General features: G+C 75.5%; 41 protein-coding genes (2 of these 41 cut by a window edge). 26 read left to right on the top strand and 15 right to left on the bottom strand.

Annotation, left to right across the window (positions count from 1 at the left end; genetic code table 11):
• From AMK13_RS18160 to AMK13_RS18150, 4 genes are all read right to left on the bottom strand, one after another.
• Positions 1-11,788, bottom strand: the 5' portion of a protein-coding gene (locus AMK13_RS18160) for a hybrid non-ribosomal peptide synthetase/type I polyketide synthase (RefSeq protein ID WP_074003128.1). Its footprint begins 1,397 nt before the window's first position; 11,788 of the gene's 13,185 nt are visible here — the first part of the coding sequence; its start codon is at positions 11,786-11,788; its stop codon lies beyond the left edge, outside the window.
• 192 nt (positions 11,789-11,980) lie between these two features.
• Positions 11,981-13,246 (bottom strand): MFS transporter, encoded by a 1,266-nt coding sequence (locus AMK13_RS18155; RefSeq protein ID WP_074003127.1) that lies wholly within the window; start codon positions 13,244-13,246, stop codon positions 11,981-11,983.
• A gap of 209 nt (positions 13,247-13,455) precedes the next feature.
• Entirely contained in the window at positions 13,456-13,623 is a 168-nt protein-coding gene (locus AMK13_RS44105) for a hypothetical protein (RefSeq protein ID WP_181970379.1), read from the bottom strand.
• 149 nt (positions 13,624-13,772) lie between these two features.
• Positions 13,773-14,231, bottom strand: coding sequence for a PaaI family thioesterase (locus AMK13_RS18150; RefSeq protein ID WP_074003126.1), 459 nt, complete (start codon positions 14,229-14,231; stop codon positions 13,773-13,775).
• Positions 14,232-14,629: 398 nt separating this feature from the next.
• Between AMK13_RS18150 and AMK13_RS18145 the strand changes: the two genes are divergently transcribed.
• The 8 genes from AMK13_RS18145 (at position 14,630) to AMK13_RS18110 (ending at position 22,413) form a co-directional block, all read left to right on the top strand.
• The gene (locus AMK13_RS18145) at positions 14,630-15,349 is read left to right on the top strand and encodes a Phenylacetic acid catabolic protein (protein ID WP_198959381.1); all 720 of its coding nucleotides are present in this window, start codon (positions 14,630-14,632) and stop codon (positions 15,347-15,349) included.
• 48 nt (positions 15,350-15,397) lie between these two features.
• Positions 15,398-16,516 (top strand): radical SAM protein, encoded by a 1,119-nt coding sequence (locus tag AMK13_RS18140; protein ID WP_074003125.1) that lies wholly within the window; start codon positions 15,398-15,400, stop codon positions 16,514-16,516.
• Between the two features lie 85 nt (positions 16,517-16,601).
• Positions 16,602-16,856, top strand: coding sequence for an acyl carrier protein (locus AMK13_RS18135; protein WP_049652425.1), 255 nt, complete (start codon positions 16,602-16,604; stop codon positions 16,854-16,856).
• Positions 16,853-18,103 (top strand): beta-ketoacyl-[acyl-carrier-protein] synthase family protein, encoded by a 1,251-nt coding sequence (locus tag AMK13_RS18130; RefSeq protein WP_074003124.1) that lies wholly within the window; start codon positions 16,853-16,855, stop codon positions 18,101-18,103. Before AMK13_RS18135 ends, AMK13_RS18130 begins: the two co-directional genes overlap by 4 nt.
• Positions 18,103-18,915: an enoyl-ACP reductase FabI gene (gene fabI / locus AMK13_RS18125; RefSeq protein ID WP_198959380.1), complete on the top strand. Its 813-nt coding sequence runs from the start codon at positions 18,103-18,105 to the stop codon at positions 18,913-18,915. The genes AMK13_RS18130 and fabI overlap by 1 nt, the downstream gene beginning before the upstream one ends.
• Positions 18,912-19,871, top strand: a complete 960-nt coding sequence (locus AMK13_RS18120; protein ID WP_074003122.1) for a 3-oxoacyl-ACP synthase III family protein — start codon at positions 18,912-18,914, stop codon at positions 19,869-19,871. Before fabI ends, AMK13_RS18120 begins: the two co-directional genes overlap by 4 nt.
• Complete coding sequence (locus AMK13_RS18115; protein ID WP_074003121.1) at positions 19,868-20,809, top strand: alpha/beta hydrolase family protein; 942 nt, start codon at positions 19,868-19,870, stop codon at positions 20,807-20,809. The genes AMK13_RS18120 and AMK13_RS18115 overlap by 4 nt, the downstream gene beginning before the upstream one ends.
• A 23-nt stretch (positions 20,810-20,832) precedes the next feature.
• Positions 20,833-22,413 carry a long-chain-fatty-acid--CoA ligase gene (locus AMK13_RS18110; protein ID WP_079272255.1) on the top strand — a complete coding sequence of 527 codons (1,581 nt, stop codon included), beginning with the start codon at positions 20,833-20,835 and terminating at the stop codon, positions 22,411-22,413.
• Positions 22,414-22,517: 104 nt separating this feature from the next.
• Here the strand turns inward: AMK13_RS18110 and AMK13_RS18105 are convergent, their stop codons facing one another.
• From AMK13_RS18105 to AMK13_RS18090, 4 genes are all read right to left on the bottom strand, one after another.
• The gene (locus AMK13_RS18105; RefSeq protein WP_074003120.1) at positions 22,518-23,618 is read right to left on the bottom strand and encodes a branched-chain amino acid aminotransferase; all 1,101 of its coding nucleotides are present in this window, start codon (positions 23,616-23,618) and stop codon (positions 22,518-22,520) included.
• Between the two features lie 162 nt (positions 23,619-23,780).
• Positions 23,781-24,557 carry an NAD(P)-binding domain-containing protein gene (locus tag AMK13_RS18100; RefSeq protein ID WP_074003119.1) on the bottom strand — a complete coding sequence of 259 codons (777 nt, stop codon included), beginning with the start codon at positions 24,555-24,557 and terminating at the stop codon, positions 23,781-23,783.
• A gap of 111 nt (positions 24,558-24,668) precedes the next feature.
• On the bottom strand, positions 24,669-25,511 hold the full coding sequence (locus tag AMK13_RS18095) for a universal stress protein (protein WP_074003118.1): 843 nt from the start codon (positions 25,509-25,511) through the stop codon (positions 24,669-24,671).
• 10 nt (positions 25,512-25,521) lie between these two features.
• A complete protein-coding gene (locus AMK13_RS18090) occupies positions 25,522-25,914 on the bottom strand; it encodes a DUF302 domain-containing protein (RefSeq protein WP_049657537.1) in 393 nt (130 codons plus the stop codon).
• A 304-nt stretch (positions 25,915-26,218) separates the two neighbouring features.
• On the opposite strand from AMK13_RS18090, the gene AMK13_RS18085 reads away from it, so the two are divergent.
• Positions 26,219-28,276 carry a sensor histidine kinase gene (locus tag AMK13_RS18085; protein WP_143204565.1) on the top strand — a complete coding sequence of 686 codons (2,058 nt, stop codon included), beginning with the start codon at positions 26,219-26,221 and terminating at the stop codon, positions 28,274-28,276.
• Positions 28,277-28,380: 104 nt separating this feature from the next.
• Here AMK13_RS18085 and AMK13_RS18080 read toward each other — a convergent pair whose 3' ends face one another.
• Positions 28,381-28,596 carry a hypothetical protein gene (locus tag AMK13_RS18080; RefSeq protein ID WP_074003116.1) on the bottom strand — a complete coding sequence of 72 codons (216 nt, stop codon included), beginning with the start codon at positions 28,594-28,596 and terminating at the stop codon, positions 28,381-28,383.
• A gap of 328 nt (positions 28,597-28,924) precedes the next feature.
• Between AMK13_RS18080 and AMK13_RS18075 the strand changes: the two genes are divergently transcribed.
• On the top strand, positions 28,925-29,542 hold the full coding sequence (locus AMK13_RS18075; RefSeq protein ID WP_074003115.1) for a TetR-like C-terminal domain-containing protein: 618 nt from the start codon (positions 28,925-28,927) through the stop codon (positions 29,540-29,542).
• 154 nt (positions 29,543-29,696) lie between these two features.
• On the opposite strand, the gene AMK13_RS18070 is transcribed toward AMK13_RS18075, so the two are convergent.
• A complete protein-coding gene (locus AMK13_RS18070) occupies positions 29,697-31,061 on the bottom strand; it encodes an FAD-dependent oxidoreductase (protein ID WP_049657544.1) in 1,365 nt (454 codons plus the stop codon).
• 221 nt (positions 31,062-31,282) lie between these two features.
• On the opposite strand from AMK13_RS18070, the gene AMK13_RS18065 reads away from it, so the two are divergent.
• Complete coding sequence (locus tag AMK13_RS18065; protein ID WP_074003114.1) at positions 31,283-32,455, top strand: MFS transporter; 1,173 nt, start codon at positions 31,283-31,285, stop codon at positions 32,453-32,455.
• 45 nt (positions 32,456-32,500) lie between these two features.
• Here the strand turns inward: AMK13_RS18065 and AMK13_RS18060 are convergent, their stop codons facing one another.
• Complete coding sequence (locus tag AMK13_RS18060; protein ID WP_158077720.1) at positions 32,501-33,289, bottom strand: aminotransferase class IV; 789 nt, start codon at positions 33,287-33,289, stop codon at positions 32,501-32,503.
• Between the two features lie 198 nt (positions 33,290-33,487).
• Between AMK13_RS18060 and AMK13_RS18055 the strand changes: the two genes are divergently transcribed.
• The 12 genes from AMK13_RS18055 to AMK13_RS18005 all read left to right on the top strand — a co-directional run bounded on the left by AMK13_RS18055 (position 33,488) and on the right by AMK13_RS18005 (position 50,417).
• Complete coding sequence (locus AMK13_RS18055) at positions 33,488-34,138, top strand: helix-turn-helix domain-containing protein (RefSeq protein ID WP_074003112.1); 651 nt, start codon at positions 33,488-33,490, stop codon at positions 34,136-34,138.
• A 171-nt stretch (positions 34,139-34,309) separates the two neighbouring features.
• Positions 34,310-35,548, top strand: a complete 1,239-nt coding sequence (locus tag AMK13_RS18050; RefSeq protein WP_049656533.1) for a styrene monooxygenase/indole monooxygenase family protein — start codon at positions 34,310-34,312, stop codon at positions 35,546-35,548.
• A gap of 154 nt (positions 35,549-35,702) precedes the next feature.
• Positions 35,703-36,227 carry a hypothetical protein gene (locus tag AMK13_RS18045; RefSeq protein ID WP_143204564.1) on the top strand — a complete coding sequence of 175 codons (525 nt, stop codon included), beginning with the start codon at positions 35,703-35,705 and terminating at the stop codon, positions 36,225-36,227.
• Positions 36,228-36,364: 137 nt separating this feature from the next.
• Positions 36,365-37,276: a squalene/phytoene synthase family protein gene (locus tag AMK13_RS18040; RefSeq protein ID WP_074003110.1), complete on the top strand. Its 912-nt coding sequence runs from the start codon at positions 36,365-36,367 to the stop codon at positions 37,274-37,276.
• Between the two features lie 177 nt (positions 37,277-37,453).
• The gene (locus AMK13_RS44100) at positions 37,454-37,621 is read left to right on the top strand and encodes an SflA family class IV lanthipeptide (RefSeq protein ID WP_198959379.1); all 168 of its coding nucleotides are present in this window, start codon (positions 37,454-37,456) and stop codon (positions 37,619-37,621) included.
• A 55-nt stretch (positions 37,622-37,676) separates the two neighbouring features.
• On the top strand, positions 37,677-40,268 hold the full coding sequence (gene lanL / locus AMK13_RS18035; RefSeq protein ID WP_079272253.1) for a class IV lanthionine synthetase LanL: 2,592 nt from the start codon (positions 37,677-37,679) through the stop codon (positions 40,266-40,268).
• A gap of 580 nt (positions 40,269-40,848) precedes the next feature.
• Positions 40,849-41,046: a thiazolylpeptide-type bacteriocin gene (locus AMK13_RS18030; protein ID WP_049656540.1), complete on the top strand. Its 198-nt coding sequence runs from the start codon at positions 40,849-40,851 to the stop codon at positions 41,044-41,046.
• Positions 41,047-41,237: 191 nt separating this feature from the next.
• Positions 41,238-43,952: a lantibiotic dehydratase gene (locus AMK13_RS18025; protein ID WP_074003109.1), complete on the top strand. Its 2,715-nt coding sequence runs from the start codon at positions 41,238-41,240 to the stop codon at positions 43,950-43,952.
• Positions 43,945-45,183: a lantibiotic dehydratase C-terminal domain-containing protein gene (locus tag AMK13_RS18020; RefSeq protein ID WP_074003108.1), complete on the top strand. Its 1,239-nt coding sequence runs from the start codon at positions 43,945-43,947 to the stop codon at positions 45,181-45,183. The genes AMK13_RS18025 and AMK13_RS18020 overlap by 8 nt, the downstream gene beginning before the upstream one ends.
• Complete coding sequence (locus tag AMK13_RS45965) at positions 45,180-46,853, top strand: hypothetical protein (protein ID WP_074003107.1); 1,674 nt, start codon at positions 45,180-45,182, stop codon at positions 46,851-46,853. The genes AMK13_RS18020 and AMK13_RS45965 overlap by 4 nt, the downstream gene beginning before the upstream one ends.
• Positions 46,850-48,724: a TOMM precursor leader peptide-binding protein gene (locus AMK13_RS18010; protein ID WP_079272251.1), complete on the top strand. Its 1,875-nt coding sequence runs from the start codon at positions 46,850-46,852 to the stop codon at positions 48,722-48,724. Before AMK13_RS45965 ends, AMK13_RS18010 begins: the two co-directional genes overlap by 4 nt.
• A 34-nt stretch (positions 48,725-48,758) precedes the next feature.
• Positions 48,759-50,417: a thiopeptide-type bacteriocin biosynthesis protein gene (locus AMK13_RS18005; protein ID WP_074003106.1), complete on the top strand. Its 1,659-nt coding sequence runs from the start codon at positions 48,759-48,761 to the stop codon at positions 50,415-50,417.
• 89 nt (positions 50,418-50,506) lie between these two features.
• Here AMK13_RS18005 and AMK13_RS18000 read toward each other — a convergent pair whose 3' ends face one another.
• Complete coding sequence (locus tag AMK13_RS18000; protein WP_074003105.1) at positions 50,507-51,526, bottom strand: helix-turn-helix transcriptional regulator; 1,020 nt, start codon at positions 51,524-51,526, stop codon at positions 50,507-50,509.
• 161 nt (positions 51,527-51,687) lie between these two features.
• Between AMK13_RS18000 and AMK13_RS17995 the strand changes: the two genes are divergently transcribed.
• Positions 51,688-53,349, top strand: coding sequence for an MFS transporter (locus AMK13_RS17995; protein ID WP_241852925.1), 1,662 nt, complete (start codon positions 51,688-51,690; stop codon positions 53,347-53,349).
• Between the two features lie 189 nt (positions 53,350-53,538).
• Here AMK13_RS17995 and AMK13_RS17990 read toward each other — a convergent pair whose 3' ends face one another.
• On the bottom strand, positions 53,539-54,282 hold the full coding sequence (locus AMK13_RS17990) for an SOS response-associated peptidase (protein WP_074003103.1): 744 nt from the start codon (positions 54,280-54,282) through the stop codon (positions 53,539-53,541).
• Between the two features lie 35 nt (positions 54,283-54,317).
• Positions 54,318-55,082 carry an AraC family transcriptional regulator gene (locus tag AMK13_RS17985; RefSeq protein ID WP_074003102.1) on the bottom strand — a complete coding sequence of 255 codons (765 nt, stop codon included), beginning with the start codon at positions 55,080-55,082 and terminating at the stop codon, positions 54,318-54,320.
• 54 nt (positions 55,083-55,136) lie between these two features.
• Between AMK13_RS17985 and AMK13_RS17980 the strand changes: the two genes are divergently transcribed.
• Positions 55,137-56,357 carry an MFS transporter gene (locus AMK13_RS17980; protein WP_074003101.1) on the top strand — a complete coding sequence of 407 codons (1,221 nt, stop codon included), beginning with the start codon at positions 55,137-55,139 and terminating at the stop codon, positions 56,355-56,357.
• A gap of 94 nt (positions 56,358-56,451) precedes the next feature.
• On the top strand, positions 56,452-57,504 hold the full coding sequence (locus tag AMK13_RS17975; protein WP_079272250.1) for an alpha/beta hydrolase family protein: 1,053 nt from the start codon (positions 56,452-56,454) through the stop codon (positions 57,502-57,504).
• Between the two features lie 31 nt (positions 57,505-57,535).
• Here the strand turns inward: AMK13_RS17975 and sigJ are convergent, their stop codons facing one another.
• Positions 57,536-57,671, bottom strand: partial view of an RNA polymerase sigma factor SigJ gene (sigJ, locus tag AMK13_RS17970; RefSeq protein WP_079272249.1) — the final stretch only. 857 nt of this gene lie beyond the right edge of the window; only the last 136 of its 993 coding nucleotides appear in the window; the start codon falls outside the window, past its right edge; its stop codon occupies positions 57,536-57,538.

Below are 57,671 nucleotides of genomic sequence, written 5' to 3'. Positions count from 1 at the left end.
GCACGGTCAGGCCGAGCTCCTTCGGGGCGTCGTCCGTGGTGGTGAGCAGCACGACCGGAGCGCTGTCCTGGACGATCAGCCGGCAGCGCTCGGGGCCCTGCAGGACGTCGACCGGGACGTGGACGGCGCCGAGGCGCAGGATGGCGAGCAGCCCGGCCACCAGGTCCAGCGAGCGGGGGAGCAGCACGCCCACCCGGCTGCCCTCGCGGACGCCGGCCGCGAGCAGCCGGCCGGCCAGGTCCTCGGAGCGGGCCAGCAGCGTCCGGTAGTCCGTCTCGCTGCCGTCGGCGGCGACCACCGCGGTCTGTTCGGGCCGCTCGGCCGCGGTCGCGGCGATGGTGGCCAGCGGGTGCTCGGGGTCCTGGGCGGCGGCCGGCCCGCACTCCAGGGCGGTGTCGGCGGGCGCCACCGCCAGTTCGGCGAGCGGGCGCTCCGGGTCGGCGACCGCGGCCGTGAGCAGCCGCTCGAAGGCGCCGAGCAGTCGGTCGACGGTGGCCCGGTCGAACAGGGTGTCGGCGTACTCCACGTGGCAGCGGATGCCGTCGGGCAGGCTGGTCAGGAAGAGCGTCAGGTCGAAGGCGGCGCGGTCGGCGACGTGGTCCAGCGGACGGGCCGTCACCCCGGGCAGGTCCAGCTCGAAGACCATGTGGTTCTCGAACTCGACCATGACCTGGAACAGCGGGTTGCGGCTGGTGTCGCGCTGCGGGTTCAGCTCCTGCACCAGCACCTCGAAGGGCAGCTGCTGGTGCTCGTAGGCGTCCAGCGCGGTGGAGCGGACCCGGCCCAGCGCCTCGGCGAAGGCCGGTTCGCCGGACAGGTCCAGGCGCAGCGCCAGCGTGTTGACGAAGAACCCGACCAGGTCCTCGGTGCCCTCGGCCCGGTTGGCCACCGGGGTGCCCAGCACGATCTCGTCCTGGCCGGCGTAGCGCTGCAGGACGCCGGCGAAGCCGGTCAGCAGCACCATGAACAGGGTCGAGCGCTTGGACCGGGCCAACTCCCGCAGGCCGTCGGAGAGTTCGGCGGGCAGGTGGTGGACGAAGGAGCGGCCGCGACCGTCCGGCACCGCGGGGCGCGGCCGGTCGGTGGGCAGGGCCAGCACCGGCAGGTCGCCGCCGCCGAACACCTTGCGCCAGTGGGCCAGGCTCTCGTCGTACTCGCCCTCGGCGACCCGGGCCCGCTCCCGGGCGGCCTCGGCGGCCGGACCGGTGGTCAGTACCGGCAGGTGGGCGGCCCGGCCCTCCTGGGCGGCCAGGTACAGCTCGCCCAGCTCGCGGGTGATCACCACGGTGGACAGGGTGTCGATCACGATGTGGTGCATCGACAGGACCAGGACGTGCCGCTCGGCCGCCTGCTCCAGCAGCAGGGCCCGGAACAGCGGGCCCTCGGCCAGGTCGAAGCGGTGCGCGCCCTCGGCGGCGACCAGGTCGGCGACGGCGTCCTCGGCGGCCGGGTCGGCCGTGATCCGCTGAAGGACCGGGCCCGCGGGCGGCGCCAGCACCTGCTGGAACGGTTCGCCGTCCTGCTCCCGGAAGACGGTGCGCAGCGCCACGTGGCGTTCGACCAGCCGGCGCAGCGCGGTGTCCAGCGCCTGGGGGTCGAGCGGGCCGTCCAGGGCGATCGCCTTGACCTCGTTGTACTGGCCGCCGTCGGGCAGCATCCGGTGCAGGAACCACATCCGCTGCTGGGCGTACGACAGTTGGGCGCCGCGCAGGGTGTCCCGGCGCAGGACGTCGAGCTGCGGCAGCCCGGTCGCCACCAGTTCGGGGGAGAGGCCGAAGTCCACGAAGGCGGCGATCTCGTCGGCGCCGGCCGCCCGCAGCTCGGACAGCACCCCCTGGACGCTCTCCGGCGTGCCGATCAGCGCGCGGGAGGCGCAGTACCGCTCGTACGCGCGCTCCAGCACGTACTCCAGGTCCTCCTCGCGGGCGTTCGCGAAGTCCAGGGTCAGGCCCAGGCTGTTGGCCATCTGCCCGAACAGCGAGAGCGAGGAGCGCAGGTAGTGGCAGAACGGCCGGTAGGCCTGCTCGCGGGCGGTGGCCAGGTCGGTGCCCAGGTAGGTGTGCACCAGCACGACCACCCGGCCGGCCTCGGGGTCGAGGCCGTGCTCGGCGCGGGTGCGCCGGTAGACCGCGATGTTCTCGGCCAGCTGGGCGACGTCCTGGGTCATCAGGTTGGTGATGACGCCGAGGTCGTGCCGGGCCGCCTCGCGGAAGCTGTCCGGGTTGCCGACGATCGCGGTGAACATCGGCGGCAGGTCCTGCAGCGGGCGCGGGTGGAGGGTCACCTCGATCGGCTCACCGTTGCCGTTGCGGCCCTGGTACGGCTCGCCGCGCCACAGCGACCGGACGGTGTCGATCTGCCGGTGCATCAGCTCCTTGTGGCTGCCGTAGCGCTCGGGGAAGAACAGGAAGTCGTTGGGGTGCCAGCCGCTCGCGCACCCCAGGCCGACCCGGCCGCCGGACAGGTTGTCGACCACCGACCACTCCTCGGCCACCCGCACCGGGTGGTGCAGCGGCAGCACGGCGCAGCCCGCGTTCAGCCGGATCCGGCTGGTCTCCCGGGCCAGCGCGGCGGCCAGCACCGAGGGGTTGGGGAAGATGCCGCCGAAGGAGTGGAAGTGGCGCTCCGGCAGCCAGACGGAGTGGAAGTCGTGCCGGTCGGCGAAGCGGGCGCTCTCCAGGACGATGCGGTACTTCTCGTCGTCCGGGGAGTCCAGCGGGTAGTCGCCGAAGAAGTAGAGGCTGAAGTCCACCGGCCGCTGCGGGTCGCTGACCGGCTCGTACGGGAGGGCCTGGGCGGGGGCGCCGCCCACCGTCTCGGCGGGCACGGTCGCGGCGGGCGCCGGGAGTTCGGCGGCGGGCCGCGGGGCCGGCAGGCGGACGCCGGGCGAGCCCGGGAAGAAGCCCCCGCGCCGCAGGTCGCGCAGCGACTCGCGGACCGCGTCGGCCACGAACTCCAGGTCGCCGTCGGTGTGGGCGGTGGAGAGGAAGAAGTTGCGCCACTCCCACACGTAGACCCCGCGGGTCAGCAGGTGCGGGAAGAGCAGCTCCATGTCGGCCCGGGGCTCGAACCGGAAGAGCGAGCCGAAGTGGGCCAGCCGCAGCGGGAACTCCTCCTCCTCGAAGAAGGTGTTCAGGGTGGTCGCCAGCTCGTCGGTGCGGGCGTTCAGCCGCTCCTGGAGGCCGGGGCCGGCCGCCTTGAGGTGGCGCAGCACCGCGCCCGCGGCGGTCATCGCCAGCGGGTGCTGGATGTAGGTGCCGCCGAAGAAGGTGGTGTCCTTGGGCGGGTAGCTGTCGTCCCCGTAGTCCCAGTGGCCGCCGTCGATCCCGTCCATGATGTCGGCCCGTCCGGCGATCGCGCCGATCGGGTAGCCGCCGCCCAGCACCTTGCCGTAGGTGGACATGTCCGGGGTGACGCCCCAGAAGCCCTCGGCGCCGCGCAGGTGGGGGCGGAAGCCGGTGAGCATCTGGTCGAAGACCAGCACGATGCCGAGCCGGGTGGTCAGTTCGCGCAGCGAGCGGACGAAGTCGACGGGCTGGCGGCCGGGGTGGCGGCTCTGCACCGGCTCGACCAGGACGGCGGCGATCCGGTCGCCGTGCTCCTCGATGACCTTGAGGCTCTCCGGGTCGCCGTACCGCAGCACCAGCAGGTCGGCGACCGCGCTGCCCGGGATGCCGATGGACACCGGGACGGTCTCCCGGTCGGCGCCGCGGCCCAGCGTCCGGCCCAGGGTCTGGTCGGAGTGGCCGTGGTAGGAGCCCTCGAACATGACGATCTTGTCCCGGCCGGTGTGCGCGCGGGCCAGCCGGATCGCCCCGGCGTTCGCCTCGGTGCCGGAGTTGGCGAAGGCGACCCGCTCGGTGCCCGTCAGCTCGGCCAGCAGCTCGGCGGCCTCGCCGGTCTCCGGGCCGCGCGGGCCCAGCCGCAGGCCCGAGGACAGGTGCTCGCGGACGGCCTCGGAGACGAACTCCGGGTCGTGGCCGAAGAGCAGGACGCCGAAGCCCATGGTGATGTCGACGTACGGGTTGCCGTCGACGTCCTCCAGCCGGGAGCCCCGGGCCCGGCGGGCGGCCAGCGGGTAGAGCATCTCCTTGGTGCCGGAGCGGAAGCCGACCACGGCGCGGCTGTCCGCCAGGGTGCGGCGGTGGCGGCGGGTGATCGCCTTGGAGGCGGTGGTGCGGGCGGTGAAGCGGGCGACCAGCTCGTCCACGTGGGCGCGCTGCTGGTCGGTCAGGCCGCCGGCGGCCATGCCGGACTCGCGGGAGACCGTCACCCGGGGGCCGTGCACCTGCGGGGCGGCCGGGGCCGGGCTCTCGGTGGCGGGTGCCTCGGCGGCGGGAGCGACGGCAGTGGGTGCGGCGGCGGGCGTCGGGACCTGCGCGGCGGCCGGTACGGCGGCCGGGGGCAGGGCCGCGGGCACGGGCGCCGGGGGGAGCGCGGGTGCGCCGCCGGCCAGCAGGCCGAGCTGGTCGCGCATCAGGTCGGAGAACTGGCCGAGCAGCGCGAGCTGGCGCTCGATCAGGCCGGTGCCGTCGGTGACCGGGGGCAGTGCGGCGGGGGCCGCCGGGGCGGCGGGTACGGGTGCGGCGGGTACGGGCTGCGGAGCCGGGGCCTGGACGAGCGGCTCCGGTGCTTGTACAACCGGTGCTTGAGCAGCCGGGGCCTGAGCAGCCTGGACGACCGGGGCGGTCGGGGCGGGAGCCGCCACCGGCGCTGCCACCGGCTCGGGCACCGCCACGGGCTCCGGCTCGGCGGCCGGCAGCAGCGTGGCCAGCACGGCCGGCTCCAGCCGGGAGGCGATCAGCCCGGCCAGCCGGGCCGGGGTGTCGGCGTCCTCGAACAGCTCGCGCATCGACACCCGGACCCGGAACGCGCGCTCCAGGTCCCGGATCATGTTGATCATCGACAGCGAGTCGGCGCCCAGGTCGAAGAAGGGCTCGTCCGTGCCGACCGATTCCTCGTCGTAGCCGAGCTGGCGGGCCGTCTGCTCGACGACCTCCCGCAGCACGGCCTGCCCGGCCAGCTCCTCGGGGCTCGGCGTCGGTGAAGCAGCGGGTGTAGCAGCAGGTGAGGCGGCAAGTGCGGCGGCCGGTTCAGCGGCCGGAGCGGTCTGCTGGGGTGGGTCCTGGCGCATGGCGGGGTCCTCGGTGGTCGGCCGGTCGGGGGCGGTGAACCAGTGGCGGCGGCGTTGGAAGACGGTGGTCGGCAGCGGGACGCGGCGGGCCGGTCCGTCCGGCCAGTCCCGGGCGGCGGCGAAGCCGGCCCAGTCGAGCGGGACGCCGTACGACCAGAGCGCGGCCGCGGCGGCGTCGAACTGCTGCTCCGGGGAGGCGCCGCGCCGGCCGCCGGCGACGAAGTGGCGCTCCGGCAGCTCCCGGCGGCCCATGCCGGTCAGCGTCGGGTGCGGGCCGATCTCCAGGAAGAGCTCGTGGCCCTGCCCGTCCAGCGCGGCGAGGACCTGGTCGAACCGGGCGGTCTCCCGGGTCTGCCGGAGGAAGTACTCGGGCGTCGGGACGGTCCCGGGGGCCAGCACCTCGCCGCCGAGGTTGCTGACCAGTGGGACGGCCAGCGGCCGCAGGCGCAGCCGGGCCAGCTGGTCGCGGAAGGGGTCGAGCATCGGGTCGAGCAGGCGGGAGTGGAACGCCCGGTCGCTGGCCAGCCGTTCGGTGGTCACCCCGTCGGCGGCCAGCACGGCCTCGGCGGCGGCGATCTCGCGGGGCGGGCCGGCCAGCACGCACTGGCCCCGGCCGTTGACCACGGCCAGGTCCACGCCGGGCAGCCAGTCGCCGAGCCCGGCCAGCCGGTCCAGGCCGGCCGAGACCACCGTCATGGCGCCCGGTTCGGTCAGCCGGTGCATCAGCCGGCCGCGCAGCGCGGTCAGGAACATCCCGTCGGCCAGGTCGAGCGCGCCGGCCGCGTGGAAGGCCGCGTACTCCCCGGCGCTGTGTCCGGCGACGGCGGCGGGACGGAGCCCGAGCTCCTGCCAGAGCCGCAGGTAGGCCGCCTGGAGGGCGAACAGCGCGGGCTGCGCCGCCTCGGTGGTCCAGCCGTCCTCGGTGCCCTGTGGTGCGGGGTCGAGCAGCAGCGGCAGCAGCGGCTCGCCCCAGTTCTCGCGGTGCAGCCGGTCGCACTCGTCCAGGACGGCGCGGAAGGCAGGGAAGGCCCGGTACAGCTCGGCGGCCATGCCCCGGTACTGGGCGCCCTGGCCGGTGAAGAGCAGCACCGGCAGGACCTCGCCGCGCCCCACCTCGCGGTGGGCCGCGCCGGCGGTGGTCCGGCCCGCCAGGAAGGCGTCCAGGCCCTTGCGCAGGGTGGCCGGGTCGGGGCCGGTGACGGCCAGCCGGTGGCGCAGCGCGCGCCGGCCGGCGCCGAGGGTGAGCGGCAGGTCGCCGGGCGCGAGGGCGGGTTCGGCGTCCAGCCGGTCGCGGAGCAGGCCGGCCAGTTCGGTCAGCCCCTGGGCGGTGCGGGCGGACAGCGGCAGCACGGTCGGCGCCGGTCGCGGTTCGACGGCCGGGGCCGCGGGCGCCTGCTCCAGCACCAGGTGGGCGTTGGTGCCGCCGACGCCCAGCGCGCTGACCCCGGCCCGGCGCGGGGTGGGGCCGTCCGGCCAGTCCCGGCGCTCGGCGGCGAGCCGGAACGGGCTGTCGGCCAGTTCCAGCGCGGGGTTGGGGCTGGTGAAGTTCACCAGCGGGGGGATGGTGCCGTGCCGCAGCACCAGCAGCGCCTTGATCAGGCCCGCCATCCCGGCGCAGGTGTCCAGGTGGCCGATGTTGGGTTTGACCGAGCCGAGCGAGCAGAACCCGGCGGCTTCGGTCCGGGCGCGGAAGGCCTGGGCCAGTGCCCGGAACTCGATCGGGTCGCCGAGCGGGGTGCCGGTGCCGTGGGCCTCGATGTAGCCGATGCTGTCGGCCGGCACGCCCGCCAGGTCCAGGGCCCGGCCGACCACGGCCGCCTGCCCGTCGACGCTGGGCGCGGTGTAGCCGACCTTCCGGCCGCCGTCGTTGTTGACGGCCGAGCCGAGGATCACCCCGTGCACGGTGTCGCCGTCGGCCAGCGCCCGGTCGAGGCGCTTGAGCAGCACGGCGGCGACGCCGTTGCCGCCGACGGTGCCGCCCGCGTCGGCGTCGAAGGCCCGGCAGGCACCGTCGGGGGAGAGGATCGACCCCTCCTCGTAGCGGTAGCCGGCGGCCTGCGGGATGTGCAGGGCGGCGGCCCCGGCCAGGGCCAGTTCGCAGTCACCGGAGAGCAGCGACTGGACGGCCAGGTGCACCGCGACCAGCGAGGTGGAGCAGGCCGTCTGCACGCCGATCGCCGGGCCGGTGAGGCCCAGCCGGTAGGCGACCCGGGTGGCGGCGAAGTCGGCCTGGTTGCCGATCGCGGTCTGCAGGGCGGCGACCGGCTCGGACGGGTCGGCGGTGGTGGCCAGGGTGTGCTGGTAGTAGGTGCGCAGCGCGTAGAGGGTCATCCCGGTGCCGGCGAAGACCCCGACCCGGCGCTCCGGGTCCGGCGCGTCGTAGCCGCCGTCCTCCAGGGCCTGGCGGCAGATCTCCAGCAGCAGGCGCTGCTGCGGGTCCATCAGGGCCGCCTCGGTGCCGCTGATGCCGAAGGCCTCGGCGTCGAACTCGTCGGTGCCGGTGAGCGCGCCGGTGACCGGGACGAAGTCGGGGTGGCGGTACTCCTCCGGGCGCAGTCCGGCCGCCGCCAGCTCCTCCTCGGTGAACCGGGTGGTGCTCCGGACGCCCTCGACGATGTTCCGCCAGTACTGCTCGGGGGTGTCGGCGCCCGGCAGGCGCATCGCCAGGCCGACGATCGCCACCCGGCGGTCGTCGCCCGGCCCGGCGACGGGGGCGGCGGCCGCGGCGGTGGGCGTGGCCGGTTCGGCGGCCAGGTGGGCGATCAGGGCGTCCACGGTGGGGTGGCGGAACAGCTCGGTGGGCGCGGGGGGCGTGGGCAGCGCGGCGCTGAGCGCGCCGTGCACCCGCATCAACTGGAGGGATCCGATGCCGAGTTCGGCGAGCGGGCGGCCCGGGTCCAGCGGGGTGTCGAGGACGGACTCGAAGGCGTCCAGGACCAGTCGGCGCAGCCCGGACGGGGCGGTGTGCCCGGGGCCGGGCGCCGCGGCGGGCCGGGCGGCCGGCTCGGCGGTGGCCGGCGTCGGCGCGGCGGCGGCCACCGGGCGGGGCGCGGTGGCGAGCAGGCGGCGCCGGGCGGCGGGGGAGCTCGGGTCCGGACCGGCGTACCGGTGGCCGGGGGCGCCCGCCAGCAGCAGGGCGGCCAGCCGGCGGCCGTGCGCGGCGCTCAGCACGGCGATGCCCCGGCCGGCGGCGGCCTGCTCGTTCTCGGTGTCGCGGTTCATGCCGACCCCGCTCCACAGGCCCCAGGAGATCGTCCAGGCCGGGGTGCCGGTCTCCCGGCGCAGCCGCTCGACGGTGCTCTCCAGGTAGCGGTTGGCGGCGGCGTACCCGGTGGAGCCGACCGCCTCCTGGAGGCCGATCATCGAGGAGAAGGCGACGAACTGGGCGCCGGGGCGCTGCCGGACCAGCTCGATGAGGTGGTCGGTGCCCTCGGCCTTGGTCCGGACGGCCTCGCGCCAGTCCTCGGTACCGGTGTCGGCGAGGAGCGTGAGCCGGTAGCCGCCGGCCAGGTGGAGCACGCCGTCCAGCGGTGCCTGCCACTCCCGCTCGGCCTCGGCGAGCACCTCCGCCAGCTGCTGATGGTTCGTCACATCGGCCTGGCGGTAGGTGACCTGACCACCCTGTGCGGCCAGTCGGCGCAGCGCGGCCCGGCGTTCGGCCGCCTCGGCGGTCGGGGCGTCCAGGTCGCTGCGGCCGACGATCAGCAGCCGGGAGCCGTACTCGCGCAGCAGTCCGGGCAGCAGCTCGGCGGCGATCCCGCCGAGGCCGCCGGTGACGAGGTAGCGGGCGCCGGGGGTGAGCAGTGAGCAGCCGTCCCCGGCCGGTTCGGGGGCGGCCTCGGCCGGTGCCAGTCGGGGGGCCCAGGGGCGGCCGGCGCGCCAGGCGGACTCGGGCTCGGGGCGGGGGTCGGCGAGCAGGGCGAGCAGCGCGGCAGCCTGCTCCGCGACCGGCGCGTCATTCGGCAGGTCGAGGTGCCGCGCGCCGGGCACCAGCTGCTCGGCCCGTGCCCCGGCGGTCAGTGCGGCGGTCAACGCCGCCCGGGGGCTGGGGAGTTCACCGGGGAGAACGGCGTGCAGCCCGGCGCTGACGGAGACCAGCTCGCGGACCGGGGCCCGCGTCGGCAGCGCCCGTAGCAGGGCGAGCAGCGCCTCGTCCGGCGCCTGGTCCGGGGCGTCGGCCGTCGCGCTCCACAGGTAGACCAGCCGGTCGGCGGTCCGGTCGCCGAGGGCCCGCAGCCAGTCCTCGGGGTCGGCGGTCGGCGGGCGGTCCACCACCAGGGCGTTCGGCAGGGCGGCGGCCAGGGCCTCGGTGAGGGTGCCGGGGCCGGACGGGCCGAGCAGCAGGATCGTTTCCTCGGCCAACGAGGCCGCCGAAGAGGCCTGGTCCGCCGCCACCGGGCGGGCCTCCCAGCCGAGCTGCCGCACGCAGTCCGGCAGCGTCCGGGAGTTGGCCTCCGCCAGGTCCAGCGCGACGATGTGGTCGTCGAGTTCGCCGTCCAGCAGCCTCCCGCGCAGCGCGGTGCGCTGGATCTTGCCGCTGGTGGTGCGCGGGAAGTCGGCCGCCGGGACGGGCAGCACCAGGGCGGGGGCCGGCTGCCGGCGGGCCGCCAGCAGCTGCCGCACCTCGGCGGCGACCGGCGCCGAGGGCGCGTCCGGGGCGCTCTGGACGTAGGCGATCACCAGCTGCTCGGTGCCGGTGCGTTCGTCCGGCACCCCGAAGGCCGCGACGTGCCCGGAGCGCACCCCCGCCACGGAGGCCACCACGTCCTCCAGCTCGTGGCAGAAGTAGTGCACGCCGTTGACGATGATGATCTCCTTGCGACGGCCGGTGAGCACCACCTCGCCGTCGACCAGGAAGGCCAGGTCCCCGGTGTCGAACCAGTCGTCGCCGACGAAGGCCTCCTGGTTGGCCGGCGGGTTGTTCAGGTACCCCGGCGTCACCCGGCCGGAGTGGACCTGGAGCCGGCCGACGCGGAGCTCGGGCAGCGCCCGTCCGGCGTCGTCGGCCACCCGCATCCGGGTGCCGGGCGCGGGCCGGCCCATGCTGAGGAAGGCGGTGCCGCGCTCCGCGGAGGCCGGGTCCGCGGGCTCCAGCCGGCCGGTCAGCGAGTCGGTGCGCACCAGGCGGCGGGCGCCGTCCTCGTCGTAGCGCTTGTAGGTGATCGCCGTGCAGGTCTCGGCCATGCCCCAGGCCAGCAGCACGTGGCCGGGGCGGACGCCGAACGGGGCGGTGGCGGCCAGGAACTCGTCGATCACCGCCTCGGTGCACTGCTCCCCGGCGTTGATCAGCGACTTGACCGAGGACAGGTCCCAGCGGCGGTCCGGCCCGGCGGCCCGGACGGCCTCGGCGACCAGCCGGAAGCCGAAGTTGGGCGACCAGGAGTGCGCCGCCCGGTGGCGCTCCAGCGCGTCCAGCCAGACCAGTGGGTCGGCGAGCACGAGTTCGGTGGGGATCTGCACCTGGTCGGCGGCCAGTACCACGTCGCGCAGGTGGAACATCAGCAGTCCGGCGACGTGGTCCAGGGGCAGCCAGTTGACCGTGCCGTCGCCCGGCTCGGTGCCCTGGGCGACGGCCCCCGCCACGTACTCCAGGATGCCGCGGTGGGTGATCTGCACCGCCTTGGAGCGTCCGGTGCTGCCGGAGGAGAGCTGGAGCATCGCGACGTCGGCGGGGACGGGGGCGTGCTCGGGGGCGGGGCCGTCCGGCAGCCCGCCCTCGGCGGGCCGGTCGACCGCGATCACCCGCAGGCCCGGCGCCGGGTACAGCTCCCCGAGCCGCTCCAGGCCCGCCACCGCGGGCCCGCAGACGAGCACCGGCGGCTCCTCCAGGGTCTGCCAGGCGTGCCAGAGCTTCTCCAGCACGGGGTTGCGCTCGTGGTAGTCCGGCGGGCGGGCGACCGTCACCGGCTGCATCCCGCCCAGGAAGCAGGCCCACAGGGTGGGGAAGTAGTACTCGGGCTCCGGGACCTGGAGGATCACCCGGTCCCCGGCCCGCAGCCCGGCGGCGGCCAGCACGGCGAGGATCTCGCGGGAGCGGCCGAGGAGTTGACGGTACGTGATCCTGGTGGCCTCGCCGCCCGCCCGGATCAGGTGCAGTCCGCGGTCGGGGTGCAGTTCGGCGGCGCGCAGCAGCGCCTCGGGCAGTGTCCGGGGCGCGTCCGGCCCGGGGGCGGGCAGCGGGGCGCCGACGGCCTCCGTCCCGGGGTCCTCGGCGTCGGGGTGCTCGGAGTCGGCCTCCCCGGGGGCGGCCGTGGGCTGCGCCGGGGCGGCGCCGGCCGTCGCCGGGCCCTCCCCGAACGGCCGCCAGCGGTCGGTGAGTTCGCGCAGGTGGCGCAGGGCGGGGCCGGGTTCGGTGGGCGGCCGGGTGAGCGCCGCGGCCAGCGCGGCGGCGTCCGGTTCGCCCTCGGGGGTGCGGACGATGCCGTCCAGGAGGTGTACTTCGGCGCTCGGGTCGGCGTCCAGCAGCGCCGCGGCGGCCCGGCGGCGCAGGGCCTCGGGATCGCCGTCGACGGCGGGGACCAGGTAGGCCAGCAGGCCGGGGCGGCCGTTCTCGTGCTCGACGGGCAGCAGCGCGCAGTCGGCGATCTCGGGGCGTAGCAGCAGCCGGGCTTCCAGGGTGCGCAGCCGGCCGTGGTCGGGACCGGTGGGACTCATGATTTCGGCACCTTTCGGATCGGTGCCGGGGCGCGGGTGTGGGCCGCCCCGGGTCAGGGAGGGGGAGCGGAGGTGAGTGGCGCGTACGGCGCGGGGGCGCCGGGTGTGCGGAGGTGTGCGGGTACGCGGGTGCGCGGAGGTGTCCGCGGACGTGCGGTGGTGTGCGGTGGTGGGTGGAGGTGTGCCGTCTGCTCAGCGGCGGCGGCGGGCGCGGGCGACCATCACCAGGAAGGCGAGCGCCAGCACGATCGGGACGGCGTGTGAGACGCCGACCACGGTGAGCGGGCTGAGCACCGCGAGCAGCGAGCCGCTCAGCAGCATCCCGGTGCCCATGCCGACGTTCTCGGCGGAGGTGAGGATGCCGAAGGCCTCGCCGCGCCGCTCGTCGGCGAGGGCCTGGATCCGGGTGGTGTAGGAGATCTCGGTGAAGCCGTCGCCGAGGCCGGCGCCGATCGCGACCAGCAGGAAGAGCGGGGTCGGCAGGTCGGTGAAGACCAGGATGAAGCAGGCGGACATCAGACAGGTGCCCAGCGCGAAGCCGCGCTCGCCGGGCTCGATGCCCCGGCGCAGCATGAACCGGGAGACCAGCTGCTGGGCGCCGAGGTTGCCGATCGCCCAGGTGGCCCAGAAGGTGCCGAGCAGGGCGGCCGGGTTGTCGGGCGACGACTGGTTGGCGAAGACCGGCAGGCTGATGTTGTGGGCGGAGGAGCCGAAGGCGTCCAGCAGCCGGATCCCCGCCATGGCGCCCACCACGGGGGCGGCCCGCAGGACGACCAGGGCCTGCCACCGGGGGCGGCGCTTGCCGGTCGTCGGGGCGGGGTCCTCCGGCGGGGTCGCGGGCTCCTCCGCCTTCGCGGCCCGGGTGGGCAGCGGCAGCCGGACCACCAGCGCCCCGAACAGGACGAAGCTGGTCGCGTCGATGAGCAGCGCGGCCCGGAATCCGGCCCAGGCCACCACCACGCCCGCGGAGGCGAAGCCGAGCACCATCGCGGTGGAACGGCAGCTCGCCATCAGGCTGTTGGCGCGGGCGCGGCGCTCGGCGCCGACCATCTCGGGGATGCTGGTCCGCAGGGCGACGGCGGCCACGGCGGCGGCGCCGCCGAGGACCACGGCGAGCGGGTAGAGGACGGGGATGCGCAGCGAGGCCGGGACGAGGGCGACGACGACCAGCGCCAGCGCCTGGGCCAGGGCGCAGCCCGTCATCAGCCGCCGGCGGTCCAGCCGGGCCACCAGCCGTCCGGCGACCAGCCCGCCGGCGAGGCCGCCGGACAGTCGCAGGACGAGGTACCCGGCCGTGCCGAGCGCGTTCCCGGAGGCCTCGTAGGCGAACAGACTCAGCGCGACGAGGTCGAGCTGGCTGCCGTAGGTGTTCAGGGCATCGCCCGCGGCCAGCCGGTAGAAGGGCCGGGGCAGCTTGGTCGTGGCGAGTTGCGGTGCATCCAGTGCGGTGTCCGGCACGGTATTCCCCCCGGGGACGCCGTAGGGCGGCTCAGTGTGACATTGCACCGCAACCTAGAGGTGACCGGTCCGTAGATCAATACCGAGATCGTCTCCTGTCCGAAAGATCGTGAACTCGGCCGACTTACTGTCACCTTTTACGCCACGCTGGCCAGTTGTTGGCGTACGGACGGGAGTGCGCTCCGGGTGGGGGCGGGCGCGGGGTGGGATCAGCTGCGGCCGAACAGCCTGCCGAGCCAGCCCTTGCCCTTGCGGCCCTGCTCGGCGCAGTCGCACCGGGCGGACTTCGGCACCCCGGCCAGGACCTGCTCCACGTGCATTCCGCACCCGGCGAAGCCCGGCTTCCCGCAGGTGCGGCAGGCGACTCGTCGGCACATGTCGTGCTCCGTTCTCCGGGCTCCCAGGGGCGGAGCCATGCCGCCAATATACCCCACCCCGTATTCGTGATGTCGGATTCGTCCGGCCGCCGGGGTCGGAGCGGCGGCGGGGCGAAGCCGTGGCGCGGAGAGCGGAGGGGAGGGGGCCGTCAGGGGGTCTCGGGGCGGGCCGGCGGGATCGCGTAGGTCAGCGTGGCGCTGGCCACCAGGACGTCGTCGGCGTCCAGCAGTTCGGCCAGCACCACGCACAGCCGGCGCCCGAACTTGGCCGTCCTGGCGTGCACGCGCAGCGCTCCGGGCCGCGGCCGGTTGAGGAAGCTGATCTGCAGCGAACTGGTCAGCGCCATCAGGGTGGGCCCGAGCCGGGCGTTGATCAGGAGGAACGCGGCCAGGTCGCACAGGCCGGCCTGCTCCGGGCCCGAGACGGTGCCGCCCGGGCGGGTGCGCAGCCGGTCGCCGTCCACGGCCATGGTGAGGGTCCGGCCGTCCACCCCGGTCACCCGGCAGGCGGCGTAGTCGGGGAACTGGTCGGTGATCAGGTCATTGAGCTGATCGGGGCCCAGGAGGACGTCGACGGTGGCGACCGCCGTGTTCGAGTCGGTGGTCATGGGGCTCAGCGTAACCGTCTGCCCGGTGGTGCGCCCGGGGCGGTCCAGGCCCGCTTCCGGCCAGCTTCGTTTGCCGTGGTCAACCGCCAAGATCCGTTGCGGCCATGATAATTGCGCATGTCCTGGCGGTGTCGTGGCGGCCGGAACCGGCCGCTCCGGTGCCGCCCGGTGGCCGAATCCGCTCGGCACGATTCGTAAGGGACCTTGTTCGGCCCAAAATGCAGCACCTACTCTCCGAGGAAGTTCAGCGGAGCCGATGCGGAACTCCGCCGGCCGCTGGGGGGCGGCGTCATTTTCCTTGTGGTCGTCAGGGGCCTCGGTGGAAAACGGGCCCCCACCCGTTCATGCCCGACCATGTCCTGCTTCAGAGTCCTGCTTCAGAGACGGGGTGTTGCGCCATGGGTATTTCCATTCTGGACGACGAGGCGGTGGTGGTCCGTACTCCCGACGAGTTCCTGGCGATGCCGGAGGAGTACCGGGAGATCGCCATCCGCGGCATGGTGGTCAACACCGAGGGGGAGCTCTCCGGCGGCGACGACTACGTGCAGGTCTTCCTGCCGCTGGCCCCGGACGCGGAGGAGCGGCAGGTCTGCGCCGAGCGCGCCGCCGAGGAGTACGACCACTACAAGATCGGCAAGCGAGTCCTCGCGGAGGTCGGCGTGGACACCACCTACATGGAGAAGCAGACCCTGGCCGATCGGAACCTGTTCCGCGCCCAGGAGTTCCACACCTGCACCACCTGGGCCGAGCGCGGGATCTTCTCCTACATCGGCGAGGAGACCGCGATGGTGATGATCTCCGAGTTCGCGCAGAGCAGCTACCGGCCCTGGGCCGACGCGGTGCGCACGATCATCCTCGACGAGAAGGTGCACATCGCCCACGGCGCCCGGGTGTGCCGCAACCTCGCCGCCACCGACGACGGCCGCGAGCAGCTCCAGCAGGCCCTGGACCGGCTGTGGCCGACCTTCATCCGGATCTTCGGCAGCCCGCGCTCCGAGCGCGCCAAGCTGGCCGTCCGCTTCGGCCTGCGGCAGACCACCAACGGCGAGGCCTGCGACCTGTGGCGGGAGAAGGTCACCCCGCGCATCAAGAACCTGGGTCTGCGCCTCCCGGAGTAGCGGGAACAGCAGCACGCCGATCCCGCCACTCCCGAGGAGCCCATCGCCATGGCAACACCCGTCACCATCGAACAACGCCCGCTGAGCCGACGCGAGGCCAAGGCGCGCACCGCCGAACTCATCGCGGACCGGCCCGACCTGGCCGAACGCCTGCACCGGCTGCGCCGGCTGGGGCGCGAGGTCCGCTCCTGCGAGGTCCACCTCACCAACACCTGCAACATCCGCTGCAAGGGCTGCTGGTACTTCGAGGGCGGCTTCGACACGGCCGTCAAGGAGCTGTCCGACCTGGACCGCATCCGGGCCTTCGCCCGCAAGCTGGCGGACGACGGCGTCAACCAGGCCACCCTGATCGGCGGCGAGCCCACCCTCGTCCCGCGCCGGGTCGAGGCCTTCGTCGAACAGCTGCCGTACATCACCATCTCCACCAACGGCCTGCGCCCGATGCCCAAGCAGGGCTTCGAGAAGATCGCCATCGCGGTCAGCATCTTCGGCGGCGGCCCGCTCGACGACGACCTGCGCGCGATCCGGGTCAACGGCTCCAAGTTCACCGGCCTGTTCGACACCGCGCTCAAGCACTACCGCGAGGACCAGCGGGTGCTGTTCATCTACGCGCTCTCCGAGGCCGGGGTCGAGCACATCGAGCCCACCGTGCGGAAGATCGCCGAGAACGGCAACATCGTCACCTTCAACTTCTACAGCGAGCACGGCACCGAGACCCCGCTGAAGATCGCCAACGAGCAGCGGGTGCTGGACGAGGCGCAGCGGGTCAAGGACCTGTACCCGCAGGCGGTGGTGAGCCACCCGTACTTCATCCGGACCCTGGTCACCGGCCGGACGCACTGGGGCGGCCGGTTCGGCTACGACGTCTGCCCGAGCCTCAGCGTCGACGCCCCCGAGCACGAGGACCGCGTCGCCAACGGCAACCCGGTCATCCCCGGCTTCAACGTCTGGGGCGCCGACTACGAGTCGCTCCAGTTCTGCTGCACCTCCGGCGACTGCGGCGGCTGCCGGGACAGCCAGGCCGTCTACAGCTGGCTGGTGGTCAGCGCCAACCGCTTCCTGGACGACGCCGCCCGGCTGGAGCAGTGGCTGGACATCGCCGAGAGCTACTGGCAGCAGTGGCACTGGGCGCCGTACCACGCCAGCAAGGCCGGCCCGGCGCTCTGAGCCCGCCCCCCTGCCCGCCGCCCGTACGGCACCGCCCGTACGTCCCCCGCACCGCCACCGCCGCCCCGCGCGGACGAGGAGAGCCATGCCCGACACACTGGACCGCACCGCCATCGAGAACTTCGTCGTCGACGCCCTCGTCGACCTCGGCGTCGAACGCGAGGGCATCGTCGACGACGCCGCCCTGGACGAGCTGGAGATCGACTCGCTCGACATGGTCGAGCTCAGCCAGTCCATCCGCAAGCAGCTGGGCATCCCGGTGAAGCCCAAGGACTTCGACCAGCTGTACACCGTCGGCGAGGTGCTCGACCTGTGCCGCCGGAAGGCCGGGCTGGAGTGAGGCCCCGGGCCGTCGTCACGGGCCTGGGCGCGGTGACCCCGCTGGGCGTGGGCGCCGACGAGCTGCACCGGCGGGCGGTGGCCGGCGAGAGCGGGCTCGCCGACGGGCTCGGACTGTGCCGGGACTTCCGGCCCGCCGACCACCTGTCGCGCCAGCAGATCCGCCGCACCGACCGCTTCACCCAGCTCGCGCTCGTGGCCGCCGCCGAGGCCCTGGCCCAGGCGGGATGGACGGACGGCCCGCCGCCCTACCCCGCCGAGCGGGTCGCCTGCGTGGTGGGCTGCGCGCTCGGCGGGACGGCGAGCTTCGAGACCCAGGCCGAGGTGCTCCGGCAGCAGGGCGGGGAGTTCGTCTCCCCGCTCATGGTGCCCGCCATGATGGCCAACGCCGCGGCCTCGCAGATCGCCCAGCGCCACGGCCTGCGGGGCGAGGCGCTCTGCCTGGCCTCGGCGTGCAGCAGCGCCACCCAGGCGATCGGCACCGCCCTGCTGCTGCTCGCCGCCGGAGCCGCCGACGCCGTGGTGGTCGGCGGCGCCGAGGCCTCCACCTCCGAACTGGTGCGGGCCGCCTTCCGCACCGCCGGGGCGCTCTCCGAGAGCGGCCGCTCGGTGCCCTTCGACCGCGACCGGGACGGCCTGCTGATCGGGGAGGGCGCCGGAATCCTGGTCCTGGAGACCGAGGCCGGCGCCGCCGCCCGCGGCGCCACCGTGCTCGGCGAGGTGCTCGGCTACGGCTCCACCTGCGACGCCCACCACCTCACCGCCCCGGACCCGACCGGCGAGACCGCGGCCCGCGCCGTCACCCTGGCGCTCGACGCGGCCGGCGTCAGCCCCGGGCAGCTCGGCTACCTCAACGCCCACGGCACCGGGACCGTCCTCAACGACAGCTCCGAGTGCGAGGCGCTGCGCCTGGCGCTCGGACCGGCCCTGGACGCCGTCCCGCTCTCCTCCACCAAGTCCTGCACCGGCCACCTCTTCGGCGCGGCCGGCGCCGTGGAGGCCATCGCCACCCTGCAGGCGCTGCGCCACGCCACCGCCCCGCCCACCGTCGGGCTGCGCGAGCCCGACGAGAAGCTCGGCCCGCTGAACCTGATCCGCCACGCCACCCCGCTCGCCGCCCCCGCCCTGCCCGGCGGCCGGCGGGCCGGGCTCTCCACCTCCTTCGGGTTCGGCGGACACAACGCGGCCCTGGTGCTGGCGGCGGCCGACGCACCCGGTACCACCGGTACGACGAAAGGCCAGGAGTGATGCTCGGCTTCCACGGACGCCGCTATCTGATCACCGGGGTGCTCAACGAGGACTCCATCGCCTGGCACACCGCCAGGGCGCTCCAGGAAGCGGGCGCCGAGGTCCTGCTCACCGGCTTCGGCCGGGCCCGGCGGATCACCGAACTGGCCGCGGACGTCCTGCCCCGCCCCGTCGAGGTGCTGGAACTGGACGTCACCCGGCCCGAGGACTTCGCCCGGCTGGCCAAGGAGCTGGAGCAGCGCTGGGGCGGGGTCGACGGCGTGCTGCACGCCGTCGCCGCCGCCCAGCAGACGGCGCTGAGCGGCAACTTCCTCACCACCCCGCCGGAGGCCGCCGGCCTCGCGCTGCGCACCGCGGCCGTCTCCCTGCACTCGCTGGCCACCGCGCTCGCCCCGCTGCTCAGCGCGGACGGGCGGCGCGGCAGCGTCGTCGGACTGGACTTCGACGCCAGCGGCGCCTGGGCCGGCTACGACTGGATGGGCGTCAGCAAGGCGGCGCTCGGCGCGGTCTGCCGGTACCTGGCGATGTACCTCGGTCCGTCCGGCATCCGGGTCAACCTGGTGGCGGCCGGCCCGGTGGAGACCGTCGCCGGGCAGGCGATCAGCACCTTCGACCGGATCGCCGACCGCTGGCAGGCCGAGGCCCCGCTCGGCTGGGACCGCACCGACCCCGCCGTGGTGGTCGGACCGGTGCTGTTCCTGCTCTCCGACCTCGCCGCCACCGTCAGCGGGGAGATCCTGCACGCCGACGGCGGGATGCACGCCGTCCGGATGGGCACCGGACCGGCCTTCGCGGAAGGAGGCGCGGCATGACGCCCGCCATCGTCGGGGTGGGCGCCGCCCTGCCCGAACGCGTCGTCCCCAACGCCTACTTCGAGCGGATCGGCGCCTCCCCGGAGTGGATCGTCAAACGGACCGGCATCGAGGAGCGCCGCTTCCTCCCGCCGGACGGCCGGCTCGCCGACCTCGTGGTGGCCGCCGCCGAACAGGCGCTGCGCAGCTCCGGGCGCACCGCGGCGAGCATCCGGCACGTCGTGGTCGCCACCATCACCCCCGACCGGGTCACCCCCGGGGTGTCGGTGGAGGTCGCCGCCCGGCTCGGCATGCCGCAGGCCACCGCCTTCGACCTGCACGCGGCCTGCGCCGGGTTCGTCTACGGCCTGGACCACGCCGCCGCGCTGATCGAGACCGGCCGGGCCGGGGCGGTGCTGGTCTGCGGCGCCGACGCGCTGACCCGGATCACCGACCACGAGGACCGCGGCACCGCGGTGCTGCTCGCCGACGGCGCCGGCGCCGCCGTGGTCGCCGACGTGCCCGGCGCCCCCGAGCCGTGCTTCTCGCTCGGCAGCGACGGCGAGCAGATCCCGCTGCTCTACGCCGACCGGGACGACCGCAAGCTGCGGATGGACGGCCGGGAGGTGTTCGACCACGCGGTCGAGAAGATGTCGGAGGCCACCCGGGAGGTGCTCACCCGGCGCGGCCTGACCTGCGAGGACCTCGACCTGTTCGTCGCCCACCAGGCCAACGCCCGGATCGTGCGCGCGGTCGGCAAGGAGGTCGGACTGCCCCCGGAGCGGCTCTACCTGAACGTCCACCGGGTCGCCAACACCTCGGCGGCCTCGATCCCGCTGGGCCTGACCCACGCCCGCGAGGAGGGCCTGCTCGACGGCCCGAAGCTGCTCGGCCTGGCCGCGTTCGGCGCGGGCATCACCTGGGGCGCCGGGGTGATCGGCTGGCGGCCCGGCGCCGGCGGGGAGGCGGCGGAGTGAAGACCCCCCGGTTCCCCGTGATCGCCGAGATCGCCGCGCCGGACGGGGCCCGGATCACCGTCCGGGCGCTGGCCCGGCCGGAGCCGGCCGCCCCGGTGGTGGTCGTCCTGCCGGCGATGGGGACGGCCGCCCGGCACTACACCCCGCTGGTCCGCGCCCTGCACGCGGCCGGCCTCAGCGTGGCCACCTGCGACCTGCGCGGCCACGGCGAGAGCCGGCCGGTGCCCCGGCACGGGGTCGCCTTCGGCTTCCGCGAGCTGGTGGAACAGGACTTCGGGGCGGTGCTCGACGCGGTGGCCGGGGCCTTCCCGGGCGCGCCGCGCCTGCTGCTCGGGCACAGCCTGGGCGGGCAGCTGGGCCTGGTGCACTGCGGGGTGTTCCGGCCCCGGCTGGCCGGCGCGGTGCTGGTGGCCAGCGGATCGGCCTGGTACCGGACCTTCGGCGTACGGGCGGGCCTGCGGCGGCTGGCGCTGAGCCAGTTCTCGATCGTCGCCTCGGCCGTGGTCGGCCACTGGCCGGGCGAGCGCTTCGGCTTCGGCGGCCGGGAGTCGCCCCGGCTGATGCGGGACTGGGCGCGGCAGATGCGCACCGGCCGCTACCGGGTGCGCGGCGCGGTCACCGACTACGAACGGGCGCTGGCCCGGGTCGACCTGCCGGTGCTGGCGGTGGACGTGCAGGGCGACGAGCTCGCCCCGCCGCGGGCCGTCGACCACCTGTGCGCCAAGCTGCCCTCGGCCCGGGTGGAGCGCTGGAGCTACACCGCCGAGCAGGCGGACGGCCGGGCGCTGGACCACTTCCGCTGGATCCGGCACAACCGCGGCCTGGTGGAGCGGATCGCCCCGTGGATGCTCGCCGCCGCCGAGGCCGCGGGCGGTGCCGCGCCCGCCGAAGCCGGGGCGGACACGGCTCCGCACGGCGGCGTCCGCCCGACCGTATAGGGACCAGACCGAGGAGTGCCCGCATGTCCGTCGTCCCCGCCCCGTCCGACCGCAGCGCCGACCTGCCGCCCGGCGCCCCCGGCCTTCCGCACGGCATCCCCGAGCTGCTCACCGCGACCGCCGCGCGCTGCCCGGCCCACCCCGTCCTGCGGCTCGACGAGGAGGTGCTGAGCTTCGCCGACCTGGAGGCGCGCAGCGCCCGGGCCGCGCACTGGCTGGCCGCGCTCGGCGTCGCGCCCGGCGACCGGGTGGCCGTCCTGCTGCCCAACGTGCCGGAGTTCGCGGTGCTGTACTACGGCATCCTGCGCGCCGGGGCGGTGGTCGTCCCGATGAACCCGCTGCTGAAGGCCCGGGAGATCGAGCACTGCCTCGGCGACGCCCGGCCCGCCGTGCTGCTCGCCTGGCACACGGGCGACGAGGAGGCGGCCGAGGGCGCGCGGCGCACCGGCACCCGGCTGGTCGCCGTCGAGCCGGCCGCCCTCGCGGCGGCGCTCGCGGAGCAGCCGGCCGACCCGCCGACCGCCGCCGGGGGCCGCGGGGGAGAGGACACCGCGGTCATCCTCTACACCTCCGGCACCACCGGGGCGCCCAAGGGCGCCGAGCTGACCCACCGCAACATCGTGTGCAACGTGCGGGCCGGTATCCAGGTGCTGGGCCTGGTCGAGCGGGACGTGATCTTCGGCGGGCTGCCGCTGTTCCACTCCTTCGGCCAGGTGATCGGGCTCAACTGCGCGGTGGCCGTCGGGGCCTGCCTGACCCTGGTGCGGCGCTTCGACCCGCTGGCCGCCCTCGCGGTGATCCAGCGCGACCGGGTGAGCGTCTTCCTCGGCGTGCCGACCATGTACACCCTGATGCTGACCCACCCGCGACGCGCCGGGCACGACGTCTCCTCGCTGCGGGTGTGCCTGGGCGGCGGCGCGCCGATGCCGCCGGAGGTGCTGCGCGGCTTCGAGACCGACTTCGACTGCGTGGTGCTGGAGGGCTACGGGCTGTCCGAGTCCTCGCCGCTGGCCTGCGCCAACCGCAGCGACCGGGAGCGGATCGCGGGCACCATCGGCATCCCGGTCGAGGGGGTGCGGATGCGGATCGTCGACGAGTCCGGCCGGGAGGTGCCGGACGGCACGGTCGGCGAGGTGGTGATCCGGGGCCACAACGTGATGAAGGGCTACTGGGGCCGCCCGGACACCACCGCGCGGACCGTCCGGGACGGCTGGCTGCACACCGGGGACCTCGGCACCCGCGACGAGCGGGGCGACTTCCGGATCGTCGACCGCCGCAAGGACGTCATCATCCGCGGCGGCTTCAACGTCTACCCGAGGGAGGTGGAGGACGTGCTGTACGAGCACCCGGCGGTGGCCGAGGCCACGGTGATCGGCGTCCCCCACCCCACCCACGGCCAGGAGGTGGCCGCCGCCGTGGTGCTGCGCGAGGGCGCCGCGGCGACCCCGGAGGAGATCCGCGGCTTCGTCCGGGAGCGGGTGGCCCCGTACAAGTACCCGCGGCTGGTGTGGACGGTCGACGCGCTGCCCAAGGGGCCGACCGGGAAGATCCTCAAGCGCGAGGTCGTGGTGCCCGCTGCCGAGCCGGGCCGGCCCGGGAGCTGAGCGGGCCCGGCTCGGCTGACCGGTCCCGCCTTGGCTGGTCGGTCCCGCCGGACCGAGCGGCCCCGGCGGGGTGGGCGGCCCGGTCGGGGCCGCCCACCGGGAGGTCAGACCACCCGGCGCATCCAGCCGTGGACGTCCTCGGCGCGCCCGTACTGGATGTCCAGCATGTGCTCGCGGATCGCGAGGGTCTGCTTGCCGGGCGTGCCGGTGCCGATGGTGAACGCGTAGCCCTCGCCCTTGGACTCGCCCTTGAAGCCGACGATCGGGGTGACCACCGCGGCCGTCCCGGCGGCGAACACCTCGGTGACCGTGCCGTCGGCGGCACCGGAGCGCAGCTCGGAGAGGGTGATCGGGCGCTCCACCGGCGTCAGCCCGAACTCGCCCGCCAGGGACAGGATCGAGTCCCTGGTCACCCCGTCGAGGATGTTGCCGAGGGCGGGGGTGACCAGCTCGCCGGCCGAGGTGACCAGGCACAGGTTCATCGTGCCGGACTCCTCCAGGTCCCCCTCGCCGCCGGTGTCGTCCAGGAACAGCACCTGGTCGCAGCCGTTCTTCCGGGACTCGATCTGCGCGGCCAGGCTGGAGGCGTAGTTGCCGCCGCACTTGGCGGCGCCGGTGCCGCCCCGCCCGGCGCGGGTGTAGTTGCTGCTCACCCAGAGCGTGATGCCGGTGACCCCGCCCGCGAAGTACGGGCCGGCCGGGCTGGCGATGACCGAGTAGGCGATCTGCTCGGCGGGCCGGACCCCGAGGAAGGCCTCCGAGGCGAACATGAACGGCCGCAGGTAGAGGCTCTTCTCGTCCGGGGAGCTCGGCACCCACGCCTCGTCCGCGCGGACCAGCCCCTCGACGCTGGTGAGGAAGTCCTCCTCCGGCAGCACCGGCAGGGCGAGCCGCTCGGCGGAGCGCGCGAAGCGGCGGGCGTTGAACTCCGGGCGGAACAGCCAGACGCTGCCGTCGGCGTGCCGGTAGGCCTTCAGCCCCTCGAAGATCTCCTGGGCGTAGTGCAGCACGGCGGCGCTCGGGTGCAGCGAGTACGGCGCCAGCGCGGTGACCTTGTGGTCGTGCCAGCCCTCGGCGGGCGTCCAGGTGGCCGAGGCCATGTGGTCGGTGAAGAACTTGCCGAAGCCCGGCGCGGCGAGGATTGTGCGTCGCTCCTCCTCGGAAACGGGACCGGTCGTCCGGGACAGAGGGAAAGCGCGACTCATCGTCAACTCCTCAACACCGCTGTGGATTCTGTGCGAACCGACGCCAACGACCGGCGTCATACCCGTCATGCTAACGGTCGTCAGCCGGACGTGATACGGCGCGGTCCGGTCGGGTCCGGAACCGTCGCCCTCTCCGGAGCCCGCGGCTCCGGAATTCCCGTCCTACCGGTGGCCGCCGTGGAGGTCGCCGACCAGGCCGTCCAGGGTGCCGCGCAGGGCCCCGGAGTTCGCCTGGTCGAACCAGGTGGTGCGCACCCGCTCGTTGCTCCCGCCCGGGGTCTCGTGCTCGGCCGCGAGCCGCTCCAGCGACCGCGTCCCGTCGGCCAGGGAGCGGCCGACGTCCTGGTAGAGGCCGCGGACGAAGCGGTCGGCGTCCGCCGCGGGGATGCCCTGGTCGGTGGCCCAGGAGACGAGCGTGGCGAGGAACGCGTAGTGGGTGGTCTGGGTCGAGGTGACCGCGGACAGGACGTTGAGGGCCGCCTCGTCCGCGACCGGCAGCGCCCCGCCCAACAGCTCGAACAGGGCGTCCGCGTCCGGGTGGGAGGGCTGGACGACGGTGAGGCAGCGGCGCTCCCGGACGGTGGGCAGCGGGATCGCGTGGGTCAGCGCGGCGTCGGTGGCCAGCACCCGGCGCAGCTCCTCGGAGGCGACGCCCGGGATCACGTTGACCACGACCCGGTCGTCGGGGACGACCAGCCCGGTCAGGGCCGCCCGCCAGTCCTGGCGGCGCAGGGCGACGATCACCAGGTCGGAGCCGTCCACCACCTCCTGGTTGTCGGCGCACACCCGCACGCCCTCGTAGCGTTCGGCCAGCTCGGCGGCGGTGCGGGCGCCCCGCGGGGAGAGCAGGACCTCCGGCCCGGGCTCCTCCCCGTGGCGCAGGCCCATCACGATGGCCCGGCCGATCTCGCCCACTCCGATGATGCCGATGCGCTGCACGGTGACTGCCTCCGTCGTTGGTGATGGTCGGACGGAGCACCTTGTCATGCCCGTCGCGATCTTCTCCGCATCAGTCTGACCGCCGCGGCACCCGGTGGCCAGGGGCCCCGGTCAGCCGTGCGGGACGAGGGCGACCGGGCACCGGACATGGTGGATCGCGGCGTGCGCGACCGGGCCGAGGTGGGCGCCGAGGAGGGTGCGGCGGACGCGGCGGCCGACGACGAGCAGCCGGGCCCCGGCCGCCGCGTCCACCAGGGCGACGGAGGCGCTGCCCTGGATCAGGTCGGCGGTCACCGACACCTCGGGGTGGCGCTCCCGCCAGGGGGTCACCTGCTCGGCGAACCGGGCCCGGTCGACGGAGGCGAGTTCGCCCAGCCCGCCGACGGCCTCGAGTGCCGTGTACTGGCTGGAGACCGGCGGCGACCAGACGTGCACCACCCGCAGCGGCGCCCGCCGCCGGGCGGCCGCGTCGAAGGCGAAGGCCAGCACGTCGTCCATCGGATGGGCGAGGTCCAGGCCCACCAGCACCGGGCCCTCCGACTCCTCCGCCTCGGCCCGGACCAGCACCACCGGGCAGCCCGCCCGGCGCAGCACCTCCTGGCTCACCGAGCCGACCAGGAAGCCGCGCACCGCGCCCAGCCCGCGCGAGCCCAGGACGAGCAGGGCGGCCGACTTGCCGACGGCCTCCAGCGCCTCGGCCGGGTCGGTCGGGACGATCGCCGAGGTGACCGGCCCGTCGCCGGCCAGCGGGCGCAGCTCCCGCGCCCGCAGCTCCAGCCGGTCCAGGGCGTCGCGGTACGTCTCCTCGCTGCCGACCACGTCCCGGTGCGGCCAGGGCCAGGCCTCCAGGAGGTCCAGCGGGCAGCCGCGGCGCCGCGCCTCCCGGGCGGCCCACTCGGTGGCGGCGAGGCTCTCGGGCGAGCCGTCGAATCCGGCGACGACGGGTGCGGTCATGGTCTGCTCCTCATCCGCGCAGCGTGTCCAGGGCGGCGTTCAGCCGCCGCGCCGCCTCGTCCGCGACCTCGCCCAGCCCGCCCCCGGACCCGGCCAGGGCGACCATCGTCTGCGGGTCGACGGCCTCCACCACCGTGGCGTCGCCGTCCGTCCGGACCACCACGTTGCAGGGCAGCAGCAGCCCGATCCGGCGGTCGGCCTGGAGCGCGCGGTGGGCGAGGGCGGGGTTGCAGGCGCCGAGGATCAGGTAGTCCTCGACCTCCGCGCCGATCTTCTCGCGCAGCGTCGCCCGGACGTCGATGGTGGTCAGGACGCCGAAGCCCTGCTCCTTGAGCGCGGCGGTGACCGCCTCCACCGCCTGCGCGAACGGCCGGTCGAGCCGTACGCCGAGACCGTAGTCCATGGTTCCTCCGGGGGTGTCGGGTGGCCTGGGAGGTCGCGGCCCCAGTATCGGCGGACGCCGCGCCCGCCGCCTCCCGGGGCCGAGCCGCGGCGGTGCCGGCGGTGACGCACGGCGAGGACCGCCGGGCGGTGGCGGCGCGGGTCGGCAGGACCGCCGGGCCCGCGCACGGTCCGTCAGGCGGACGCCGCCGAGGCCCTCCGGCTGTCACGGGGGCCGGCGGGGGGCCGCTGCCTCATGCACCCGGGACAACGGGTGGAGCAGACTTCAGGGATATGCGGGAGCCCGACGACGAAGGGGCGGACTCATGGCTGCGGAGAGCGTGCGAAGAGCCTGGTGGCGGCCTCGGTCCGGTCCTGCGGAGCGACAACTGGCCGCGGCCGGGCTGTGCGCGCTCGTCTGCGTGGTGGCCGGCGGGCTGTGGGTCGGGTACGTGCTGAGCCACCTCGGCGCGCCCGGGGTCTCGGTGCCCACCCACGACCTGGCGGTGCTCGGGTACGGCCTCGCCGCCGTCGCCGGTGGAGTACTGCTGCACGCCCACCGGCCGGGGAACCGGCTCGGCTGGGTGCTGCTCGTGTACGGGGCGGCGACGATCCTCCCGGTCGCGGCCGAGGCCCCGATCTGGGTCGAGGGGGGCGACCCGCGCATGGTCGGGGCGGTGGTGGTGCTGTCCTCGCTGTGCGACACCGTCAGCGGAGCCCTGTGGCACGCGCTGCCGCTGTGGCTGCCGTTCGGGACGCTGCCGAGCAGGCGGTGGTGGTTCGCGATCGGCGCCGTGGCCCTGTGGCGGCTGCCCCCGGCGAGCTACTACGTCTCCGAGCCGACCGTGTTCGGCCGGCCCAACCCGTTCGCGGGCAGCGGCCTCGCGCACCTGCTGCAGATCTTCAACGACCGGATGCTCGACACCCAGCTCGTCGTGTACGTCGCGCTGACCGTCCTGGTGGTGCTCGTCCCGCTCGCGCGGATCCGCGGGGCGTCCCGGCGGCGCCGGCAGAACGTCCTGATCGGCCTCGGGGTGTACCTGCTGTGGGGCGGGGCCGAGCTCGGCTACTACTTCGACCAGGGCACGGCCGCGTACACCGCGTTCGCGGTCACCTCGGCGCTGTGGACGCTCACCCTGGCCGCCGTGGTGGTCCGGGACGGGTCCTGGCGGCTCGACCGGGCCGCCCGGCGGGTGCTGACCGGCCTGCTGGTGGCCGCCGGGCTGGCCGTGGCCTTCGTGGTGGTGGCCTGCCTGCTCTCCACCATGCTGATGCCCGGGACCGGCCTCGGGGCGCTGGTGGTGGTCGCCGCGGTCTTCCTGCTCGCGACCGGCCTGCCCCGGGGCGTGCGCTGGGCCTCCGGCGTCGTCGACCGCTGGTACTACGGTTCGCGCGCCCAGCCGTACCAGGTGCTGCGCAGCCTCGCCGGGAGGGTCAGCCAGACCGTCGACCCGCAGGAGGTGCCGGCCGTGCTGTGCCGCACCGTCAGTGAGGAACTGCTTCTCCCCGGCGTGGAGTTGACCGTATCCACGCGGAGCGGCGAACGGTCGCTGGCGGCCGTCGGGGAGCTCTCCGGCGGCGGCGAGGGCTTCCCGCTGGTGCACCGCGGGGAGCGGATCGGACGGCTCGCCGTCGCCCCGCGCCCGGGGCAGCGGGCGCTCGACGACAGCGACCGCGACATCCTGCGCTCGCTCGCCGACCAGGCCGCGCCCGCCGTCGCCTCGCTCCAGCTGATGGCGGACCTGCGGGCCAGCCGCGAGCGGATCGTCGCCGCCCGCGAGGAGGAGCGGCGCCAGCTGCGCCGGGACATCCACGACGGCCTCGGCCCGCTGCTGGCCGGGCTGCGGCTGCGCCTCCAGGCCGCCGCCGCGGTGGACGACCCGGCGCTCTTCTCCGGCGTGCTGGACCGGGTCGCGGACGACCTCGCCACGGCGGTCCGGGAGGTCCGGCGGATCACCGACCGGCTCGGGCCCACGGCGCTGGGCGACTACGGCCTGTCCACTGCGCTCGGCCGGCTCGCCGAGACCTTCAGCGGCCCGGACCTCGCCGTCGCCACCCGGCTGGAGCCCGACCCGCTGCCGGGGCTGCCCGCCGCCGTCGAGGTCGCGGTCTACCGGATCACCGCGGAGGCGCTCAACAACGTGGTGCGCCACGCCCGGGCGAGCAGCGCCACGGTGTCCGTGCGGGTGGACGCCGGGCACCTGGAACTCGAGGTCGAGGACGACGGGCGGGGCCCGGACCACGGGCTCGCGGTGCACCCGGGGGTGGGGCTGCAGTCGATGTCGGAGCGGGCCGCGGAGATCGGCGGCAGCTGCACCGTGGACGCCCTGCGGCGCGGCACCCGGGTGCACGCGGTGCTCCCGCGCAGGCCCGCGAGCGGCTGAGGGGCTGGTCCTTCCCGGCCCGGGGCCAACGAAGAGGCCCCCGGCGCGACGGGTGACGGCCGGGGGCGGGATCGGTGCTTCCGAGGATGGGGAGGACGAGGGGGTCAATGGCAGTTGGGGGGAGTGCAGCCGTGGGGGTGGCTGCCGGGGGACGAGCTGCTGCTGGGGCCGGGACGGTGGCTCCGTCCCGCCTCCGAGGCGCTCTCGCCGCCCCGGACCGGGCACTTGCACGCCCGGAGGGCGGCGGCGATGCTCACCGCGGCGAAGACCGCGGCGACGCCGGCGGCCATCAGCGCGGTGTTGGCCGTTCTGTCGGTCATGGGGTCCTCCACGGGGTTCCGCAGGCGGTCCGCTTCAACCCGCACCCCCATGCCACCGCCCGTCCCGCCCCAGCCGCATGAGGCCACGGTCCTGTCCCGGTCCCGACGTGCGGGAACTCCATCGGATCGAACGCATGATCGAAATTCTGTTATGCGGCGTCGGCGGGAACGGGTTCGTTCACTAACATCGACAGTGGCCCCCGCGATGTCCGTGATATACGAAATGCTTCACCGTGCGCGCGGCCGACCAGGGATTTCCCGGAGATCCGCGGGCGAATGCGGGGAGCGACGGGGATCGAGGAAAGGCGATTGAAGAAGGTGCGAAACCATGACCGCTGAGACGGATACCGGACACGGACCGGTGACGGGCGCCCCGCTGCGGCGGCGCGGCGAGGCGCTGGAGAGCGCCATCTACGAGGCGGTCCTCCAACAGCTCACCACCGACGGCTACGCCCGGCTCACCATGGAGGGGGTGGCCGCCGCCGCCCAGACCGGCAAGGCCGCGCTCTACCGCCGCTGGTCCTCCAAGGAGGAGGTGGTCATGGACGCGCTGCGGGCCAGCCTGCCGCCCTCCGGCCCGGCCCCCGACACCGGCAGCCTGCGCGGGGACCTGCTGGAGGTGGTGACCCGGCTGCGGGCGGCGATGGTCAGCGAGCTGGGCGCCGCGGTGCGGGCCATCATGAGCGAGCTCGACCACCAGCGGGCGCACGCCTTCGTGGAGATCGTGCTGGAGCGGGTGGTCGAGCCGACGACGGCGCTGCTCGCCGAGGTGCTGGACCGCGGCACCACGCGCGGCGAGGTCCGCCCCGGGGCGGTCACCCCGCTGGTCACCGACCTGGTGCCGGCGCTGATGCTGTACCGGATCAAGATGTGTGGCGGGGAGGCGACGCAGCTCGATCCGGCGGAGATCGTGGACGAGCTGCTGCTGCCGATCGTCCGCCCCTGACGGGGGCGCTCCCGGGTACGCCGGGAAATCCGCGGGCCGCCGCCGGAATCCCACGGGTGTGTTCCTGTGTTCCGGGGGGAATTCCCGTGCGATTCGGCGACGGCGGTGGCGGTCCGTGCCGGGCCCGGGCTCAGGCGCCCGGGCCCGCCGCGGCTCAGGCCCCGCTGTGGCGGAGCATGGACTCGCGCTCGACGACCTTGACCCGCTCGCGCTGCTCGGCCTCGCCGAGCGCGCGCTCGTGGGCGTCCAGCAGCTTCCAGCCGTCCCAGGTGGTGAAGCGGACGCCCTGCGCGCGCAGGTGCTCCTCGACGGCCGCCGGCTCCGGCTCGACGGCGCCGGGCAGGCGGTCGGCCGCGTGGTCGTCCAGCAGGCAGGCGACGGTCTCGTTGGCGTCGCCCTTGGTGTGGCCGATCAGGCCGACCGGGCCGCGCTTGATCCAGCCGGTGACGTACGTGGCGGTGCGGTGCGAGCCGTCGCCGTCCAGGACCCGTCCGGCCTGGTGCGGGACGGTGCCCGAGGCCGGGTCGAAGGGCAGCTTGGGCAGCTCGTCGGAGTAGTAGCCGACCGCGCGGTAGACCGACTGGACGTCCCAGTCGGTGAAGGCGCCGGTGCCGCGCACGTTGCCGGTGCCGTCCAGCTCGGTGCGCTCGGTGCGCAGGCCGACCACCTTGCCGTCCTCGCCGAGCACCTCGACCGGGGACTCGAAGAAGTGCAGGTACACCCGGTGCGGGCGGTCGCCGACGTCGCGGATCGCCCAGTTCTCCAGCGTCGAGGCGACCAGGTCGACGTGCTTGACCGCGCGGCGCTCGGCGATCGAGCCGTCGTCGTACTCGATGTCCTCGGGGGCGACGATCACCTCGATGGTGGGGGAGTGGTCCAGCTCGCGCAGTTCCATCGGGCTGAACTTGGCCTGGGCGGGGCCGCGGCGGCCGAAGACGTGCACCTCGACGGCCCGGTTGCGCCGCAGGCCCTCGTAGACGTTCGGCGGGATCTCGGTGGGCAGCAGCTCGTCGGCGGTCTTGGCGAGGACCCGGGCGACGTCCAGGGCGACGTTGCCGACGCCGAGCACGGCGACCTTCTCGGCCTCCAGCGGCCAGGTCCGGGGCACGTCCGGGTGGCCGTCGTACCAGGAGACGAAGTCGGCCGCGCCGTAGGAGCCGTCGAGGTGGATGCCGGGTATGTCCAGGGCGCGGTCGGCCATCGCGCCGGTGGAGAAGACCACCGCGTCGTAGAAGCGGTGCAGGTCGTCCAGGGCGAGGTCGTTCGGGTAGTCGACGTTGCCGAACAGCCGGACCTGGGGCTTGTCGAGCACCTGGTGCAGGGCGGTGACGATGCCCTTGATGCGCGGGTGGTCGGGGGCGACCCCGTAGCGGATCAGACCGAACGGGGCGGGCATCCGCTCGAACAGGTCGATGGAGACACCGGGGTCCTGGGCGGCGTCGGACTTCAGCAGGGCATCCGCGGCGTAGATGCCGGCGGGGCCGGCTCCGACGATCGCGACTCGGATCGGGCGGGGCATGACGAGTGGTCCTCCGGTCGGGCGCGATGCAAACGTGGTCTGAACCTTTGTAGCAAACCCTACGGATGACCTGGGAAGTAGGTGGTGATGATCTATGAGGTCATAGGGCTGGCCTATGGCCTCGGCGCGGGTCCGACCGGGGCTCCGACGGCGTCCCGGCGGTGTCCCGGCGGCTTCGGCGGGGCCTACCGGTGGCTGGTGCGGGCCGGTAGCGTCGCCGGGTGACCACCACCACCGCCTCCGCGGCGGGCTCCGGCCGCGCCCGGCCGCCGTTGGTGACGTGGGCGCTGCTGGTGCGCCTCGTCTCCCTCTTCGGCTGCACCACCGGGTTCAACCTGCTGCTCTCCGCCGTCCCGCTGTACGCCCAGGAGTCCGGCGGCGGCGAGCACGCGGCGGGTCTGGCCACCGGCGCGCTGATGTTCGCCACCGTGGTCGGCGAGCTGGCCACCCCGTCGCTGACCGCCCGGTTCGGCCACCGCTGGGCGCTGGCGGCCGGGCTGGTGCTGCTGGGCGCGCCCACCCTGGCGCTCGCCTGGACCGGCGGCATGGCGGCCGTGGTCGCGGTCTGCCTGCTGCGCGGGCTCGGCTTCGCCGTCGCGCTGGTCGCGGGCGGGGCGCTGACCGCCGCGCTGATCCCGGCCGAACGGCGCGGCGAGGGGCTCGCCCTGGTCGGGCTGGTCTCCGGGCTGACCGCCCTGGCCGGTCAGCCACTCGGTGTCTGGCTGGCCCAACACGTCGGCTGGGGCTGGGTGTTCGCGATCGGCGCGGCGGCGCCGCTGGCCGCCGTCGTCTCCGTCCCGGCGCTGCCGGACCGCACCCGGGCCGACGGGCCGACGGTGGGCCTGCGGGAGGGGCTGCGCAGCGGCGCGCTGCTGCGCCCGGCCGTGGTGTTCGGCGCGACGGCGCTGGCGGCCGGGATCCTGGTCACCTTCCTGCCGCTGGCCGTGCCGTCCGCCGCCGCCGTCGCGGCGGCGCTGCTGGTCCAGCCCGCGGCCGCGACGGCGACCCGCTGGCTGGCCGGGCGGTACGGGGACCGCCGGGGCGCGTCCGGGCTGGTGCTGCCCGCCCTGCTGGTCTGCGCCGGCGGGGTGCTGCTGCTGGCCTCGACGGGCAGCCCGGTCGCCGTGGTGGCCGGGGCCACGGTGTTCGGCGCGGGCTTCGGCGTCGCGCAGAACGCGACGCTGACGCTGATGTACGCCCGGGTGCCGCCCGCCGGGTACGGCACCGTGACGGCGCTGTGGAACGTCGCCTTCGACGGGGGCATGGGCGTCGGCGCTGTCGCCTTCGGCGCGGTCGCGGGCGCGACGGGCTACCCGTGGGCGTTCGTGCTCACCGCGGCGGTGATGCTCGCCGCGCTCGCCCCGGCCTGGCGCGACCGGAGGACCAAGGGGTAGCCGGTCCCGGACCTCACTCCCGCGGGGCCGGACGGGCCGGTGCGCTCAGACCGCTTCCCAGGGGATCACGGCCCAGGCGCCGGCGAGGGCTTCGGCCAGGGCGCCCCCGTCGGCGGGGAAGGACGTGCCGTCGATGGCGGCCAGCGGCTGGCAGGGGCAGATCGAGTTGGTCGCCGCGGCGGCACCCAGGCCCGGCAGGTCGTCGGCGGTCACGGGCCGGACCTCCCAGGGCAGCCCGACCCGCGTCAGACCGCGCCGCAGCAGCTGCATCGTGATGCCGGGCAGTACGTCCGCCTCCGGCCAGACGACCTGCCGGCCGTCCCAGAAGGCGACGTTCCAGATCGAGCCCTCGCTCAGGCGCCCGTCCCGCCCGACGAACAGGACGTCGTCGAAGCCCGCGGCCCGGGCCTGGAGGGGCTGGTAGCTCAGGCCCATTGTCGCGAGGTGCTTGACGTGCGGCAGTTCGCGTTCGTACGTCACCGTGCGGACGCGCGGCGCGGGTTGGGGCGCGTCGGGGACGGGGTCGGAGACGGCCACCATGACGTCGGGCGACAGCGGGTCGTCGAGCCGCGCGGCGACGGTGACCCGGACCGACGCGTCACGGTCCGCGCCGAGCGCCCGTCCGATCAGCCCCTGGACCGTTCCGCCGTCGCACGCGATCCCCTCGCCGAACAGCGCGCGCGACGCCGTCTCCAGCCGCTCCAGGTGCAGGTCCAGGCCGCGGACCGCCCCGTCGCGCACCTGCATCGAGGTGAAGTGCCCGAAGTTCCGCGTCGCCACCCGGTACACGCTCTCCGCGTCCGCCCGGCGGCCGTTGATCTCTATGGTCAGCACCCGCGCCATGCTTCCACAGCGGGGCCCGTCCGGCCCCGGGTTTCCGCTCCGGGGCAGCGGTGGCACGGGGGCGCGGACCGACACGCACGGGGCCGGGCCGTTGCTCGACTTGCCGGCGGCCGGGCGCTTGGATGGATCCGCCCTGGTCAACGCCCGGACGCGGCCAGACGGCCCCCGGCCAGCCGAGGAGTCACCACCGTGAACGACACCCCCGACCCCGCCGCCGTCGCCCGTCGGATCGCCGAACGGCGCGAGCAGCTGGGCCTCAGCGAGGAGGCCCTGGCCAACCGGGCCGCGATGGCCCCCCGCTACCTGCGGTGCCTGCTGGAGGCGGGGCCCGGCTTCGACCCGGCGGGCTTCGTCCGGATCGCCGCCGCCCTCGACACCACCCCGGGCGAGCTGCGGTCCGGCCGTGCCGACGCCGCGCCCGGCCAGGGCGGCCCCGGCCCGCGCCCCCGGCTGCTCGACCTCACCGAGCCGGAGTGCTGGCAGCTGGTCGGCGGCCACGGCATCGGCCGGATCGCCCTGCCGGTCGAGCCGGGGCCGGTGGTGCTGCCGGTCAACTACGTGGTGGACCAGGGCTCCTTCGCCTACCGCACCGGCGAACACGACGCCGCCGCCCCGGTGGAGGGGGCCGCGGTCTCCTTCCAGGTCGACCACATCGACGAGTACCTCGGGCGCGGCTGGAGCGTGCTCGCCCTCGGCCCGGCGCACTACGTGGACGACCCCGCCGAGCTCGACCGGCTGGCCGGGCTGCCCGGCGCGGCCCCCTGGGCGGGCGGGGTGCGGCCGCGCTGGGTGCGGATCCGCCCGGAGGAGGTCAGCGGCCGGCGGCTGGTCACGGGGTGAGGCGGGGCGGGACCGGGCGCCGGTACGGGTCGTGGGCGAGTGTCCGTACGGGTCGGGAGCGAAGGCCGGTACGGCCCGTGGACGGGCGGCCCCGATGACTGGTAAGCAGGCCGGAGACGGCCGGTCCGTCCGGGCCGCCGTCCGGGACGTACCACCAGGAGAGCAGGGGCGATGCGCAGAGTTCTGATCGTCGGCGCAGGGCAGGCCGGACTCCAACTGGCTCTGGGGCTACAGGCGCACGGCTACGACGTGACCGTGCTGACCGACCGCGGCCCGGAGGAGGTGCGCGGCGGCCGGGTGATGTCCAGTCAGTGCATGTTCGACTCCGCGCTGCGCACCGAGCGGGCCCTCGGCCTGGACCTGTGGGCCGACCGGGCGCCCCGGATCGAGGGCCTCGGGGTGTCGGTCGCCGGGCCGGAGGCGGAGCGGGCGGTCGACTGGGTCGGGCGGCTGGACGCCTACGCGCAGTCCGTCGACCAGCGGCTGAAGATGTCCACCTGGCTGGAGCTGTTCGCGGAGCGCGGCGGCCGGGTGGAGCTGCGCCAGGTGACCGCGGCCGACCTGCAGAACCTGGTCGGCTCGTACGACCTGGTGCTGGTCGCCTCCGGAAAGGGCGCGCTGGCCTCGCTGTTCGAGCGCGACCACGAGCGCTCCCCGTACGAGCGGCCGCAGCGCGCGCTGGCGGCCAGCTATGTGCACGGGCTCGGTCCGCGCCCCGAGCACGACTACCCGGCGGTGCGCTGCAACCTGGTGCCGGGTGTCGGCGAGCTCTTCCTGGTGCCGGCGCTGACCGAGGCCGGCCCGTGCGACGCCATGGTCTGGGAGGCGATTCCCGGCGGCCCGGCGGACGCCTTCGACGGGATCCGCGATCCCGCCGAACACCTGCGGGTGACGCTGGAGTTGATGAAGGCCTTCACGCCTTGGGAGTACGACCGCACCCGTTCCGGCGTCGAACTCACCGACGCCGGAGCGACGCTGGCCGGGCGCTTCGCCCCGGGGGTGCGCCGTCCGATCGGCGAACTGCCTGGCGGTGGCACGGTGCTGGGCGTCGCGGACGTGGTCGTCCTCAACGACCCGATCGCGGGCCAGGGCTCCAACAACGCCGCCAAGTGCGCCGCCGGCTACCTGGCGGCGATCCTCGCCCACGGCGACAGGCCCTTCGACCGGGCCTTCCAGCAGGCGGCCTTCGACGGGTTCTGGCGAACCGCCGCCCCCTCCACCACCTGGAGCAACGAGCTGCTCGCCCCGCCGCCCCCGCACGTCCTCCGGATCCTCGGGGCGGGCGGTTCGCTGCCCGCCGTGGCCCACCGGTTCGCCAACGCCTTCGACGACCCGGCGGACCTGGAGGAGTGGTACTTCGACCCGGCCAGGGCGGAGGCCTACCTGGCCTCGGTCGCGGCGGAGGACTGAAAGGTCAAGTTCTTCCCAAGTTCCGTACAAGCAAACGCCCTTCGTGGTGGGTTCTTCTCGCCCCCACCCGAGGGGCGCCTCCGGCCCGGTACCACGGGCCGGGCGGGCGAAGCGGACACCAGGAGGAGAGCCAGTGGCGGTCGACGGGGGCAACATGGCCCAGACAGTGATCGATACGGCGTACAACGAGCGCAAACGGCTGCACACCGGGCGCAGCCGGACCGTCGCCGTGGTCCTGTTCGGCCTGCTGATCGCACTCGGCTTCTTCCTGGCCCTGGTGGTCGGCAAGGCGGACCCGAACACCCCGCCGACCTGCGACGGCAAGACCATGACCCGGCACAGCGAGTGCCGGATATGGTCCAGCCGCGGCGGCGGGGGCACCTACTCGTACGACGAGATGATCGACCGTCGGGAGTCCGGGAACGGCGTGTGGCGGGTGGTCGGCTTCGGCGGCGCGGGCGTGGCCGCCGTCCTGATGGTCGTCTCGATCGCCAAGCTCAACCCGAACCGCCCGTGGGGCCAGCCGGTCGGTGCCGCCTGCCCGCGCTGCCGGGAGCTCAACCTGCGCGAGAAGCACACCGTGCACAGCGTCACCCGGGGCCGTACCACCCACCGCTACAGCGGCATCGTCACCCTCTGCACCCCGGCCTGCGGATTCTCCGCGATCCGCCAGCGCTGACCGGCGCCCCTGGGCCCTGCGGTCCGGCGCCGCGGGGGCCGCGGTCCAGGACCGCACGGTCCCGGGAGCCCGAATAGGTCCTCCCGCTCCCACCGGCTACGCTCGACCCCCGTCGAACAAACGATGGGGTGGACCGAGTGGGCAGGTGGGAGCGGGCGCTGGACGCGGCCGGGGTGCGGGAGGCCGGGCTGCGGGCCGACTACGGCCGGCAGCGGGAGCAGGTCGCCCGGTACAAGCGGGAGGTCGCGCTCGCCGCCGACCTGCTGCTGCCCGCCCGGACGGTCCCGCACGTGATCGCCGCCGCCGCCTTCATGCACCGCACCGACACCCTGCTCGACAGCGGCCCGCTCGCCGAACGCCGGGCGGCCTCCGCCCGCTGGCAGCGGCTGGTCACCGACAGCCTCGCCGCGGGCCGCACCGACGACCCCGAGCTGCGCCCCCTGCTGAACAGCGTCGCCGCCCACCCCGTGCTGCGGGACCGGGTGCTGGACTTCCTCGCCGCGACCGGGGCCGACCTGGACTTCACCGGGTTCGCCACCGAGGAGGACCACCAGGCCTACATCGACGGGTACTCGCTGCCCGGCTTCATGGTGGTCGCCGCGCTGCTCGGCCCCGACGGGGACCAGGGCGACTACCGCGCCGCCTGCCGCACCTTCATCGACGGCAGCCAGCGGCTCGACTTCGTCAACGACCTCGCCGAGGACCTCGCAGAGGGCCGCCTGACCATCCCCGAGCAGACCCTCCGGGAGCACGGCGTCACCCGCGCCGACCTGGAACAGGCCCGCGACCTGCCCGCCGTACGGGCCCTGCTCGCCGCCCTGCTCGACCGGGCCGACCGCAGCCTCGCCGAGGGCCGGGCCGTGATCGACCGGGTGCCGCCCGCCCACCGCCCGATGGTCCGCTGCATCGTCGGCGTGGAGGAGCTCACCAGCGCCGCCGCCCGCGCCGACCTCGGCGCCCTGCTGCGCCGTTCGGCGGGCCCGGCGAAGCCCGCCGCGCTGCGCCTGCTGGCCCGCGAGTACCTCCGGGCCCGTCGCCTGCGCGGCTGACCGGCTCGTGTCGTCCCGGTGGGCGCGGGCGGGAGCCGGCGTCCACAAACGGAACCTCCCTTTGTCGTAGTCGATCCGGCGGGTCCGTCAGCTCCCTGTCCCGGGTCGGGTGGCCTGGCTAGCATGAGCGCGCTCAGCACGCAGGACCCAACCACCTGAATGATTGGGAGGACCCCCATGAGTGCCCTGCTGACCGACATCCGCGACGCCGGCCCGCTGGAGATCGACGAGGACGCCATCGTCTTCGAGGACGAGTTCGACGCCGACCTCGCGCCCGCCGCCTGCCTGGGCGAGCCGTGGGTGACCTACGTCCCGACCCGCTTCCCCTGTGAGTTCAACGCCTGATCCACCCGGATCCGAACGAACGGCGGACCACGGCGGACCGGGGGAGGACGGAACCATGAACGCACCGCCCGACCCCGGCTCCGCCGAGGCCGCGTACCGGGACGCACTGCGGGAGCAACTGGGCGGCAGGGTTGAGCAGTTGGCCGCCCGTGCGCCCGGCCCGCACCGCCCGCTGCGCACCGACGGCCAGTGGTGGTACCTCCGGGACCCTCGGATGCCGGAGCTCGCCCACGGCTGGAAGCTGCACCTCTCCGCCCGCCCGGACGGCTTCGAAGCGTTGCTGGACACGGCGCTCCCGATCCTGCTCGGCCGGGTCTGCGACGTGAAGTTCGCGGTGAGCACGGCCGCGCTGTGGGAGCTCAACAGCGGACGGCACGGCGCCGCCGCCGTGGGCAAGGCCGTCACGGTCTACCCCCGGCCCGAGGAAGTCCGGGCCCTGGGGCTGGAGTTGGCGCAGGCGCTGGCCGGCCGGGAAGGCCCCGCCGTGGTCAGCGACCGCCGGGTCCGGCCGGACGCCCCGGTGCACTACCGCTACGGCCCGTTCCGGGTCACCGACGACGAGGCCCAGGCCGGCATGGCCGGCCCGGACGGCGCGCTGTTCCCCGGCCTGGCCGAGGCCCGCTATCGCCGACCGCCCTGGGCGAGCGACCCGTTCGAGGCGCCCGGCGCCCCCGCCCGCCCGGCGACCACCCGGGTCGGCGACGGCCGCTACCGGATCACCGCCGGCATCACCCGCGCGCCGAGCGGCCACGTCTACCGCGCGGTCCACCTCGCCACCGGGCGCGAGGTGGTGGTCAAGCAGGCCCGGGCCTTCGTCGCCGAGGACGGCGCGGGTGTCGACGCGCGCGGCCGGCTGCGGCACGAGCGCCGGGTGCTCGACGCGCTGGCCGGGGTCCCCGGAGTGCCCGCGCTGGTCGACTACTTCCGGCACGGCACCGACGAGTACCTGGTCAGCACCGCCTGCGGGCGGACCGACCTGCGCCGCGAGGTGCTGACCCGCGGCCCGTACGACGCCGAGGCGGGAGACGCGGGCGGCGCGGGTTCCGCTGGCGGCCCGGGCGGGCGGGACTGGTGGACGCTGGCGCGCGCGTTGCTGCGGGTGCTGGACGCGGTGCACGCGCGCGGCGTGGTGGTCTGCGACCTCAAGCCCGCGAACGTCGTGCTCGACCGGGACGGCCGGCCCGCGCTGGTCGACTTCGGCGTGAGCGCCCTGGACGGCGACCGCCCGCCGGGCGCCACCGCCGGGTACGGCCTGCCCGGCGCCACCGAGGAGGACCCCACCGAGGACCACTACGCGCTGGGCGCCACCCTGCACCACGCCCTCACCGGCCTCGACCCGGTGGTGATCGACCCCGACCCGGCGACCAACCGCGACCGCACCCTGGCCTGCCTGCGCGCCGCCCTCCCGGAGCCCGGGCACCCGGCCGCGGAACTCGTCGAAGGCCTGCTGAGCCTCGACCCGGCGCGGCGTGCGGCCACGGCGGCCCGGCTGCGCGAGGGGACGGTGCCGACCCGGCGGGCCCGCCACGCCCGGTGGAACGCGGAGACCCGGCGGAGCGTCCTGGACGGCGCGCTCGACCACACCGTCACCACCTGCGTCCGGATGGCCCGCGAGCTGCTCGCCGCCGACCCGGGCGTCGAGCGGCCCCGGACCCTGCTCTCGCTGTACGACGGCGCCGCCGGCCTCGGCCTCGAACTCCTCCAGCACCCGGACCGCCCGGACGCCCGCTCCGCCGCCGCCGACCTGGCCGCCTGGACGGCCGCCCACCCGGCCCTCGACCACCTGGACGGCTCGCTCCACCAGGGCCGTACGGGCGTCGACCTGTTCCTCGCCGAGGCGGCCGCCGCGCTGGGCACCCAGCCCCCGGCGCCCCGCCGGTACGAGGGCACGGGCGTCGACCAGATTGCGGGGACGGCCGGGATCGGCACCGGGCACCTGCTGCTCGCCGGGCTCGCCGGGCTCGGCCCGGAGACGGGAGCGCACCGGGCGGCGGCGGCCGACTGCGCCGCCGAACTGGTCGGCCGTCCGCTGGACGACCTCGGGGAGGAGCCCAACCCCGGCACCGCCGCCCTCGCGGAGGGCTTCGCGCACGGCCGCGCGGGCGTCGCCCACTTCCTGCTCGCGATGCCCGATGAGGCGTCCCGGCGCACCGCCCGGGAGATCGTGGACGGCCTCGCGGCCGACCTCCCCGGCATCATCGCCGCCGCCCGCGCACCCGGGGCGACCCGCCGCTACCTCTCCTGGTGCCGGGGGCTGGCCGGGCTCGGCACCCTGCTGGTCCAGGCCGGCCGGCAGTACGGCGACGACGCGCTGACGGCGCTGGCCGCCGACGCCGCCGACACCTGCCGGACGCTCGCCCCGAGGACCGCGCAGGTCTTCCGCTGCTGCGGCCTCGCCGGCGTCGGGGACCTCTGCGTCGACCTCGCGGTGGCCACCGGCGAGGCCCGGCACTGGGCCGCCGCCCAGGAGGTGGCGGAGCTGGTCCTCACCCGGGCGGGCGGCACGCCGAACCGGCCGCTGCTGCCCGGCCGCCGACCGGACACGGAGGCCCGGGCCTGGGCGGTCGGCACCCCCGGCGTCACCACCTTCCTGCGCCGCCTGGCCCGGCGGGGCGGCCCGGTCCCGGGGCTGCTGCCGCTGCACTGAGCGGCCCCGGGGGCGCGAGTCCGAAGGCAGGCCCACGTCCCGCCCCCGGCCGGGCTTCCGCATGCCGTTGAACGGGCGCCGCTCGACGCGGGATCCAGGACCGGTCGAGAAGCCCCGCAGGACGTCCTGGGCCGGATTGCGTACGAGCACGCCCCGACCACGGGTGTCGATCGTGCCGAGGGCCGTTGTTCCCACCCGTGTCGTCGCACGGCCGGTCCTCCCCGGCGAGCCCCGCCGACGAGTTCGCGGACCGGACACAGGCCGGACGGACGCCGCGTGGATCCGGCGCCGGTCGCGCCCGGGCCGGGCCGTGGTCGGGGGCCCGTGGGGGGCCGCTGGAGTGCCGCTTGAGCCGGACCGGTCTTGAGCCGACGGGGTACGGGCTCCCGGCCAAGGTGCCGGTCGGCCGTACCGCCGGGCGCCGCCGGGTGCCTAGATTCGTTCTCGGGCGGCGCGAAGCCCGGGTCCGAGCGGCCCGAGTGCGGCGCACCCACGGGGGACCCGGCACATTCCGCAGCACCCGCTCGCAGGCACACCTTCCGGTCCGACCGGCACGCCTGCCCATCCGAGGGAGTTCGCCATGTCCGACACCACCACGTCCCGTACCGCTGCCACCGAGGGCCTCGACCTTCAGGACCTCGACCTCAGCGAGCTGACCGTCACCTCGCTGCGCGACACCGTCGCGCTGCCGGAGAACGGCGCGTCCTGGGGCTCCTGCTCCTGCCAGGGCTCGTCCTCCTGCGCGCAGCCGCAGCTGCCGGACGTGCCGACCGCCTGACGTCCTAGGGTCCGGTTGTACGCCGGGCCTGCCGGCCAGGCCTTCCGGGGCCGGAGCCAGCGCACCAGGACGGAACCCGGCGCGTCCACCCGGACGCGTCGGGTTCGTCCCGCGTACCCAGGCCCGTCCCGGTCGCCGCAGCCGACCAGTCCCACGAGACGCGCCGCCAGGCCCCGTCGGAGGGAACCGCCATGCCCAACCGAACCGCCCTGCCCCGGGACGCCCGCGTGCCCTCGCCCTCGCCCGCGCCCTCGCCCGTGAACGCACCCGCACCGGCCCCGGCCGCGTACACCGCGCGCCACGCCCTGGTGCGCTCCACCGTCCTCGCCCGGCCCGCCCAGTCCGCCGCCTCGGCGGGCGCCCGGGCGCTGCTGGGCGGCCTCACCGCCGCCGAGGCCGCGGCCGAAGCCCTGCGGCCGGCCCTCTGCGACGACCTGTACGCCAGCCGGGCCGGGCACGACGAGGAGTTCCACCGCCGCGTCGTGCTGCCGCTCCGCCGCGACCTGCACAACGGGCGCCCGCCGCGGGCGGCGCTGCTCGACCGGCTCGGCGACCTGCCGCGCCGCGTCCCCCGACTCGCCGAGTGGCTGGAGCTGCGCCGGCTGCGGGCCCGGCTGCTGGCCGCGCTCGCCGATGCCGTCCCGCCCGCCCTGGCCGCCGAACGGGCCTCCCTCGCGGGCATCTGCCGGGAGCCGGCCTTCACCCGGGCCGTCGCGCTCACCAGCGCCGACCTGCTGCGCGCGGTGGCCCACACGGCGGGCGCGACCGGGGAGCCGCGCGGCCGGGCCCGCAAGGAGGAGGCGGCCGTCCTGCGGCACGCCCTTCGGGCCACCGCCAAGACCAGCCCGCTGTCCTGGTTCACCGCCGTCGGCTGGACCTCCGACGTGACGGCGGAGGATGCGGAGGCGGAGGAGGCGGCGGACGGCCCGCGCGCGGTCGTCCGGGAGAACCGGGCGCTGGTCGCCGCGCTCGTCCAGGCCCTGCTCGACGACCCCCGCCGCAGCCGTACGCTGCCGCACCGGATGACCAGCGCCGCCCGGGTCGCCGACGGCCGCGCCCGCTACGCCCGCGCTGAGGTGGTGTTCGCGGGCGGGCGCTACCTCGTCACCCGGGAGGAGGAGGTCGAGCTCGCGGCCCGGCCCGAACTGGCCCTGCTCGCCTCGCTCGCGGCCACCCCGGACCGGCCGGACCGGCTCGCCGCCCGGCTCGCCGAGGCCCTCGGCCGCCCCGGCGACGACCCGGCCGCGCACCGGTTCGTGGGCCGGCTCCTGACGGCCCGGCTGCTGGTGCCCGCCGAGCCGGTCGACCCGCAGGACCGGCGGCCGCTCCGCAGCCTGGCCGACTGGCTGCGGCAGTGGCCGGAGGACGCCGCACTGGCCGAACGGCTCGACCAACTCGACCTGGCAACAGGCTCGTTGGTGGCGACCCCGGGCGAGCACCGCCCCGCCCTGCTGGCCTCCCTCGCCGACCACTGGCGGCGACTGCTGGCCGACGCCGGACGGCCGGTGCCGGACGAGGCCGCGCCGCTCAGCGTCCTCAGCGAGGACGTCCACACGCCGGCCGCGCCGTGCCCCCGACTGAGCGCGGCCGACCGTACGGTGCTCGCCGAACTCACCGCGCTCGCCGAGCTGTTCGACCACGGCCACCTGATGCGCCGGGCCGCCCGGGACCGCTTCGTCGCTCGCTACGGCGTCGGCGGGGTGTGTGACGCGCCCTGGGACTTCGGCGCCGAAGCGGCGGACGCCTGGGCGGATACCGGCCTGCCGGACGAACTGGCCCTGCTGCGACAGGAGTTCGCCCACCTCCCGGAGCTGGACGGCGAACTCGTGCTCCCCGCCGAGCGGGTCAGCGCCCTGGCCGCCCGGCTGCCCCACTGGACCGCGGCCCGGCCGCTCAGCTACTCCTGGTTCCTCCAACGCGACCCCGTGGACGGCCTGGTGTGCGTCAACCACGTCTACGGCGGCTGGGGGCGCTTCACCAGCCGGTTCCTCGACGGCCTGCCCCCGCGGGCCGCCGCCGAGGTCGCCCGGCAGCTCCGCTCCGGGCTCGGCGCCGGCGCCCGCGCTGCCCAGGTCCGGCCGGTCGGCGGCTTCAACGCCAACCTCCACCCCCGGCTGCTCGCCGACGAGATCGGCCCCGACCGGCGGTGGACCGGCCTCGCCGAGGCCGACCTCGACCTCGTCCACGACCCGGCCGACGACCAGCTCCGGCTGCGGCTGCGCGCCACCGGCGAACTGCTCGACGTCCTCTACCTGGGCTTCCTCGCGCCGGTCATGCTGCCCCGGCGGCTCGGCCCTCTGCTCGCCGACCACCCCAACGGGGTCGTCGACTTCCGCCCGCTGCTGCCGCGCACCACCCTGGCCGCGCCTGGCGGCAGCGTCCTGCGCACCCCGCGGCTGCGCCACCGGCACGTCGTCCTCGCCCGCCGCCGCTGGCAGCTTCCGGCCGGGGTGCTCGACGCCCTGCGGGCCGAACTCGCCGCCGACCAGGGCCCCGACGGGGTCCCGGCCGCGACCGTCGCCCGCTGGCGGGCCCGGCTCGGCCTGCCCGAACAGCTCTTCCTCCACCCCGCACCGGCCACCGCCGACGGCGCGGGCACACCCGCCGACGCCTTCGTCGCCCACCTGCGCGCCCCCAAGCCGCAGCCCGTCGACCTCGGCAACCCGCTGCACCTGCGCCACCTCGCCAAGTGGCTCACCCGGCACCCGCGCGGCGCGGTGCTGGAGGAGGCCCTGCCGGGCATCGCGGGGCAGCGGGAGCCGACCCGGGCCGTGGAACTCGTGGTGGAGACCTACCGGCCGGGCCGGGACAGCGCGGCGGGGGCCGCTGCCCGCGACTCCGTCCGTACCGCCCGAGCCGTCCGGACCGCCCGTACCGCCATCGCCGAGGAGGCGCCCGATGAGTGACCCGGTCGACGGCCAGGGGCCCGTGACCGCCTGGGACGTGGTCCTGTACCACTACCAGCCCGACAAGGCCCGTGCGCTGCGCGAAGCCGTCCTGCCGCTGGCCCGGCAGGCGGGGGCCGAGGGGCTGGCCGCCCACGTCGAGCGGCACTGGCGGTTCGGTCCGCACCTGCGGCTGCGGCTGCGCGGCCCCGAGGCGCGGGTGTCCGGGGCGGCGCGGCGGGCCGCCGAGGCGCTGCGAGCGTGGGCGGCCGCCCACCCCTCCGTCGCCGACCGCTCGGACGAGCAGCTGCTCGCCGAGGCCGCCGCCGCCGGACGGGCCGAGCTGGTCGCACCGCCGTACGGGCCGTTGGTGCCGGACAACACCGTCGTCGCGGCGCCCGTCAACCGGTCCGCCGAACAGGCTCTGCGGTCCCTGATCGGCGCCGAATCCGCCGAGCTGCGCGAGGAGTTGCTGCGGACCGGCCTGCCCGCCCTGGACTCGGCCTGCCACTTCCTCGGCGCACACGGCGACACGCCGCAGGCGCGGGTGCAGCTGGTGGTGACGGCGCTCGCCGCGCACGCCACCGCGCACCCGGACGGGCTGGTCGGCGCGCACTACTCGGTGCTCTCGCACCTGGAGGACTTCCTGGTCCACGAGGACCCGGACGGCAGCCTGCGGGCCGGCTTCGAGCGCCGCTGGGAGCGCACCGGCCGGGCGGTCACGGCGCTGGTGGGCCGGATCACCGAAGGCGGGGCGCGCGACTGGGAGCGGGACTGGGCGCACTGGTCGGCGAACGCCTGGAGCCTCGCCGAGCGGCGGCTGGCGGCCGGAGCCGACCTCGGCGGCCGCCACGCCGCGTACCGGGAGCGCGCCGAGGCCCTCGGCGACCGGGCCACCGCCGAACGCTGGAACGCCGAACTGCGCACCCGCTACAGCGAGTTCCACCGGCTGCTGCACCGCAGCGACCCCGACGGCGCGATGTGGCACCGACCGGACTACCTGATCAACCGGACCGGCACCAACGGCCTGTACCGGCTGCTCGCCATCTGCGACGTCCGCCCGCTGGAGCGCTACCTCGCCGCCCACCTGCTGGTGCGCAGCGTGCCCGAGCTGACCGGGCACCGCTGGCAGGCGCTCCTCGGCGCCCCGGAGGCGGCGGGGGCCGGGGCCGGGACCGGCCAGGCGGGCACGGACGGGACGCGCATGAACGGGACTCGCACCGACGGGACGTACATGGAGGGGGCGGCATGACGGCCGAACCGGAGACCCACCGGCCCCGGCTGCGCCCCGGGGTGGCGGTGACCCCGCTGCGCGAGGGGCTGCACCTGCGCGGCCGCGACACCAGCCTCACCCTGGAGGGCAGCCGGGCGCTCCCGGCGCTGTGGCAGGTGCTCGCCGCCCGGCTCGGGCCGGACGCGGAGGCCGCCGGCGCGGCAGCCGACGCCGCCGTCGAGCCGAAGGTGGCGGCCGCGCTGGCCACCGTCACCGCCCGGCTGCGCGAGCACGGCCTGCTCGTGGACCACCCGGACGGGGAGCGCCTGCCGCCCTGGCCCGGCTCGGTGGCGGACGATCCCGGCGGCGCGGTGGCGGCCCTGGCGGCCGCCCGTCCGGTGGTGGCGGCCGCCGACCCGGACGGCCCGTCGGCCCGCGCGGTGGCGCGCGCCCTCGCCCGGGGCGGGACGGCGGCCCCGGCGGTGGTCGCCGAGCCCGGACTGCCGCCCGGCCGGGTGGTGGCCGCGGCGGACGATCCGGCGGGCCGTGCGGTGGCGGTCGCGGTGCAGTGCGGCGCGGACGGCGGCTTCGTTACCGAGCCCGCCGACCCGGCCCGCGCCCGGGCGGACGCCACGGCGCTCGCCGCCCGGCTGGGCCCCGCCGCCGCCCCCGCTCCCGGTGCCGCGCCCCCGCCCGTTTTCCTCGCGCTGCTCGCCGCCGCCGGTGCCCAGCGGCTGCTCTGCGCCGTCGCCGGCCTGCCGGACCCGGGCGAGCCGGCCGAGGACCCCCGGCTGCTCGCCGGGCGTCCCGCCGTCCTGATCGCCGAGGCCCGTCCGCCGCGCGCCGACTACCACCCGTGGGCGGCGGGCCCCGGGGCCGTCGCCGCGCCGCCCGGAGACCTCGCCGAGGCGCTGCGCCGGGTGGACGCCCTCGGCGACGCCCGGCTGGGCGTGCTGGACGCGCCGTCCCCGGGCGAGCTCCCGCAGCTGCCCGTGGCCCTGGTCTCCTGCGGCACCCCGTCCGGCCCGCTGGCGGCCGGTGCGGTGCGGACGGACCTCGCCCGGCTGGCCGCCGCCTGCCGGTCCGTCGAACTGCACCTGGCGGCGGTGGGCGGGGGAGCCGTACCGGTGGTCGGCGTCGACCCGTCCCACGCGCTCGGCCGGGCCCTGCGCTGGGCCGTCCTCGGGCGGCCGCTCCGGGGCGACCGCCCGGTGCCGGAGTCCGCCTGGCGGGAGCACCCGCAGGCCGGGCACTGGTACGGAGCCCTGGCCCGCCGGCTCGGCCGCGCACCTGATCTGACGGTGCGTCAACTTGCCTCCGAGCAGGCGTACCTGGCGCAGGCCGAGGGGGCCAGGGCGGTCGAGGCGACCCCCGCCGACGCGGTCGCCCATGCCGCCCTGGCCGCCCTCACCCGCCTGCTGGCCCGGGACGGCGGCCTGGCCGCCGCCCACCACGCCGCCCTCTCCGGCGCCGCGGCCCCGCTCGCCGCCGCCGGGCGCACCCCGGCCGCCTGGGCGGACCCCGGCTGGGCCGACCACTGGCTCGCCGACGTCGCCGACCGGGAACCGGACCTGCACGCCGCCCTGGTCCGGCTCACCGGCCTGCGGACGACCCGCTGGCAGCCCGCCACCCCCGGGGCCCGCCCGATCGCCGACGCCCTGGACGGCTGCGGGTTCACCGCCCTCGTCACCGGGGAGGGCCGCCCATGAACGGGCTGCCGGTGCTCACCCCGGCCGAGGCCCTGGCCGCCACCGGCGGCACCGCCGTCGTCCACCTCGCCGAGTGGACCCTCGGTCTGGCCGAGCAGCTCAGCCGACACGCCCTGGCACACCCCGTACGCCTGGTGCCGGTGCGCGAGGACGGCGCGCTGACGGTGGTCGGGCCGGTCCTCCGTCCCGGGGCGCCCGCCTGCCTGAGCTGCACCGAGGTCCAGCGGCTCGCCACCGCCGGCGGCCGGGTGCCCTGGCAGAGCCCGGCCCTGGCGCTCGGCGGCACCGGCACCCCGGCCTTCGCCGAGGCGGTGACCGCCCTCGCCGCCGACCTGGCCGCCGAGAGCGCCGATTCCGTCGCCACCGTCCATGTGGTGCACGGCGGCCGGGCCACCTGGTCCACCCACCGGGTCCGCCCGGTCGGCGGCTGCGAGGTCTGCCACCCGCTGCCCGCCGACACCCCCGAGGCCGCCCGGCTGCCCGCCACGCCCCGCCCACTGCCCGACCCGGCCGTCCTGCGCGGCCCCAACGACCGTACGGAAGCGGGGCAGTTGAGGGCCGAACTGTACGACGAGCGGTTCGGCCCGGTCCGCCGGCTGTTCCGCACCGAGGACTCGGCCTTCGCCCTCACCACCGCCTGGGTGACGGACGGCCGGGCGCTGGACGACGGCGGCTACGGGCGGGCGGCGGACTTCCACGCCAGCGAACGCGTCGCGCTGTTCGAGGCGGTGGAGCGGTACGCGGGCATGCGGCCGCTCGGGCGCCGCACCGCCCTGCGGGCCTCGTACGCCGACCTGGTCGCCGAGCGCGGGCCCGGAGCCGTCCTCGACCCGGCCCGGCTCGGCCTGCCCGACGACGCCCCGCCGGGGCACCCCGCCGTGGCCACCGTCCCGTACACCCCGGAGCTGGTACTCGACTGGGTGCACGGCTGGTCGCTCACCCAGCGCCGCCCGGTCGCCGTCCCGGAGCACGTCGCCTACTGGGACGTGCCCGGGCGCGGCCGCCCCCGGGTGGTCTACGAGTCCTCGAACGGCTGCGGACTCGGCAACAGCCCCCAGGAGGCCGCGCTCTACGGCCTGTTCGAGGTCGCCGAGCGCGACGCCTTCCTGATGACCTGGTACGCCCGCACCCCGCTGCCCGGCGTCGCCGTCCCCGCCGAGGACCCGCGGATCGCCGAACTCGCTGACCGCGCCCGGCTGTTCGGCTACCGGCTCACCCTGCTCGACGCCACCAACGACCTCGGCATCCCCGCCGTGCTCGCCCTCTGCCGCCACCGCGGCGACCACCCCGACGCCCCGCGCACCTTCCTCGCCGCCGGAGCCCACCACGACCCCCTCGCGGCGATCCGCTCCGCCGTCGCCGAGGTGGTCACCAACGTCCAGGAGGCGCCGCACCGCGCCACCACCCCGGGCGGGCCGCGCGACCTGCGGCGGCTGCGGCCGATGCTGGACCGCCCCGACCTGGTCGTCACCCTGGACGACCACGTCGGCCTCAACGCCCTGCCCGAGGCGCAGCCCCGCCTCGACTTCCTCTTCGCCGGCCCGCCCCCGGTGCCCTGGACCGAGCGGTGGCCCGGCGCCCCCGCACCGGTCGGCGACCTCACCGCGCTGCTGGAGCGGACCGTCGCCCGGTTGGCGGGGGAGGGCCTGGAGGTCCTGGCGGTCACCCAGGACGAACCCGGCGTCCGCGACCGGCTGGGCCTGCACTGCGCCAAGGTCGTCGTCCCCGGCACCCTGCCGATGACCTTCGGCCACGCCAACCGCCGCACCCGCGGCCTGCCCCGCCTCCTGGAGGTCCCGTACCGCCTCGGCCGCACCCCGGCGCCCCTGCGGCACGACGAACTCCCGCTCCACCCGCACCCGTTCCCGTAGCCGCCCGTTCCCGTAGCCGCCCGGAAGGACCGCGATGACCACCCAAGCGCCGCCCGCCGCCCGCTGGCACAGCCTGCACCTCGCGCTGCCGCTGACCGCCCCCGAGGCCGACGCCTTCCTCACCGAGGACCTCGCCCCGCTGATGGCCGGGCTCGCCGGCACCGACTGGTTCTTCATCCGCTACGGCGAGGGCGGCCCCCACCTGCGCATCCGCCTCCGCGGCCCGGGCCCGGCGCCCACCCACCTGACCGACCTGGCTACCGAGCTCACCCGCCGCGCCGCCCGCCGCACCCCGCCCGACGGCCCTTTCGCGGGCGGACACGGCGAGGTCACGGAGGTCCCGTACCAGCCCGAGACCGAGCGCTACGGCGGCGCGGCCCTGCTGCCGATCGCCGAGGAGGTGTTCACCCACTCCACCCGCACCGCCCTCGCCGCCCTGGACGCCCTCCGCGCGGCCCCCGGGGACCGGCTGCCGCTCGCCCTCGACCTCGCCCACACCACCGCCCACGCCCTGGGCCTCGACGAACTCGCCGCCTCCCGCTGGCTGCGCCGCCACGCCGCCTCCTGGCGCTGGGTCACCGAGTTCCAGCCGCTGCCCGGGGCCGCCGTGCACATCCGGGTCAACACCGTGTTCGCCCGGCAGCGCACCGCGCTGGCCCACCGGGCCCGGGCCCTGCGCACGGCGCTGGACGCCGGTACGGCCGCACCCTGGCTGGCCGACTGGGCGGCGCGGGTCGCCGGGGCCGCCGCCCGGATGCGGGCGGCCGTCCCCGCCTCAGCTGACGCCGAGGAGCGCCTCTCCTGGGTCTGGGCCTCCCAGCTGCACATGCTGTTCAACCGGCTAGGCGTCGGCCCCGACGAGGAGCGGGCGGTCTGCCGCCTCGCCGCCCGCACCCTGCTGGAGACGGGGCAGCCGTTCACCTTCTTCCCCGCCGACCACCACGCCCCGGACCACCAGTACCTGGAACGCAGCAAGTTCCAGATCGGCCGCCCCGAGGACACCGCCCTGCGCGACCTGCCGCACCACCCGGCCCCGCGCCCCCGCCCCGGCGACCTCCCGCTGCCCGCCGACCCGCTGCCGCCCGTCACCCTGGCCGACGCCCTGCGCACCCGCCACTCCACCCGCGGCCCGCTGACCGGCCCGCTCACCGCCGGCACCCTCGGCGGACTGCTCTGGTCCGCCTACGCCGCCAACCCCGACACCGGCCACCGCCCGTACCCCAGCGCGGGCGCCCTGCACACCGTACGGCTGCGCCTGCTCGCCCTCGCCGTGGACGGCCTGCCCGCCGGCACCTACCAGTGCCTCCCCGAACACCGCAGCCTGCGCCCGATCGGCCCGGCCCCCGCCCTCGACGACCTCAAGGCCCTCTCCTCCTACCTCTCCCGCCCGGCCGACGACCCGGACGCCATCGGCATCGACCAGGCCCCCGCCGTCCTCGCCGTCCACCTCGACCTCGCCCACCTCCGCCGCCGCTACGGCCTGCGCGCCCTGCGCCTCGGCCTCCTCGAAGCCGGCCACCTGACCCAGAACCTCCTGCTGACCGCCGCCGCCTTCGGCCTCGGCACCACCCCCCTCGGCGGCCTCCAGGACGACCTGGCCCACGAACTCCTCGCCCTCGACGACCTCGGCGAACCCGTCCAGTACCTCCTCCCCCTGGGCCGCCCGGGGACCGCCCGGACGGGCACGGAGTGAGTGCCCCCGCCCCGTGACCGATCGCGAAGGGAGCGGTGCGCTTCCGTACCCGGGAGCCGGGCCAGGAACGCGGGCCGTCCGTTTCGGTCTCAGGTACCGGCTCGGACCGAAGTGACCGGCTCCGGCGCGTGCTCGTCGGGCAGGGGTACGGCGACGTCGAGGCGGCCGATCACCTGGCGGGCCGCTTCGGCGAGTTCTGGCGGGCCTTCGACGGTGAAACGGCGGTCGAAGGTGATGAGGAAGCCGATGAGTGCCGACCAGGACCACGCCCCCATCCGGATCCGGGTGATCCGCTCGTCGATCGCTTCGAAGCTCGCCGCGCCCGGGGCCCACTTCGCCACCAGCGTCGCCGGGCACTCCATCAGGACGGTGCCCCAGCACGGCCAGGTGTCCGCGGTGTCCCCCCGGTCGGGCTGGCTCTGGACGAAGCGGGTGATGTCCGCCTCCGGCACGTCCCGAGGACCGAACCGCCAGGCGGTGGAGGTCAGTTGCCCGATGCGGTCGAGCCGGTAGGTGTGCCAGGAGTTCCTGCGCTGGTCGTACGCCACCAGATACCAGCGCCCGGACCAGACGACGAGCCGATGGGGTTCGGCCAGCACCTCGTCGTCCTCCACCGGCCCGCGGTCGATGGACCGGTAGGCGAACCGCACCAGCTCGCGTTGCTGCGCGGCGGCGCTCAGCTGAGCCAGCAGCGCGGGATCGACCTGCGGCGGGGCCAGCTCCCAGGCGTTCTCTATCTGCTCGATCGAGAAGGTCGCCAGCCTGCGGGCCAGGTGGGGAGGCAGGAGCTCCTTGATGGAGTTCAGCGCCCGCTTCGTGGCGTCCCCCATGCCGGCCACCGAGGCCGGAGCCGTCTGCAGGGCCAGCGCGATGGCGACGGCCTGCTCGTCGTCGACTATCAGCGGGGGCAGCCGCGCTCCGTGGGACAGCCGGTAGAAGCCGGAGGGGCCCTTGCGCGCCGTGACGGGATAGCCCAGTCCGCGCAGCCGGCTGATGTCGCGCCGGACCGTCCGCGGGGACACCCCCAGCCGCTCGGCCAGACCGGCGCCGGTCCACTCCTTCTGGGCCTGAAGCACGCTGAGCAGCTCCAGTGTTCGGTTGGCGGTCACGGACTGCCCTCCGGATCTGTGTGAGTAGAGGTCAGATTACGTCCTCTTCCTCTGGCACGGTGCCAGTGGCTCGGAGGCGGAACGCCTCCCCGACACCCCCAGTACCTCGCCCTCGGCGACCGAACCGGGTGCATCCCCATCGAACAGAACGGAGGAACGCTGTGTCCGACAATCCGGCTCGGCCCTCACCCACCGACCGGGACGCCTGGTTGGGCCTGGTCGCCATCTCCCTCGGTGTCTCGCTGGTGGTCGTGGACTTCACCATCGTCAATGTGGTGATGCCGCCGATCATCGACGACCTGGAGATCTCGGCCTCCGGCGCTCAGTGGATCCAGGAGTCCTACGCGATCATCCTGGCCGCCCTGCTGCTGGCGATGGGCCGCTTCTCGGACATCCTGGGAGCGCGCAGGCTGTTCATGGTCGGGACCGTGATCTTCGGCCTGGCCAGCATCGCCGCGGCGGTGTCGCCCACCGGGGAGCTGCTGATCGCCGGCCGGTTCGCGCAGGGTGTCGGTGGCGCGATCATCATGCCGACCTCGCTGGCGCTGCTCAATCTGACCTTCCGGGGCCCGGACCGCGGCAAGGCGTTCGCCATCTGGGGATCGACGATCGGGGCGGCCGCCGCGGTCGGACCGCTGCTGGGCGGCTGGCTCGCCGACTACTCCTGGCGGTGGGCCTTCGGCATCAACATCGCGGTTGTCGCGCTGATCCTCGTCGGCGTCATGAGGTTCCTCCGGCCCTCCCCCCGCCGGCCGGGACGGATCGACGCCGTCGGCGCGGTGCTGTCGGTGCTGGGCCTCGGACTTCTCGCGTTCGCGCTGATCGAGGGACGCACCTACGGGTGGTGGGAACCGCGTAAGGACCTCGGTCCCTTCGGGGACGGTACGGGCCTGTCGGTCATCCCGGTCGCCCTGGTCGTCGCGGTGGTGTGCCTCGCCCTCTTCCTGTTCCTCCAGGTGCGACTCACCAGGGGCAACGGAACGGCGCCGCTGATGGACACCTCGCTGTTCGGCATCAAGTCCTTCAGCACGGGCAACATCGCGACGCTCGTCATCGCCCTGGCCGAGTTCGGCATGCTCGCCGTGCTGCCGCTGTGGCTCCAGTACGCCCTGGACTACTCCCCGGTCCAGACCGGACTGCTGGTCTTCGTCGTCGCGGTCGGAAGCTTCGTCGCGAGCGGCGCGAGCTTCGGCATGGCCGAGAAGACCGGCCCGGTCGGCCTGGTCCGGATCGGCCTGGTCTTGGAGGCCGCCGGCCTGCTGATGTTCGGCCTGCTGGCCGGCAGCGACTCCCAGTGGTGGGTCATCGCCATCGCCCTGTTCCTGTACGGCATGGGGGTCGGCTTCGCCACCGCCCAGGTTACCAACGTGGTCCTGGCGGACGTGCCGCCGCAGCAGGCCGGCCAGGGCTCCGGAATCCAGAGCGCCGCGCGCCAACTCGGCTCCGCACTCGGTATCGCGGTCCTGACCTCGACGTTCTTCACGGCACTGGCCTCCGACCTGTCGGACCGGCTCGTCGAACAGGGAACGCCCGAGGCCAGCGCCGACCAACTGTCCTCGGCGGTCTCCGACAGCGCCGGCGCGATGATCTCCGGGCTGGGCGACAACCCGCGGACGGCGTCCGCCGCCGAGGCCGCCCGCGACGCCATGTCCCACGCGATCCAGATCGACGGCTACACCTGTGCCGCGCTGCTCGCCCTCGGCATGCTGGCGACCTTCCTCATCCCCCGGCCCAAGCAGGGGGCCCAGCAGTGGGGAGAGGGCAACGCCGCCGACGCGGCACCGGACGCCGGGATCAACGCCGACCGGACCCACGCCCGGTAGTACGTTGCCGGGTTGATCTGATCGTGTGGGTTGTGGCGGTGCGAGCTGCGCCGCAACCTGTGGACTTGGCGAGGTGGAAAGGCTTCGCGGGGACCTCGGCGACTTCGTGGCCGAGGTCTTCGCGTTCCGTGCGCGCGAGGACCGGCGTCGGCGGGGGAATCGCCACCTTCGCGGGCTGCCGAAGGCTCCTCAGTCCGCCAGGCCCAGCGGGTCCGGGGCGGTGTCCAGCAGGTGGGGGCCGTTGTTGCGGACGCTGTTGACGGTGGTGGGGACGGCGCGGACGCGCAGGGTGTCGTCGGCGGGGCTGTGCAGCAGGTGGTGGAGTTCGGCGGGGTCGGTGTGGGCGGGGGAGAGCCAGGTGGCGAGGTCGTCGGGGGCGATGGTGAGGGGCATCCGGTCGTGGACGCGGCCGGCGGAGTCGGTGGCGTCGGTGGTGATGACGGTGGCGGTGGCCAGCCAGGCGAGCGGGTCGTCCTCGGGGCGGGTGGGGTCGCGCCAGAACTCGTAGAGGCCGGCCATCAGCATCAGGCCGCCGGTGCTGAGGAAGTAGGGCTGCTTGTACTTCTTCCGGTCGGCGGCGGCGGGGACCTCGCGCCACTCGAAGTAGCCGTCGGCGGGGATCACGCAGCGGCGGGTGGTGAAGGCCTTGCGGAAGGCGGGCTTGGTGTCGACGGTCTCCGAGCGGGCGTTGATCAGGCGGGCGCCGCCGGACGGGTCCTTGGCCCAGGACGGGACCAGGCCCCAGCGCAGCGGGCGCAGTTGGCGCAGCAGTTCGCCGGTGTCCCGGTCGACGCGTTCCAGGACGGCCGGGACCGGGTCGGTCGGGGCGACGTTCCAGCTCGGCGCGAAGGTCTCGGCCGGGTCCCACCGGAGCTCCCCGAGCAGGGAGACGAGGTCCTGGGGCGTGGTGGTGGAGACGAAGCGGCCGCACATGCCCCCAGCCTGCCACGCGGTACGGACAACGGCGTTCAGCGCGGCGTGCGCCCGCCCGGGGTGTGTCCGAAGGCGCGGCGGTACACGTCGATGAAGGCGCTGGCGGAGGCCCAGCCGCAGCGGTGCGCCACGGTGGTGACGGGCAGGCCCTCGGCGAGCAGTACCAGGGCGTGGTGCAGCCGCAGCTGGGTGCGCCACTGGGGGAAGGTCATGCCGAGGTCGGTGCGGAACAGCCGGGAGAGGGTGCGGTCGCTGGCGCCGACGGCGCGGCCGAGTTCGGCGAGCGTACGGCCGTCGGCCGGGTCGGCCTCCAGCAGCGCGCACAGGGCGCGGAGCAGGGGCGTGGCGGGGGTGGGGAGGTGGAGCGGGCTCTGCGGGGAGGCGCGCAGCTGGTCGAGCAGGACGGCGCGCAGCCGGGCGCGTTCGGGGGTGTCCTGGTCGGGGGTGCGGGTGTAGGCGACGATCAGTTCGCGTAGCAGCGGGCCGACGGCGAGGACGGTCGGGCGGTCGAGGCCGAGCGGGTTGTCGGCGGCGGGCAGGCCGACCAGGTGGAGTTCGAGTTCGCCGTGGGCCTGGTGGGCGTGGACGGTGCCGGCCGGGATCCACAGCGCGCGGTCGCCGGGGGCGACCCAGGAGCCGGCGTCGGTGGTGATGCCGACCACGCCCCGGGCGGCGTAGGCGATCTGGTGGTCGTCGTGCCGGTGCGCGTCGATGGCGCCGCCGGAGGGCAGCAGGCGGGCCTCGGTCGACGCGACGGGAGTGTGGCGCGAGGCGACGGGATTGTGGCGGATTCTCGGCATCGGATGGCAGGTTATCGGAAGTCCGACAGCGGGTGCGGGCCCGAGGCTGGCGGCATGCCGAAACGATCCTTCGACCGCAGGTCGATCCTCCTGCTCTCCGTCGGGCACTCCTGTGTGGACGTCTACCAGGGCGCGGTGGCGGCCCTGGTGCCGTTCTTCGCGGCCGAGCGCCACTACGGCTACGCCGCCGTGTCCGGGGTGGTGCTCGCCGCCTCGCTGCTCTCCTCGGTGGCGCAGCCGCTGTTCGGGGCGCTCACCGACCGCCGGCCGCTGCCCTGGCTGCTGCCGGTCAGTACGCTGCTGGGCGGCGCGGGCATCGCGCTCAGCGGGGTGGGCGGCTCGTACGGGCTGACGCTGGCCTTCGTGGCGCTGTCCGGGGTCGGGGTGGCGGCCTACCACCCGGAGTCGGCCCGGGTGGCCCGGCTGGCGGCGCGGCGGGCGGGGGACGGGCGGCGCGGCCTGGGCACCCACCGGGGGATGGCCTGGTTCTCGCTGGGCGGCAACCTGGGCTTCGCCGCCGCCCCGCTGCTGGTCGCCGCCGTGGTGGGGACGGGCGGGCTGCGGCTGACCCCGCTGCTGGCGCTGCCCGCGCTCGCGGGCGCCTCCCTCTGCCTGCCGGTGCTGCGCGAACTGGAGCGGCGGCGGGCGGCCGGGGAGGCGCGCGAGCCGGTTCCGGGGGCCGACGACCGGGCGGCCTTCGTGCGGCTGTCGCTGGCGGTGGTCTGCCGCTCGGTCGCGTTCGTCGGGCTGAGCACCTTCCTCTCGCTGTTCACCGCCCAGCGCCTGGGCGGCGGTGCGGCGGCGGGCACGGTGGCGCTGGTGGTGCTGTACGCGGGCGGCGCGGTGGGCTCGGTGCTGGGCGGCGCGCTGGCGGACCGGTGGGGGCGGGTGGCGGTGGCCCGCTGGTCGTACCTGGTGGCGGCGGTCGCGGTGGCCGGGGTGCTGCTGGTGCCGGGCCCGGCGCTGTACCTGTTCGTGGCGCTGACCTCGGCGGGCCTGTACGTGCCGTTCTCCCTGCAGGTCACGCTGGGGCAGGACTACCTGCCGTCGCGGATCGGTACGGCGAGCGGGATCACCCTCGGGCTGACGGTGAGCGTCGGCGGGCTGGCGAGCCCGGTGATCGGCGCTCTCGCGGACGCGACCTCGCTGCGTACGGCGCTGCTGCCGCTGGTGCTGATGCCGGTGCTGAGCTGGGCGCTGTTCCGGACGCTCCCGGAGCCGGTGGTGTCGGAGCGGGTGGCTCCCGAGGCCGGGACGGCGCCGGTCGGGCGGTGACCGCCTCCGGGTAGGCGGAGGTAAAGACGAGCACCTCATTGTGTTCATATCTGCTACGGTCGTTTTCGAAACGAACGATTGGTGAGTGAACGCTATGAAGATGTTCGGCAGGCGCCGGTGGCTCTGGGGCTCACTGCTGTCCGTGGCCGTGCTGCTGGCCGGCATGGGCGGCTGGGTGGTCTACCAGAACGAGTACGACCTCACGGAGGAGCGGGTCACCGTCACCGGCGGCAGGCAGCCGCTCCAGGGCGTCCTGGCCCGCCCCACCGGCGGCCACGGGCCGTACGGACTGGTGGTCTTCGTCCATGGCGACGGGCCCGTGGACGCCACCCACGACACCTTCTACCGGCCGCTCTGGGAGGCCATGGCGAAGGCCGGGTACGCGACGCTCTCCTGGGACAAGCCCGGCGTCAACAACGCCCCCGGCGACTGGCTGGACCAGAGCATGCAGGACCGCGTCGACGAGACCCTCGCCGCGATCCGCTGGGCCAAGGCCCAGCCCGGCATCGACCCGAACCGGATCGGGCTCTGGGGCGCCAGCCAGGCCGGCTGGGTGATGCCCAAGGCCGCCCGGCAGTCCCCGGACGTCAGGTTCGTGATCGCCGTCGGCACCGCCGTCAACTGGCTCCAGCAGGGCCGCTACAACCTGCTCGCCGAGCTGGGGGAACGGCACGCCTCGCCCGCGGAGACCGCGGCCGCCGTCGCCCGCAGCGACCGCAACCTGGCCGCCCTGCGGGCCGGTTCGACCTTCGAGGAGTACCGGGCCGCCGGCGGCGACGTCGACGGGCTGACCCCCGAGCGCTGGGCGTTCAACAAACGCAACCACCTCTCCGACGCCACCGAGGACCTCGCCGCCCTCCGGGTGCCGGTGCAGCTCGTCCTCGGCGGCCGGGACGTCAACGTCGACAGCGACGACACCGAGGCCGCCTACCGCCGCCTGGTCACCACCCCGGGCCTGCTCCACGTCCTGCGCTTCCCGGATTCGACCCACAACATGGTGCCCAAGGACGTCGAGGACTCCGAGCTGCGCAGCACCTTCCTCGCCGTCGCCGCACCGCGCTCGCTGTTCACCCCCGGCTACCTCGACGGCATGCGGAACTTCCTGTCCTCGCTCGACCCGGCCTCGCCCGACCACCCGAAGGGGTGACCCGCGACGAAACGTGGAGCTGTAGGACCACTCAGCGGCCGTGCGGTTCGCGCTCCGGCTCGCGCGTCGGCTCGTGCGCCGTCCAAGGGCGCAGCTTCTCCGGGTTGCGGACCGCCCAGACGCGGGTGATCCGGCCGTCGGCCAGGTCGAAGGCCGCCACCGTCGCG

This window comes from Streptomyces sp. CB02056 (assembly GCF_001905545.1).
Taxonomy (GTDB): domain Bacteria; phylum Actinomycetota; class Actinomycetes; order Streptomycetales; family Streptomycetaceae; genus Kitasatospora.
Note: the sequence above shows the minus strand (reverse complement) of the source record. Positions and strands in the feature narration are given on the sequence as shown.

What these genes read in the sequence shown, in the direction of transcription:
- AMK13_RS18070 (WP_049657544.1), bottom strand. Translation starts at nt 31,061, where the DNA reads ATGCCCCGCCCGATCCGAGTCGCGATCGTCGGAGCCGGCCCCGCCGGC.
- AMK13_RS18080 (WP_074003116.1), bottom strand. Translation starts at nt 28,596, where the DNA reads ATGACCGACAGAACGGCCAACACCGCGCTGATGGCCGCCGGCGTCGCC.
- AMK13_RS18045 (WP_143204564.1), top strand. Translation starts at nt 35,703, where the DNA reads ATGGCCCAGACAGTGATCGATACGGCGTACAACGAGCGCAAACGGCTG.
- AMK13_RS18090 (WP_049657537.1), bottom strand. Translation starts at nt 25,914, where the DNA reads ATGGACTACGGTCTCGGCGTACGGCTCGACCGGCCGTTCGCGCAGGCG.
- AMK13_RS45965 (WP_074003107.1), top strand. Translation starts at nt 45,180, where the DNA reads ATGACGGCCGAACCGGAGACCCACCGGCCCCGGCTGCGCCCCGGGGTG.
- AMK13_RS18050 (WP_049656533.1), top strand. Translation starts at nt 34,310, where the DNA reads ATGCGCAGAGTTCTGATCGTCGGCGCAGGGCAGGCCGGACTCCAACTG.
- AMK13_RS18120 (WP_074003122.1), top strand. Translation starts at nt 18,912, where the DNA reads ATGACGCCCGCCATCGTCGGGGTGGGCGCCGCCCTGCCCGAACGCGTC.
- AMK13_RS18010 (WP_079272251.1), top strand. Translation starts at nt 46,850, where the DNA reads ATGAACGGGCTGCCGGTGCTCACCCCGGCCGAGGCCCTGGCCGCCACC.
- AMK13_RS18085 (WP_143204565.1), top strand. Translation starts at nt 26,219, where the DNA reads ATGGCTGCGGAGAGCGTGCGAAGAGCCTGGTGGCGGCCTCGGTCCGGT.
- lanL (WP_079272253.1), top strand. Translation starts at nt 37,677, where the DNA reads ATGAACGCACCGCCCGACCCCGGCTCCGCCGAGGCCGCGTACCGGGAC.
- AMK13_RS17975 (WP_079272250.1), top strand. Translation starts at nt 56,452, where the DNA reads ATGAAGATGTTCGGCAGGCGCCGGTGGCTCTGGGGCTCACTGCTGTCC.
- AMK13_RS17980 (WP_074003101.1), top strand. Translation starts at nt 55,137, where the DNA reads ATGCCGAAACGATCCTTCGACCGCAGGTCGATCCTCCTGCTCTCCGTC.
- AMK13_RS18030 (WP_049656540.1), top strand. Translation starts at nt 40,849, where the DNA reads ATGTCCGACACCACCACGTCCCGTACCGCTGCCACCGAGGGCCTCGAC.
- AMK13_RS18145 (WP_198959381.1), top strand. Translation starts at nt 14,630, where the DNA reads ATGGGTATTTCCATTCTGGACGACGAGGCGGTGGTGGTCCGTACTCCC.
- AMK13_RS18150 (WP_074003126.1), bottom strand. Translation starts at nt 14,231, where the DNA reads ATGACCACCGACTCGAACACGGCGGTCGCCACCGTCGACGTCCTCCTG.
- AMK13_RS18110 (WP_079272255.1), top strand. Translation starts at nt 20,833, where the DNA reads ATGTCCGTCGTCCCCGCCCCGTCCGACCGCAGCGCCGACCTGCCGCCC.
- AMK13_RS18095 (WP_074003118.1), bottom strand. Translation starts at nt 25,511, where the DNA reads ATGACCGCACCCGTCGTCGCCGGATTCGACGGCTCGCCCGAGAGCCTC.
- AMK13_RS18005 (WP_074003106.1), top strand. Translation starts at nt 48,759, where the DNA reads ATGACCACCCAAGCGCCGCCCGCCGCCCGCTGGCACAGCCTGCACCTC.
- AMK13_RS17990 (WP_074003103.1), bottom strand. Translation starts at nt 54,282, where the DNA reads ATGTGCGGCCGCTTCGTCTCCACCACCACGCCCCAGGACCTCGTCTCC.
- AMK13_RS44100 (WP_198959379.1), top strand. Translation starts at nt 37,454, where the DNA reads ATGAGTGCCCTGCTGACCGACATCCGCGACGCCGGCCCGCTGGAGATC.
- AMK13_RS17985 (WP_074003102.1), bottom strand. Translation starts at nt 55,082, where the DNA reads ATGCCGAGAATCCGCCACAATCCCGTCGCCTCGCGCCACACTCCCGTC.
- fabI (WP_198959380.1), top strand. Translation starts at nt 18,103, where the DNA reads ATGCTCGGCTTCCACGGACGCCGCTATCTGATCACCGGGGTGCTCAAC.
- AMK13_RS18135 (WP_049652425.1), top strand. Translation starts at nt 16,602, where the DNA reads ATGCCCGACACACTGGACCGCACCGCCATCGAGAACTTCGTCGTCGAC.
- AMK13_RS44105 (WP_181970379.1), bottom strand. Translation starts at nt 13,623, where the DNA reads ATGTGCCGACGAGTCGCCTGCCGCACCTGCGGGAAGCCGGGCTTCGCC.
- AMK13_RS18025 (WP_074003109.1), top strand. Translation starts at nt 41,238, where the DNA reads ATGCCCAACCGAACCGCCCTGCCCCGGGACGCCCGCGTGCCCTCGCCC.
- AMK13_RS18140 (WP_074003125.1), top strand. Translation starts at nt 15,398, where the DNA reads ATGGCAACACCCGTCACCATCGAACAACGCCCGCTGAGCCGACGCGAG.
- AMK13_RS18020 (WP_074003108.1), top strand. Translation starts at nt 43,945, where the DNA reads ATGAGTGACCCGGTCGACGGCCAGGGGCCCGTGACCGCCTGGGACGTG.
- AMK13_RS18105 (WP_074003120.1), bottom strand. Translation starts at nt 23,618, where the DNA reads ATGAGTCGCGCTTTCCCTCTGTCCCGGACGACCGGTCCCGTTTCCGAG.
- AMK13_RS18075 (WP_074003115.1), top strand. Translation starts at nt 28,925, where the DNA reads ATGACCGCTGAGACGGATACCGGACACGGACCGGTGACGGGCGCCCCG.